The organism is Shewanella sp. SM21 (assembly GCF_025654335.1).
Classification (GTDB): domain Bacteria; phylum Pseudomonadota; class Gammaproteobacteria; order Enterobacterales; family Shewanellaceae; genus Shewanella; species Shewanella oncorhynchi.
Map to the genome: position 1 here is coordinate 230,687 of NZ_JAKKRL010000009.1, position 48,744 is coordinate 279,430.

Annotated in this window: 39 protein-coding genes, 1 tRNA gene, 1 rRNA gene and 1 pseudogene (1 of these 42 running past the window's edge); 21 read left to right on the plus strand and 21 right to left on the minus strand. The window is 45.6% G+C overall.

Going from position 1 to position 48,744, the window contains the following annotated elements:
• The 4 genes from L5L94_RS14250 to L5L94_RS14265 form a co-directional block, all read right to left on the minus strand.
• Nucleotides 1-42, minus strand: the 5' end (the start) of a protein-coding gene (locus L5L94_RS14250) for an AI-2E family transporter (protein WP_168827747.1). It extends 1,038 nt beyond the left edge of the window; the window shows 42 of its 1,080 coding nt (coding positions 1-42); its start codon is at nucleotides 40-42; its stop codon lies off the left edge, out of view.
• Between the two features lie 225 nt (nucleotides 43-267).
• On the minus strand, nucleotides 268-1,185 hold the full coding sequence (locus L5L94_RS14255) for a TlpA family protein disulfide reductase (protein WP_263143154.1): 918 nt from the start codon (nucleotides 1,183-1,185) through the stop codon (nucleotides 268-270).
• A gap of 220 nt (nucleotides 1,186-1,405) precedes the next feature.
• Nucleotides 1,406-2,455 carry an NAD(P)H-dependent flavin oxidoreductase gene (locus L5L94_RS14260; protein WP_263163721.1) on the minus strand — a complete coding sequence of 350 codons (1,050 nt, stop codon included), beginning with the start codon at nucleotides 2,453-2,455 and terminating at the stop codon, nucleotides 1,406-1,408.
• A 34-nt stretch (nucleotides 2,456-2,489) separates the two neighbouring features.
• Nucleotides 2,490-2,885, minus strand: coding sequence for a VOC family protein (locus L5L94_RS14265; RefSeq protein ID WP_168827750.1), 396 nt, complete (start codon nucleotides 2,883-2,885; stop codon nucleotides 2,490-2,492).
• A gap of 332 nt (nucleotides 2,886-3,217) precedes the next feature.
• On the opposite strand from L5L94_RS14265, the gene torT reads away from it, so the two are divergent.
• The gene (gene torT / locus L5L94_RS14270) at nucleotides 3,218-4,291 is read left to right on the plus strand and encodes a TMAO reductase system periplasmic protein TorT (protein ID WP_263163722.1); all 1,074 of its coding nucleotides are present in this window, start codon (nucleotides 3,218-3,220) and stop codon (nucleotides 4,289-4,291) included.
• Nucleotides 4,292-4,297: 6 nt separating this feature from the next.
• Here torT and ubiA read toward each other — a convergent pair whose 3' ends face one another.
• Both ubiA and uvrD read right to left on the minus strand, forming a co-directional pair.
• Nucleotides 4,298-5,158, minus strand: coding sequence for a 4-hydroxybenzoate octaprenyltransferase (gene ubiA / locus L5L94_RS14275; protein ID WP_263163724.1), 861 nt, complete (start codon nucleotides 5,156-5,158; stop codon nucleotides 4,298-4,300).
• Between the two features lie 138 nt (nucleotides 5,159-5,296).
• Nucleotides 5,297-7,465: a DNA helicase II gene (gene uvrD, locus L5L94_RS14280; protein WP_263163726.1), complete on the minus strand. Its 2,169-nt coding sequence runs from the start codon at nucleotides 7,463-7,465 to the stop codon at nucleotides 5,297-5,299.
• A gap of 447 nt (nucleotides 7,466-7,912) precedes the next feature.
• Between uvrD and L5L94_RS14285 the strand changes: the two genes are divergently transcribed.
• Nucleotides 7,913-9,022 (plus strand): DUF3800 domain-containing protein, encoded by a 1,110-nt coding sequence (locus L5L94_RS14285; RefSeq protein ID WP_263163728.1) that lies wholly within the window; start codon nucleotides 7,913-7,915, stop codon nucleotides 9,020-9,022.
• 520 nt (nucleotides 9,023-9,542) lie between these two features.
• Nucleotides 9,543-10,742, plus strand: coding sequence for a class I SAM-dependent methyltransferase (locus tag L5L94_RS14290; protein WP_263163730.1), 1,200 nt, complete (start codon nucleotides 9,543-9,545; stop codon nucleotides 10,740-10,742).
• A gap of 25 nt (nucleotides 10,743-10,767) precedes the next feature.
• Here the strand turns inward: L5L94_RS14290 and L5L94_RS14295 are convergent, their stop codons facing one another.
• The 4 genes and pseudogenes from L5L94_RS14295 to L5L94_RS21830 all read right to left on the minus strand — a co-directional run bounded on the left by L5L94_RS14295 (nucleotide 10,768) and on the right by L5L94_RS21830 (nucleotide 12,964).
• Nucleotides 10,768-11,214, minus strand: coding sequence for an NUDIX hydrolase (locus L5L94_RS14295; protein ID WP_263148579.1), 447 nt, complete (start codon nucleotides 11,212-11,214; stop codon nucleotides 10,768-10,770).
• A gap of 51 nt (nucleotides 11,215-11,265) precedes the next feature.
• Nucleotides 11,266-12,144 carry a neutral zinc metallopeptidase gene (locus L5L94_RS14300; protein WP_131524218.1) on the minus strand — a complete coding sequence of 293 codons (879 nt, stop codon included), beginning with the start codon at nucleotides 12,142-12,144 and terminating at the stop codon, nucleotides 11,266-11,268.
• Between the two features lie 143 nt (nucleotides 12,145-12,287).
• Nucleotides 12,288-12,713 carry a hypothetical protein gene (locus tag L5L94_RS14305; RefSeq protein WP_263163732.1) on the minus strand — a complete coding sequence of 142 codons (426 nt, stop codon included), beginning with the start codon at nucleotides 12,711-12,713 and terminating at the stop codon, nucleotides 12,288-12,290.
• Nucleotides 12,714-12,724: 11 nt separating this feature from the next.
• Nucleotides 12,725-12,964: pseudogene (locus L5L94_RS21830) on the minus strand (hypothetical protein).
• A gap of 259 nt (nucleotides 12,965-13,223) precedes the next feature.
• Here L5L94_RS21830 and L5L94_RS14315 point away from each other — a divergent pair.
• The 5 genes from L5L94_RS14315 (at nucleotide 13,224) to L5L94_RS14335 (ending at nucleotide 19,036) form a co-directional block, all read left to right on the plus strand.
• Nucleotides 13,224-14,720, plus strand: a complete 1,497-nt coding sequence (locus L5L94_RS14315) for a DUF853 domain-containing protein (protein ID WP_263163736.1) — start codon at nucleotides 13,224-13,226, stop codon at nucleotides 14,718-14,720.
• A 365-nt stretch (nucleotides 14,721-15,085) separates the two neighbouring features.
• Nucleotides 15,086-15,208 carry a hypothetical protein gene (locus tag L5L94_RS14320; protein ID WP_105250371.1) on the plus strand — a complete coding sequence of 41 codons (123 nt, stop codon included), beginning with the start codon at nucleotides 15,086-15,088 and terminating at the stop codon, nucleotides 15,206-15,208.
• 279 nt (nucleotides 15,209-15,487) lie between these two features.
• Entirely contained in the window at nucleotides 15,488-16,444 is a 957-nt protein-coding gene (locus tag L5L94_RS14325) for a TAXI family TRAP transporter solute-binding subunit (RefSeq protein ID WP_263163737.1), read from the plus strand.
• A gap of 108 nt (nucleotides 16,445-16,552) precedes the next feature.
• Nucleotides 16,553-18,586 carry a TRAP transporter permease gene (locus L5L94_RS14330; RefSeq protein ID WP_131524216.1) on the plus strand — a complete coding sequence of 678 codons (2,034 nt, stop codon included), beginning with the start codon at nucleotides 16,553-16,555 and terminating at the stop codon, nucleotides 18,584-18,586.
• A gap of 45 nt (nucleotides 18,587-18,631) precedes the next feature.
• Complete coding sequence (locus tag L5L94_RS14335) at nucleotides 18,632-19,036, plus strand: DUF1850 domain-containing protein (RefSeq protein ID WP_105250374.1); 405 nt, start codon at nucleotides 18,632-18,634, stop codon at nucleotides 19,034-19,036.
• Here the strand turns inward: L5L94_RS14335 and L5L94_RS14340 are convergent.
• Nucleotides 19,033-19,752, minus strand: coding sequence for a FadR/GntR family transcriptional regulator (locus L5L94_RS14340; RefSeq protein WP_113939236.1), 720 nt, complete (start codon nucleotides 19,750-19,752; stop codon nucleotides 19,033-19,035). The two genes, L5L94_RS14335 and L5L94_RS14340, sit on opposite strands and share 4 nt — an antisense overlap.
• A 279-nt stretch (nucleotides 19,753-20,031) precedes the next feature.
• Between L5L94_RS14340 and L5L94_RS14345 the strand changes: the two genes are divergently transcribed.
• From L5L94_RS14345 to L5L94_RS14360, 4 genes are all read left to right on the plus strand, one after another.
• Nucleotides 20,032-21,270: an OprD family porin gene (locus L5L94_RS14345; protein WP_263163738.1), complete on the plus strand. Its 1,239-nt coding sequence runs from the start codon at nucleotides 20,032-20,034 to the stop codon at nucleotides 21,268-21,270.
• Between the two features lie 140 nt (nucleotides 21,271-21,410).
• On the plus strand, nucleotides 21,411-23,147 hold the full coding sequence (locus tag L5L94_RS14350) for a tannase/feruloyl esterase family alpha/beta hydrolase (RefSeq protein ID WP_263163739.1): 1,737 nt from the start codon (nucleotides 21,411-21,413) through the stop codon (nucleotides 23,145-23,147).
• A 441-nt stretch (nucleotides 23,148-23,588) separates the two neighbouring features.
• On the plus strand, nucleotides 23,589-25,268 hold the full coding sequence (locus L5L94_RS14355; RefSeq protein ID WP_219250989.1) for an FAD-binding protein: 1,680 nt from the start codon (nucleotides 23,589-23,591) through the stop codon (nucleotides 25,266-25,268).
• 69 nt (nucleotides 25,269-25,337) lie between these two features.
• Nucleotides 25,338-25,682 (plus strand): cytochrome c3 family protein, encoded by a 345-nt coding sequence (locus L5L94_RS14360; protein WP_131524211.1) that lies wholly within the window; start codon nucleotides 25,338-25,340, stop codon nucleotides 25,680-25,682.
• A gap of 125 nt (nucleotides 25,683-25,807) precedes the next feature.
• Here the strand turns inward: L5L94_RS14360 and L5L94_RS14365 are convergent, their stop codons facing one another.
• Both L5L94_RS14365 and L5L94_RS14370 read right to left on the minus strand, forming a co-directional pair.
• Nucleotides 25,808-26,785, minus strand: coding sequence for a diguanylate cyclase domain-containing protein (locus L5L94_RS14365; RefSeq protein WP_131524210.1), 978 nt, complete (start codon nucleotides 26,783-26,785; stop codon nucleotides 25,808-25,810).
• A gap of 142 nt (nucleotides 26,786-26,927) precedes the next feature.
• The gene (locus L5L94_RS14370) at nucleotides 26,928-27,263 is read right to left on the minus strand and encodes an FKBP-type peptidyl-prolyl cis-trans isomerase (protein ID WP_263163740.1); all 336 of its coding nucleotides are present in this window, start codon (nucleotides 27,261-27,263) and stop codon (nucleotides 26,928-26,930) included.
• Nucleotides 27,264-27,497: 234 nt separating this feature from the next.
• Here L5L94_RS14370 and trxC point away from each other — a divergent pair, with 234 nt between their 5' ends.
• Nucleotides 27,498-27,920 (plus strand): thioredoxin TrxC, encoded by a 423-nt coding sequence (gene trxC / locus L5L94_RS14375; RefSeq protein WP_131524209.1) that lies wholly within the window; start codon nucleotides 27,498-27,500, stop codon nucleotides 27,918-27,920.
• 57 nt (nucleotides 27,921-27,977) lie between these two features.
• Nucleotides 27,978-28,412 (plus strand): hypothetical protein, encoded by a 435-nt coding sequence (locus tag L5L94_RS14380; protein WP_131524208.1) that lies wholly within the window; start codon nucleotides 27,978-27,980, stop codon nucleotides 28,410-28,412.
• Between the two features lie 164 nt (nucleotides 28,413-28,576).
• On the opposite strand, the gene L5L94_RS14385 is transcribed toward L5L94_RS14380, so the two are convergent.
• Nucleotides 28,577-29,977 (minus strand): DASS family sodium-coupled anion symporter, encoded by a 1,401-nt coding sequence (locus L5L94_RS14385; RefSeq protein WP_131524207.1) that lies wholly within the window; start codon nucleotides 29,975-29,977, stop codon nucleotides 28,577-28,579.
• A gap of 599 nt (nucleotides 29,978-30,576) precedes the next feature.
• Between L5L94_RS14385 and L5L94_RS14390 the strand changes: the two genes are divergently transcribed.
• Nucleotides 30,577-31,743, plus strand: coding sequence for an MFS transporter (locus L5L94_RS14390; RefSeq protein WP_131524206.1), 1,167 nt, complete (start codon nucleotides 30,577-30,579; stop codon nucleotides 31,741-31,743).
• A 261-nt stretch (nucleotides 31,744-32,004) separates the two neighbouring features.
• Nucleotides 32,005-32,706, plus strand: a complete 702-nt coding sequence (locus L5L94_RS14395; protein ID WP_263163741.1) for a pseudouridine synthase — start codon at nucleotides 32,005-32,007, stop codon at nucleotides 32,704-32,706.
• Nucleotides 32,707-32,869: 163 nt separating this feature from the next.
• On the opposite strand, the gene L5L94_RS14400 is transcribed toward L5L94_RS14395, so the two are convergent.
• Entirely contained in the window at nucleotides 32,870-34,375 is a 1,506-nt protein-coding gene (locus L5L94_RS14400) for an SO_0444 family Cu/Zn efflux transporter (RefSeq protein ID WP_263163742.1), read from the minus strand.
• Between the two features lie 2 nt (nucleotides 34,376-34,377).
• Nucleotides 34,378-34,878, minus strand: coding sequence for a Zn(2+)-responsive transcriptional regulator (gene zntR / locus L5L94_RS14405; protein WP_131524203.1), 501 nt, complete (start codon nucleotides 34,876-34,878; stop codon nucleotides 34,378-34,380).
• 352 nt (nucleotides 34,879-35,230) lie between these two features.
• Here zntR and purH point away from each other — a divergent pair, with 352 nt between their 5' ends.
• The 4 genes from purH (at nucleotide 35,231) to L5L94_RS14425 (ending at nucleotide 42,010) form a co-directional block, all read left to right on the plus strand.
• Entirely contained in the window at nucleotides 35,231-36,829 is a 1,599-nt protein-coding gene (purH, locus tag L5L94_RS14410; protein ID WP_263163743.1) for a bifunctional phosphoribosylaminoimidazolecarboxamide formyltransferase/IMP cyclohydrolase, read from the plus strand.
• A gap of 70 nt (nucleotides 36,830-36,899) precedes the next feature.
• On the plus strand, nucleotides 36,900-38,198 hold the full coding sequence (gene purD, locus L5L94_RS14415) for a phosphoribosylamine--glycine ligase (protein ID WP_263163744.1): 1,299 nt from the start codon (nucleotides 36,900-36,902) through the stop codon (nucleotides 38,196-38,198).
• Nucleotides 38,199-38,375: 177 nt separating this feature from the next.
• Nucleotides 38,376-41,612, plus strand: a complete 3,237-nt coding sequence (locus L5L94_RS14420) for an ImpA family metalloprotease (RefSeq protein ID WP_263163745.1) — start codon at nucleotides 38,376-38,378, stop codon at nucleotides 41,610-41,612.
• 170 nt (nucleotides 41,613-41,782) lie between these two features.
• Nucleotides 41,783-42,010 (plus strand): hypothetical protein, encoded by a 228-nt coding sequence (locus tag L5L94_RS14425; protein WP_105250390.1) that lies wholly within the window; start codon nucleotides 41,783-41,785, stop codon nucleotides 42,008-42,010.
• Nucleotides 42,011-42,028: 18 nt separating this feature from the next.
• On the opposite strand, the gene L5L94_RS14430 is transcribed toward L5L94_RS14425, so the two are convergent.
• The 3 genes from L5L94_RS14430 to hemE all read right to left on the minus strand — a co-directional run bounded on the left by L5L94_RS14430 (nucleotide 42,029) and on the right by hemE (nucleotide 46,958).
• Nucleotides 42,029-42,832, minus strand: coding sequence for an SDR family oxidoreductase (locus L5L94_RS14430; RefSeq protein WP_105250391.1), 804 nt, complete (start codon nucleotides 42,830-42,832; stop codon nucleotides 42,029-42,031).
• 75 nt (nucleotides 42,833-42,907) lie between these two features.
• Entirely contained in the window at nucleotides 42,908-45,487 is a 2,580-nt protein-coding gene (locus L5L94_RS14435) for a putative bifunctional diguanylate cyclase/phosphodiesterase (protein ID WP_263163746.1), read from the minus strand.
• A 406-nt stretch (nucleotides 45,488-45,893) separates the two neighbouring features.
• Nucleotides 45,894-46,958, minus strand: coding sequence for a uroporphyrinogen decarboxylase (hemE, locus tag L5L94_RS14440; protein WP_006079904.1), 1,065 nt, complete (start codon nucleotides 46,956-46,958; stop codon nucleotides 45,894-45,896).
• Between the two features lie 457 nt (nucleotides 46,959-47,415).
• Here hemE and rsd point away from each other — a divergent pair, with 457 nt between their 5' ends.
• Nucleotides 47,416-47,895 (plus strand): sigma D regulator, encoded by a 480-nt coding sequence (gene rsd / locus L5L94_RS14445; protein WP_105250394.1) that lies wholly within the window; start codon nucleotides 47,416-47,418, stop codon nucleotides 47,893-47,895.
• A gap of 495 nt (nucleotides 47,896-48,390) precedes the next feature.
• Here rsd and L5L94_RS14450 read toward each other — a convergent pair.
• Nucleotides 48,391-48,467 (minus strand) — tRNA-Asp (locus L5L94_RS14450).
• 36 nt (nucleotides 48,468-48,503) lie between these two features.
• Nucleotides 48,504-48,619: ribosomal RNA gene (gene rrf / locus L5L94_RS14455) — 5S ribosomal RNA — on the minus strand.
• Between the last annotated feature and the right edge of the window lie 125 nt (nucleotides 48,620-48,744).

The window sequence follows — 48,744 nt, forward strand, 5'->3', positions numbered from 1 at the left end:
CAAACTACGACCAATAGCGGCATTACTGAAAATCGGCGTCATAGTGCTAAAACCCCCCACAATAAAATTCAACGATAAAATGGAAAACACTCTGCATTACACCAAACAAGGTTAACGCTTAACCAACTCGTTCTACGAATCAGTTTATTGCGCAGTGCTTCCCATGGGCAATGACTTTAACACCGAATATTGAGCTGTGTATCTATTCAATCTTTGAAGACAAAAGGCCTTTGGATATCTATCAAAGGCCTAACATTTGGAATGAGCTTATTGAGCCGAAAGTTGCTCAACTACTTTCTCTGGCTGGCTAAAATCGGTAATACGCTGAATAACTTTACCATCCTTAACCCACAGTAAAGTAGGAATATTGCGGATTTTAAAATGATTAAATAACACACCTAATTCATCGATACTAAAATCGACTTGAGTTTGATAAAGCTGCTTAAAATCTTCGAGCGCTTTATTGTCTGTCCACAAATGATTGACCACACCGTGCCACGATTTATTAGGCACTTTTTGCGCGAGATTATTTAAACCTTTTTGAACGGCAATACACTCTTTAGACATTTCTGGGCGGCTATCAGCCAAATACCAATCACACCATGTTGCGGTAAAAAAAAGTAAATGCTCACCTTGTTCCCAAGGTTTCAGTAACTTAGCTGTTTGTTCGGCACTGGGTGCCTCCGTTGTCTGCGCAGTCAACTCTTGGCCATTCGCCAACATATCGATAAATTTATCTAAATTGGCATCAGACTCATGGCTAGTGTAAACCACATCACCAGCACGATTGATTAATACACTATAGGGTGTACCGACCAAACCTAAAGCCACACCCAGCTCGCCTTCATTATCCAACCACACGGGCATAGTGAGCCCGAAACGCGCGATAACGTCAGCAATCTTAGGTTGCTCTTCATTAATATTGATGTTCACCGCGACGATATTAATCTTGTCCTGATATTTCTTCTGCAGGGCTTCAAAATGCGGCATTTGTTCCATACAAGGTTGGCACCAGGTCGCCCAAAACTTTAGGTATATCGGCTTGTCACCCGCAACACTGGCTAAAGTCACTTGCTGCTGATCTGGATAGGTTTTAAGTGCGATATCTTGATAGGCTTTATTGCCCGCAAACGTAGCAAAACTCATAACGGCAAGGCACATAACAATGATTTTACGTAACAACATATTGCTTTCCTTAAATCTATAGAACACTCGCACCCACGACTATGGGGCGAGTGATTTGCAGCCATTTGTACAGAAAAACATAATTTAAAAGAAGCGGCAGTCTCACCAACAACCAACCTTTAAACGACGAGTATAAACTAACAAGCCGCTAATTTAGCCATATTAAATGTAAGCCTTGATGAGCATACCAATGAGTATTAATAACCTATTCAACAATATCTTAGACCATCAAACCTAACGCCAATTGCCTCGTCAGCTCTGCGGCGGGAATCGCCTGACAACCTGTTGCATTTTGGCCGCACCAAAGTGGGCTAAAATCACCAAATCCTTGTTGTTCAGCGGCGCTTCGCAATACTGCGACGGCACTTGAGGCGAGCGGAAAATCCGGTGCGGCATTATTGATGGGGCCAAGCTCTGCCATAAAACGATTCATAATTCCACGGGCGGGTCGACCAGTGAATAAGTTAGTCAGAGCCGTATGCTGTGCTGCCTCACTTTGCAGGGCGGCACGGTGAATATCACTGGTGGTGCATTCGGGACAGAGTAAGTATGCCGTCCCCACTTGCACCGCCGAAGCGCCCATCGCCATAGCGGCGCGCACTGTCTTTGCATCGACTATGCCACCCGCTGCAATAACAGGAATATCAACGGCGGCAATGATTTGCGGCAATAGACTAAAAGTGCCTAACTGCTCGGTTAAATCATCGGATAAAAAATGCCCCCTGTGACCTCCGGCCTCTAAACCCTGCGCAATAATGGCATCCGCACCACGCGCTTCTAGCCATAGTGCTTCTTCTACAGTTGTCGCTGTCGAAATGATTTTTGAACCCCAAGACTTTATCTCCAGCAACAAATCTTCATTCGGTAAGCCAAAATGAAAACTCACCACCTCAGGTTTAAATTTAGCTAACACTGCAGCCTGGGTGCTGGTATATGGCGCGCGTTGTGCCCCCACGGTTTGGCTATCAGGATTGACACCCAACTCAGAAAAATAAGGCGCGAGTTGATTAAGCCATGCGGCTTGTTTCGCTGCTTGCGATTCAGGTTCATAATGACAAAAGAAGTTTACATTGATGGGCTTAGCCGTCTGGGTGCGAATATGTGTCAAGGCGGTATCTAAGGCTTCGAGGGATAACATGGCGCAGGGCAAAGATCCCAACGCCCCCGCTTGCGACACAGCTATAGCTAAGGCACTGCCCTGAACACCCGCCATCGGCGCTTGAATAATCGGTAATTCGATTCCAAATAATCGGGTTAACTGGCACGGCATACATCACCTCCTTTGACTTGTTATCACTTGATGCTCAATCCTGATATGGCCCCGCGGTTAAACGCTGGGAGATCCACCACAGATTGCCCACGGGATCCCGCACTCCACCTTGGCGATCGCCATAGGGCATATTCGCCACTTCCATCACTAATTCACCCGCAGCGAAGAGTGCCTGAGCCACCGTTTTATCGGCATTTTCCACATATAAATAATAGGATGCGGGCATAGGCGGAAAAGCTTCACTCGCCTCACTCAACATAAATAAACAGTCGCCGATTTGCATCTGTGCATTAGCTATTTTGCCATCAGCCCGACGGGAAATATGTAGCGCTTTAGCATCAAAGGCTTGCTGTAAAAAAACCACTAAACTATCGGCATCAGCGATCATCATATACGGGCTAACCCGTGCAAATCCTGACGGAATAAACATAACGATTCCTTGTTACCTAAGCATGAAATTGATCATAAAAAACCACTATAAGCCAATGACTATAGACTAAGCACTATGGCAAAAACCAGCTGTGGCAATTAAGCCTTTAGCGTGAAATGTAAACTTAAGCATTCAGTGAACAAGTCAAAGCGTAAAGCCTGCTAATGTAAGACGACCCTACAATTTCAACCACTCTGCAGCCCATCATAAAAGTGCCATAACACTTCATGACACTGGTTATTAAGAATAAATCAGCTTTATTTAGCATCGACTTAGCAACTATGGATCATTCATCTATGCTTAATCTATTGTTAACTTAACATGATGATCCTATGCACTTTACTGCATTCTTCGCTTACTCCCTCAGGATTTGCCTCACCTTAATCCTCTATATTTTCGCCTTTGCAGTGCAGGCAACTTGGTATCCCGCCGATGTGATTGCTGATGGCAAAAAAACGGCATACACACCACTCACTCAAGCCCAAAAAGCATGGCGGATCTGCGCCTTACTTCCCCATGGTAAAGACCAATATTGGTGGGGCGTCGCCTTTGGGTTATCGCAGGAAGCCGAACGCCAAGGTGTAACTCTCGGCATTTATGATGCTGGAGGATATGACAATATTGAGCAACAAAAACAACAACTCTATGCTTGCCAAGCCCTCAAAGCTCAAGCCTATATTATTGCTGCGAATACGGCTGATGGACTGATTGCGGATATCGAACAACTCTCTGCTGCGGGCATTCCTGTTATTGATTTAGTGAATGGTATCGCGACCGACAAACTCACGAGTCGCTCCTTAGTCAGCTTTGAAGATATGTCTGCGGCGGCGATTGAGTATATTGCATCGCAGCAACGAGACCCTGTCGATAAAGCGCCAGTGAAACTTAAAGTTGCTTGGTTTCCTGGACCTAAGGACGCCTCTTGGGTTATGGCGGCGGAACAAGGATTTAGGCGGGCGGCAGCCAAACAAGAGTTCGACACAATTGAAGGAGGGTTTGGCACTACGGAGTTATTTATTCAAGCTGATTTAGTGCGAAAAGTGCTTACTAAACAAAGTGTAGATTATGTGATCGCCAATGCAGTTGCCGCCACTTTCGCGGCGCGCTATTTAGACGGGCGTAGGAATAAAACGGGAAAGGTCATCGCGTTCTACTCGAATGCACAGACCATAGAATTAGTGCAGAAAAAACAGTTACTCGCGACGGTCAGCGACTCACCAGTATTACAGGCTCGGATTGCCATCGATCTGGCGGTGCGCGCACTCGAAGGTGCGCCTTATCCCCACAAAGTGAGCCCAGTTATCAAGGTTATCTCCCAAGACAACATCCACCAGATTGATTTAGAACAAATATTAGCGCCACAGAATCAGTGGATGATCCATCAGGATCTACCACAGCAAAAATGATGCTCACTAAACTAAATAATCGGCGCCCAGCCCAACAAATAATGCGAGTCCTGCCCAATTGTTATTGAGAAACGCTTTAAAACAAGGGGCTCGTTCGCGATCAAAGATCAGCATTTGCTGGTAAGTACTAAAACCGACAAAAGTCAGTAAACCTAGGCCATAGAGTAAACCACGATCGGCGCTCCAACCGGCGGCGATAAAACAAGCCAGCGCAGCAAGCTGAAATAAACCTATGATTTGGCGGTCATATTTACCGAACAAAATTGCAGTGGATTTAATGCCCACCTTTAAATCATCATCCCTATCGACCATGGCATACATGGTATCGTAGGCGACAGTCCAAAACCAATTGGCCGCAAATAACCACCAAGCCTCGATAGGTACTTCACCCGTCTGCGCGGCGTAAGCCATAGGGATAGACCAACTCCACACCACGCCTAGAAACATCTGCGGCATATTGGTGATGCGTTTAGTGAAGGGATAAATGATAGTGAGGATAATACCAACAACGGATAATTTAACCACTAATCCATTGAGTAATAAGACTAAACCAAAAGCAGACAAACCTAAAACGACGAACAGTATCAAGGCTTCTTTAGTGCTGATTTCACCACTGGCCAGCGGCCGAGATTTAGTACGTTCCACAAAAGAGTCGAGATCGCGATCGGCATAGTCGTTAATAATGCAGCCACAGGCACGCATGATCACCACGCCAATAATAAAGATAACCAATACCTTAAGATCGGGCATACCACCCGCCGCTAACATCAACGCCATCAAGCATGGCCACATCAACAATAGCGTACCTATGGGACGGTCGATTCGAGTAAGACGGGAATACACATCCCACTTCTGCTTTAAATTCATTAACTAGGTACTCCCAATACCCTCAAATTTCCACTCGGTTTCAGGATTAGCATCATATACCCATGCTTCTCCCGATGCGAATTTACGCCCTAAAAGCGTGTCATAAAAAGCTGACATTCATCGCGTTCAGGGCTGGTATTAAAGCGCCTCTAACCGAGCGTAAGCCACCACTAACCACTTGCTGCCAAAGTCAGTAAAGCTCACTTGAACTCGCCCTTGGGCACCGCTGCCCTCAAAGTTGGTCACTTTACCTTCACCAAATTTAGGGTGATTGACTCGTTGGCCGACGTTAAAACCGGTATCGTTTGTCGCAGCCGATTTTGGGGCGCTGAAACGATTATTCGCCATCGGCGTTGAAACCTGCGCCTTAAGACGGATTTCATCCACATATTGCGGCGGGATCTCTTTGATAAAACGCGACGGCCGAGCGTAATCTTCGCGGCCATAAATGCGCCGCGATTCCGCATAGGTTATGTAGAGTTTTTCCATGGCGCGGGTCATGCCCACATAGCAGAGACGGCGTTCTTCATCGAGTCTATCGCCCTCTTCGAGCGCCATTTTACTCGGAAAGATCCCTTCTTCGACACCCGCCATGAACACCATAGTGAACTCTAGCCCTTTGGCAGAGTGCAGCGTCATTAGCTGCACCGCATCGGTAAAGGCATCGGCTTGGCCTTCGCCCGCTTCGAGCGCCGCGTGGGACAGGAAACCGTTAAGTTCACCCATGTCCTCCAGCTCTTCTGGCAGCTCAAAAGTACGCGCCGCCGTGACGAGTTCTTCTAAGTTTTCGATTCTAGCGTGGGCTTTTTCACCCTTTTCGGCTTCATACATGGCCTTAAGGCCCGACGCTTGGATCACAGTATCGGCCATGCGATACAGCACCATATCTTGGGTGTCTTCACGCAATGTCATGATTAAGTCCATGAAACCACGCACAGAATTTGCTGCGCGGCCCGCGAGCACTTTCTCGTCGAGTAAACGCACACTCGCCTGCCACAGGGTTAACTCATGCTGGCGCGCGGTGGAGCGCAAAATATCTAAAGTACGATCGCCAATGCCACGGGGCGGCGTGTTAACTACACGCTCAAACGCAGCATCGTCGTCTTTGTTATTAATTAGCCGCAGGTAACCCATGGCATCTTTAATTTCTTGGCGTTCGAAGAAGCGTAAACCGCCGTAGATACGATAGGCTAAACCTTTGTGTAATAAGGCTTCTTCCAATACCCGCGATTGAGCGTTAGAACGATATAAAATCGCACAATCACTGAGGTTGCCGCCCTTTTCGTGCCAATCATTAATTCGACCGACGATAAAGCGCGCCTCGTCCATTTCATTAAAGGCGCAATAGAGCGAAATCGGATCGCCATCGGCTTCATCCGTCCACAACTCTTTGCCCATACGTTCTGGGTTATTGGCGATTAAGGCGTTGGACGCTTTAAGAATATTGCCCTTCGAGCGATAGTTTTGTTCGAGGCGAATCGTGGTCGCCGTCGGAAAATCTTTTAAGAATCGATGTAGGTTTTCAACCTGAGCACCACGCCAACCGTAAATCGATTGGTCGTCATCACCGACTATCATCACATTGGCAGTTTGACCAGCAAGCACACGGATCCACGCATATTGGATCGCGTTGGTATCTTGGAACTCGTCCACCAAAATATGCTTAAATCTGTCTTGATAATGGGCCAACAAGTGCGGTTTATTGAGCCATAACTCATGGGCACGTAATAGGATTTCGGCAAAATCGACTAAACCCGCGCGGTCACAGGACTCTTGGTAAACCTGATAGATTTTTAACAGATTTTGCTCAAGCGGAAAACCGCCCGCATCGATATGTTTAGGACGTAATCCTTGGTCTTTTTTACCATTGATATAACCCTGAGCTTGGCGTGGAGGATATTGTTTCTCATCCAAATTCAGGCTTTTAAGAATACGTTTGATCAAACGTACTTGATCGTCTGAATCGAGGATTTGGAAGCTTTGCGGTAAACCCGCATCTTGGAAGTGAGTGCGTAACAAGCGATGCGCCAAGCCGTGGAAAGTCCCAATCCACATGCGGCCCATATTGGTGCCAGCGACTTTTTCAACTCGCTCGCGCATCTCAGCCGCAGCTTTATTGGTAAACGTCACCGCAAGAATCGAGTAAGGACTCTGCTGTTCAACCTGCATCAGCCACGCAATGCGGTGGGTCAACACCCGAGTTTTACCACTGCCCGCGCCCGCCAACACTAACATGCTAGATTGCGGTGCCGCGACAGCCTCGCGCTGCTTATCATTCAGGCCGTCTAGTAAAGAAGATACGTCCATTCTCGCCTCCAAAAAATCGAGGAGGCATTATAACAGAAGAAAACCCGCCTGCGCGCTTGATCCTCAAGACAAGAGCCACACCTTGATTTGCACTTATGTTGTAATGACTAAATTGATTAAGCACTGTCATTCCAGTGACACGCCATTAACTCATCCCTGAGGGCTCGACGACGGCATCCATGCCGTCAACGGTCACTTCCATGACAGTGCTTAATCCTATTAACCTTTGCGTATCTCTGCTAGCCAGCAAAGGATGATAAAGCTAAAACGATATCAAGTGATTATCCATCAAACTGTATAAAAAACCGCTACCGCAAAATAGCAGATTCCTATAGCATCATTTATACCAATTGACATGGATGTGGCAGCGACCAAGTCCAACAAGCGATTTATGCCCTGCAAACAGCGCAGCGCATAAATACTAAGACATTATGTGTAAGGATAGGCATGAATTATCATTATTATCTTGATGAAAGTGGAAATTCTGGTGATCTCATTAATAAAAAATTAGATCTCAATTTTGGCAATCAGCCAATTTTCACTTTAGCTTGTGTCGGCCTACTTGATGTAGAAAAAACAAAAAGTGACATTATTGATATAAGAATTAAACATTCTATTTCCGATGTCGAATTAAAGTCATCAACACTATATTTTCAGTGCCCAGAACTATTCTCTGACATCTTTGCTTACTTAAATGAAAAACAGTATCCAATACTAGTTGAGCTTGTTGATAAAAAATATTGCCTTGCAACACATATTGTTAATTACTATATCATCCCTCTCATGGCTGATGAGTCGAATGGGATGGCACAATTGATAAGAAATGGTATCGCTGACTACATAACACATCACTTGCCCGATGAGTGTTTCTTGGCTTTTTTTTCAGCTTGCAACCAGCCATCCGAGACTAGCATCATAGCTGCCTTGGAGACAACACGAGACTTTTTTTCTCAAAGAGTACCTGAATTAGATTTTGCAGAATTAACGGTAAAATCGATAAATTTAACCATTGATGACTATTTTGAAGCCAAAGAAAAATATGGCGAGACCGTTGCTATAGAGAAGTTTTCACCTATACCCGAGAAAACAAAAACTGGTCAGAAAATTAATATATTACCCCATGTACATTCAGTTTTTAATATTCTAGCTAGGCTAAATCAACTTCACAACAAGAATATGAACGAAGTAAATCTCCATCATGATTTACAAAATGAATTCGAAAGTATAATTTTATACTCTAAAAATATCATTGAACAAAAAACAACACCTTACAATGGCCCTCCAGTATTTAACTCTGATTATGATTTTACAAAAAAGGCAAATTTAGACTTTTTAGATTCCAAGTCGCATGTGGGCATACAAATCGCTGATCTTATAGCTGGCTTCATGAGCAGATATATAAATGGCTGGTTATATAAAAATTCAGAAATCCCAAGAATATATCATGAATCATTTTCTAGAATAGTCTCAAACTATAACAATATTCGCTCCCAAGGAGTAAACTTCGTAATTCCACAATCTAAACAACAAATCATTTTCAGAAAACATAATCTATAGATCTAAAACACATAATATGGTGAAACAGAACATCCACAACTCTTTAATGCTTTAAGTGACCAATCAGACAACTCAAAAATCGACGGAATACGCATCCCCTCGGAGTTGCCGCAGGGCGAAATGACAAATTGCGTGAGTCTCGCCATGGATGGCGAGCTAGCTTTCGCAGGTGCAGGGACGCATCCTTCGGAAGCGATAGCAAATTTGGCAATGAGCCCAAGGGGCTTTCAACTCCGTTGGGGGCGTCATGGCTGATTGTTTATAAATAGGAAGGAGGATAGGACGAGCAGTCCTCCTTGGTCGGGTGTGGGGTGAAACCCCACGACTTTGACTTTGATTAAATAATTCAAACAAGAGTTGGGACTGTAACAGGAGTGGCTGTGCTTAACACGACTACCTGAAATAGATAGTAATGCATCGAAACTGAACCCTCCTTCTCGATGAGAATAACTTTAGGTAGCGGCGGATCGCGGTTAGAATACTCACCCTGTTTTTCTTGGTTACTTTTTCGGAAACAATCATGTCCCATTCAGCGCTTAATTCTTTTGATGATTTTTACCAGCTTTTGGCTGACAGCTTGGCGAAGAATAGTCTGATCAAACTATTGTTGAGTAAGTACCGAGGGGCAGATAAAAGCCTGCAGCGCATTACGATTCGACCGATCAGTTTGCAGAATGAACCTGTGCTATCGTTTGTGTATCAGCATCAGACGAATCACATCACAAAAAACCTGAGTTATGACGAAGGGTTAGCCAGCATAAAACTGTTACTCGGTAGCGATTTTAAGAGCGCCCACTTAGCCACGGCGCAGGCAGAAGTTCAGCTTGAGATCAGCAAAAAAGGCAAAGTCCAAATCAGCACACATAACGTTAAACAAACCGTAGCTGCGCCGTTAGAACATGACCGTGAGAAAAAACGTTTTGTGGATATCGAACGTCCCTTCCTGACCAAGCTAGGGGTGACGGACAGCCAACATAATCTTATCCCTGCGATGTCGCGTAAATGGAAGCAAATCAATAAATTTATTGAGGTTTTCAGTCAAGCACTCGAAGCCTCACCCCACAAGAATGACCAACCGATCAATGTGGTCGATTTTGGTTCAGGTAAAGGTTATCTCACCTTTGCAATCCATGATTACCTGCGCCACAGCCTTCACAATGATGCGCAGGTGACTGGGGTGGAATTACGCCAAGCCTTGGCCGATTTATGTAATGAAACAGCGGCAACGCTCGATCATCAAGGATTGTCATTTGTTTGCGGCGATGTGAGAACCCATGCGCCTAAGCAAACCGATGTGATGATCGCCCTTCACGCCTGCGATATCGCCACTGACTATGCGATTCATTATGGCATTCGCGCCAATGCCGACATCATCATGTGTTCACCTTGCTGCCATAAACAAATTCGCCCGCAGATGCACAGCCCAGAGTTGTTCAAACCTATGCTGCAATATGGGGTGCACATGGGCCAACAGGCTGAAATGGTGACGGATTCATTACGTGCGCTATTTTTGGAAGCCAATGGTTATGCGACTAAGGTGTTTGAATTTATCAGCCTAGAACATACCAATAAAAATAAGATGATTTTGGCCGTTAAAAAGCCACAACATAATCAGAAAGACAGCGCCGCAATCCTCGCGCAAATAGCTGACATTAAAGCCTATTACGGTATCAAGGAACACTGCTTAGAAACCTTACTCGCGCAAACCCAAGCCGATTAACGGCCGGCGGTTTACTGGCAAAGCATTAAAACTTTGCGCTCATGACAACCCCGTTGAAATTGAGGCAATCTTTAATTCTTTGCTGCTGAACTGCGCTAAGGGTGTCGATATCGTGGAAGGCAAACTCTGAATGTTCGTGGCTTAAGTGGATCGGCAATGGCTCACCTTCTGCCACATTTTTTGCCACCTCAGGCCCATCAGGCAACAACAGTTCACAACGAAAAATAAAGGCTTGGGATTGATAGGCGCTGTGATAATACACGCCGCTCAAATAGTTAACCCGCACACTTAAGCCTAATTCCTCTTGGCATTCGCGCACTAAGGCCTCGTGAATCGTTTCACCGGGCTCGAGTGCGCCACCGGGCAAACCCCAAGCAAAATTACCATAATTGGCCTTAAGCAACAGTACTTGTCCCTGCGCATTAGTGATAACCGCGTGGCTGCTCAATCTAAAGGTATCGTTAAAGGCCACTCAGTTATCCTTGCATTTCTGTTCGGTACGTATTTGAGATATCAGACTAAATCACTTAGCCGCAAAGGTATTACAACTGGCGAGATTACCCGAATCAAACCCTGTCTTAAACCATTTCACCCGCTGCGCCGAACTGCCGTGGGTAAAAGCATCGGGCTGTACGGCGCGACCCGCCATCTTTTGCAGACGATCGTCACCCACTGCACTGGCGGCGGCAATGCCTTCCGCTAAATCGCCCGCTTCAAGTAAGTTAAGTTGTTGATTGACATAATGCCCCCAAATCCCTGCGTAGCAATCAGCCTGCAATTCAAGTGCGACACTCAATTGATTCGCCTGCACTTTACTGCCAGATTGCTGGGCTTGGCGCACCTTAGTGCTCGTGCCCAGCAGGTTTTGCACATGGTGACCCACCTCGTGGGCAATCACATAGGCAAAGGCAAAATCACCGGGCGCGCCTAAGGTTTTAAGCTCATCAAGAAAGCTAAGATCGATATATACTTTGCTATCGGCAGGGCAATAGAAAGGCCCAGACTGCGCCTGTCCCATACCGCAGCCAGTGGAGGTCATATTGCGATAAAGCACTAACTTAGGCTCTCGATATTGCCCTTTGAGCAACTGGCCCCAAACGGTTTCTGTGGTGCCTAAAATGGCCGCCACAAACTGGGCATTTTCATCCTGTACCGCTGTTGTTGAGCTAGATTGGGATTGGCTAAGATGAGCTTGAGTATTTGGGTCGAGTGACAGACCACCAGTAAAATACTGAAAAGCAATATAAATGCCGCCGATGAGCAACACCACACGACCAAGTTTAGTTCTCAGCAAAAAGGGCAAGAACCTGAGTAACAAGGCACTCGGCACACCCGCAGATGCCATTTGCTGGCCGCGTCTGTCTTCGATATTGGAGCTTCTGTCAGTGTCACGCCAGCGCATCGCATTCCTTCACTCAGTAGTTAAAAACTCTCGTTAAACCGTTCGTTAAATCGCTATTTGAGCCGCTTAGATGCACAGCTCTGATTTCGTATTTGCACTCTAGCGACTAGTGGTTAAAAGCCTAGTGATTAAGAGTCTAGTGATTATTTCGCCTGTGTATCGCTTGTGGGCGCGTCTTTCAGTGAGCGTAAAAACAACCCTAAACCACCAAAGGCCAAAACGAGGATCACGATAAGTTCAAAGGCCGACATAGATTTAAAGTGGAATTGAATCGAGCTGATAACCCCTACAATCAGAGCAGTTATCGAACCTAAACTCAGCAGCCAAGCTAACTTACTCTTAGCATCAAAAAACACCATAACAATGCCGATAATAAACGGCAGCATCACCATGCCTGTAGTAATCGACATGCCTTGCCCAAAGGCATTCACTCGATATAAGCCATAGCCCAGTCCAAAACTAGAGCTCACCTGTATTGCATTGAACAATAAATAAAATCCGCCACACATCATGGCAAGACCCATAAAAAATTGTCCCGTCCCGCCCTGTGTTCCGCCCGCACCTTTCATAGATATCCTTTCTACATTAACGATTTTTGAGTGGCTTGTTCTATGGCCATTTTCAGCCGTTGCTTTTCTTCTAATGCTTTTAATTTTTCATACAAATAAAGGTTTTTATCCGCCTCAGCAACACAGCGCTGTTTATCTCGCATAGGCTCATAAGATTCAACACAGGTTCTTGCACCACAGACTCATTCGGTGCAGACAGATGTCAGCACAGTAAAGAACAAGAGCAGCATAATCAAAGGGAATTTCACCATCAAGCACGCCTCAGTGAATGACCCAAATAACACACCTCATTCATAGGTAACGCCCATATTGCCAATCACACATTTTTGCTAAGTGATATCAAGCTTATTCAGACCCCATGTTGACATAAATTACGCTAAGGCCAACACTCAATGATGAATTTTTATACGCATGAACGACGACACTAAAGTGGATTAGATACACAGTGGCTTAAATAAGGATGCTGCAACGATTCCAATATAAGCCCTACCGTTAACATAAGGAATGCCTTTGAATACGCTATTAATAGGAAAAGGTGAACAACAGGTTCACTTAAATCTTAAGTATGCCAATCGCCATGGGTTAATTGCCGGTGCCACAGGGACAGGCAAAACCGTGTCGCTGATGAGTATTGCCGAAGGTTTTTCACGCCAAGGCGTGCCGGTTTTTATCACAGACGTTAAAGGCGATATCTCGGGTCTAGCGATGGCGGGTACCCCAAGTGAAAAGCTGTTACAAAGGGCAACTCAAATTGGCATTGAGGATTATCACAACGAAGCCAATCCTGTAGTGTTATGGGATTTAGCGGGCGTTCAAGGCCACCCGCTGCGTACCACCATCAGCGAAATGGGCCCGACCTTACTCGGCCGAATTTTAGAATTGAATGACACCCAGAACGGTATTTTAGACATAGTCTTTCAACTGGCGGACGACCAAGGGTTATTACTGCTCGACTTAGATGATCTGCGGGCCATGCTGGCCTTAGTTGCCGAGGAACGCAAAGAAATCTCCGCCAAATATGGTTTAATCAGCGCCCAATCCCTCGCAGCGATTCAACGCTCGGTACTAGGATTAGAGCGCGATGGCGGCAAAGACTTTTTTGGTGAACCCGCGTTACAGCTTGAAGATTTAATGCGCACTAATTTGCAAGGACGCGGCATTATCAATTTATTAGCAGCAAACAAACTGATTTTAACTCCCCGTTTATATTCAAGTTTTTTGCTATGGCTACTCTCAGAATTATTTGAGAATCTGCCCGAAGTCGGCGATCCCGAAAAACCTAAGCTAGTGTTTTTTATCGATGAGGCGCATTTACTCTTTGAGGGTTGCCCACCGAGTCTATTAAAACGCGTCGAACAGATCATGCGCCTAATTCGCTCAAAAGGCGTAGGCGTTTATTTTTGCTCGCAATTTCCTGATGATGTCCCAAACGAAATTCTCGGACAATTAGGTAATCGTATTCAACATGCCCTGCGAGCTTACACGCCAAGGGATCAAAAGGCCGTTAAAACCGCCGCCGAAACCTTTGTGCCTAACCCCAAACTGGTTGTTAGCGACGTCATATCCCAGCTCGCTGTAGGTGAAGCCTTAGTGTCTATGTTAGCCGACAAAGGCGTGCCAACTATGGTCGAGCGCGCACTCATCGCACCGCCACGTTGCCGCATGGGACCCGCCACAAGTGAGGAGTTACAACAAGTCCGTGCCCAAAGCCCGATTGGAGGTAAATACGATCAGTTAATCAACCGCGAATCGGCCTACGAACGCCTTAACCAAAGACGAGTTGGTAACGCCACCAGCGACACCACATCCACAGCAAGTGATGTGCAAACGGGCCAAAAAGCCGAAGAACAAGGTTGGTTCAGTGAACTTATTTTTGGTAATAAGCGCCGCCAAGGGTTAGCTGAAACCTTGTCAAAACAAGCGGCACGCACGGTTGGCAGCCAATTAGGTAAACAAATTTTGCGCGGTATATTAGGTGGCATGCTAGGTAAATCGAGCCGACGTTAGGCATATGGTACTTAGTTATGCCTCCAATTAGGGCCCACTAAAACCACAAACAATGACGAAAATAGAGGTACTGTGTCCTTGTTCGCATATTTCTTATACAGGTTAACGCTAGCATTAGCATTAATTATTCTAAGTGATAGATGGATCATGGTACGGAATTCGGTGATAAGATTATTTTGCTGTAATCGCTCATTGAGGCAAATAAATTCACAGATAATTATCAATGATTTTAGATATTTGTAATTTAAAATGTTGTAATTTGAGATAAAAATTTCGCTTCAATCAGGACGTCATGGAATAGGTTCAATTAAGTACGGCTTACATGATTAGCCTGATGAATAACCAAAGAGTACATGGAGTTTTATATGAGTAAAGAGCAAAAAAACCGTAAAGAATCGAAGAAACAACCGCTGATGTCTCCTAAAGAGAAAAGAGCAGCAAAACATGCGAAAAACGCAACTAAAGGTTTCTTAGATAACACTAAATAGTGTCTTGTTATTAGGAGGTTTGTCCTCTAATAACACAAATAGGGTTAACTTAGGTTAGCCCTTTTTATTGCCCGCTTCATTGAACCAACCAAGGTTTACCTCACAATACAACCTTGCTCAAAACAGTCTCAGATCTCAGTTTTGTGATACAAAAGTAGCAGCTATCGACTATAGCCTAATTGACCTTTTCCAGGTTTTATGTAGTTATATTGAGCTGATTACGGTATTTACCGCTCGAAAGACCCTACATAACACTATAAAAAATAAGGATATTTCATAATGAAAATCAAAAAACGTTTTGTCGCCGTCGGCGCAGCAGTGACCCTCGCACTCAGTGCTGCCGCTATGGCTGCTGCCCCCGCCTTTATCAACATTCTCACAGGCGGCACCAGTGGTGTGTATTACCCTATTGGCGTTGCGCTGTCGCAACTCTACGGCACAGGAATCGAAGGTTCTAAAACCTCAGTTCAAGCAACTAAAGCCTCGGTAGAAAACCTCAATTTATTGCAAGCGGGTCGTGGTGAATTAGCATTCGCTTTAGGTGATTCAGTCGCAGCAGCATATCAAGGTGATATTGATGCAGGCTTTAAAACGCCGCTGGATAAAATCCGAGTACTTGCCTCGGCTTATCCTAACTACATTCAAATCGTCGCCAATAAAGAGTCTGGCATTAAAACCTTGGCTGATTTAAAAGGAAAACGTATCTCAGTGGGTGCCCCTAAATCAGGGACAGAACTCAATGCCAGATCGATTTTCAAGGCTGCGGGATTAAGTTATGAAGACATGGGGAAAGTCGAGTTTTTACCCTATGCCGAATCCGTTGAGCTAATCAAAAATCGTCAATTAGACGCCACTTTACAATCTTCCGGTCTCGGCATGGCAGCTATCCGTGACTTAGCTGCGACTATGGCAATCAACTTTGTTGAAATTCCAGAAGATGTGATCGCTAAGATTAACAATCCCGCCTATCAACATGGCGTGATCCCAGCATCGACCTATGAAGGCCAAACCACCGACGTTTCTACCGTCGCCATTCAAAATTTACTGGTGACTCAAAGCGGTGTATCGGATGATTTAGCCTATCAGATGACAAAACTCATGTTCGAGCACTTAGACCGACTCGGTAACGCGCACTCCGCCGCGAAGACCATCAGCGTAGATAAAGCGACGAAAAATCTGCCAATACCACTGCATCCAGGTGCAGAACGTTATTACAAAGAAGTTGGTGCACTCTAAGTTTTACTGATATCTGTGCATCCTATTCCAAACTAAGCAATTGAGATGCCGTTGAATAACGGCATCTCGTTTATATCATCTCTGTAGTCTAATGCTGTGAGGCATAATATGAGTGATCCCCAACAAGGTCTCAGCGCCAATACTGGCGATTGGCCCAAGGCTCTATTTTATACAGCCTTAATTTTTTCTATTTTTCAAATCATCACTGCCGCTTTTCATCCCGTCTCGACTCAAGTACTGCGTGCCACCCATGTGGGCTTTTTACTGTTAGTGGTTTTTTTAAGTTATCCCGCTAGAGGAAAATCTCAGCCTTGGCAGCCACTCGCTTGGCTACTCGGTCTAGCAGGTATGGCCACAGCGGCTTATCAGTGGTATTTCGAAGCCGACTTAATTCAACGTTCAGGCGATCTGACCGATGCGGATATAGTGATAGGTATCACTTTGATCGTATTAGTGTTTGAAGCAGCGCGCCGAGTCATGGGCTGGGCGCTACCTATCATCTGTAGCATCTTTTTGATGTATGGCTTATTTGGCCAGTATTTACCCGGTGACTTAATGCACCGCGGCTATGGATTCGATCAGATCATCAATCAATTAGCCTTCGGTACCGAAGGGCTATACGGCACACCAACCTATGTGTCGGCGACATATATATTCCTGTTTATTCTCTTCGGCTCCTTTTTAGAACAAGCCGGAATGATCCGTTTATTTACCGACTTTGCCATGGGATTATTTGGCCACAAGCTCGGCGGTCCTGCAAAAGTTGCAGTAGTGTCATCGGCATTGATGGGGACGATTACAGGATCAGGTGTTGCCAACGTGGTCACAACGGGCCAATTTACCATTCCACTCATGAAACGATTCGGTTATCGCCCTGCCTTCGCCGGCGGGGTAGAGGCAACATCGAGTATGGGCAGCCAAATCATGCCGCCGATCATGGGCGCGGTGGCCTTTATCATGGCCGAAACCATTAACGTCCCCTTTATCGAGATAGCCAAAGCGGCATTGATCCCTGCGCTACTTTATTTCTGCTCCGTATTTTGGATGGTGCATTTAGAAGCCAAACGCGCCAATCTCTGTGGTCTGCCTAAAGATCAGTGCCCTAATCCATGGGCGGCAATTAAAGAGCGTTGGTATCTCCTTATCCCCTTGTTTATTTTAGTCTACTTGCTGTTTTCGGGTAGAACGCCGCTGTTCTCAGGCATGGTAGGACTCGCCCTCACATCGATAGTAATTTTAGGCTCAGCCATAGTACTGCGGCTTTCCTCAATGGCAATGCGCATTGCCTTTTGGATTGCCCTTGGCATCCTTTGCGCTGGCTTTTTCCAACTCGGGATCGGGGTCGTATTTGGGGTTATCGCCTTATTAGTCGCCATTTGTTGGTTTATTAAAGGCGGCAGAGATACTCTCACCATCTGCTTGCATGCACTGGTAGAAGGCGCCCGTCATGCCGTGCCTGTGGGTATCGCCTGTGCTTTAGTCGGTGTGATTATCGGCATAGTGTCACTGACAGGAATTGCCTCGACCTTCGCGAGCTATATTCTTGCCGTTGGCCAAGATAACTTGTTCTTATCACTCGTGTTAACTATGGTCACTTGCCTAGTACTCGGCATGGGGATCCCCACAATCCCTAACTACATTATTACTAGCTCGATTGCCGCTCCCGCATTACTCGACCTCGGTGTGCCACTGATTGTGTCGCATATGTTTGTATTTTATTTCGGCATCATGGCCGATCTCACGCCTCCCGTTGCCTTAGCCTGTTTTGCCGCGGCGCCAATCGCTAAGGAATCAGGCCTTAAGATCAGCCTTTGGGCAATCCGTATCGCCATTGCAGGTTTTGTGATCCCCTTTATGGCGGTTTACGATCCCGCTTTGATGCTTCAAGGTGATAGCTGGTTAGCCACTGGGTTTGTCTTGCTAAAAGCGACTGTGGGTATTGGTATTTGGGGCGTCATCTTTACCGGATATCTATTACAAAAACTCTACTGGTGGGAACGCGTTATCGGCTTCCTTGCAGGTGCTAGCTTAATTCTTGCTACGCCGTTGAGTGATGAAATTGGCTTTGGGCTCGCACTGCTATTTATCGTGCAACACAGCTGGCGAGCACGCAAACTCAAACGTCTCGCAGAGCAAGGATAAACTCTTGAGATTATTGGTCGTTAATCAGTCTTTGAAGGTAAACAGATGCTAGGCCTGTGTTTAGGCCTAGCGGGCACACTGTGGGCCCAAGTGCCCACAGACAACTTCACCTTGGCATGGAACCACAGCATAGAAAAAATTCGCTGGGAGGAAGACTATAACGTCACGCCACAAGGATTAGTGTTGGTCGAAGCAAGAGTGAAAGGTACGGGTGCTGGAATGGAAATCCCAGATGATGCCTATCTTAAAAATGGCAGCTGGCATTATCAGCCCAAGCTGCCCATTTTGCCTGTGTTGCGCTTAGGTCGCACGCCCGAAGCAGGGGATTTTGAACTTTGCTTCACTCAAATCTCAGGAAAAGTGCAATGCCAAGCCATGAGTCATTGGATTGGCGTACCCAACAAACAAACAGCCGCGGTTGAACTTTGGGGTTGCAACTCTTTGCCTTAAGCGCGTTTATCCATATATTTACGCTCAATTTCTATTAGGCGCCGATTAAAATCCTCAAGGTGTGCAAACATTTCGGCCTCAGCTTTCGCCCCATCTTTTGCGATAACCGCTTCGACAATGACATCATGCAAACCTAAAGGATGAATTTCATCAGTCGGTGGCTGAAACTTAGTCGTTTGATTACTTAATAAAACCAACAAGGATTTTACGATCGCTTCTAAAAAGCGATTTCCAGACATTTCAGCGAGCAAATAATGTACTTGAGATCGCAATATGACAGTTTCGGGATAAGCCAATGAGTCACTTTCATGACTATTCGCCTCTTGCAAAGCTTTAGCTTGCTCTGGAGTGCAATTTTTAGCAGCCATTCTAGCCACTTGCGGCTCAATCAGCATGCGTGCTTGACACAGTTCAGGAAGGGAAAGTTTCCCCATTAGAAATAAATCTTGGCAAGCATCACTTAAACGTTCAAAGGTTAAGTGCTTAACAAATGCGCCGCCTGTTGCACCTTGGCGAATCTCCACTAATCCACCCGCTTCGAGGCTTTTGATCGCCTCTCTCACCACAGTGCGACTAACTTGAAATAATTCTATTAATTCGCGCTCAGAGGGTAATTTATCGCCAGCCTTATATTCGCCGTCTAAAATAGCATTTTTCAGTTGCTGCCCGACTTCACTCGATGCTCTTATCTGCTTAATTGGCTTGAAGATATGCACTTGATTATCCCAAATATGCTTAGTGTCGCCATACTAGCATAAAACCGCATTAACGCAGAAAAAGTACTCTCATCTTTCCTACATTAGTGATTAAAAAACATTCATCTTTGTTGATCCAAGTAACATCTGTGCGAATTTCGTAACTAGTTTCTCATATTCATCTTAACTTCGTTGTCGGCATTAGCCATACGTCATACATTTAACCTAAGAATGTTAAACATAATTTCTTTAACTAGCTCAGACAATTCTGATCAGGGCTTACTAATAATAGGGAAGATGATGATGAAAAAATCTTATTTATCTTTGCTTGTGCTATCTACGCTAGCGATTCCAGCTACAGCAGATACCAGCATTGATCAAATGTTTAGCCAAGGTACGTTAAAAGGGGAATTACGCTTATTCGATTTTACCCGTGACTTTGATAATACGACGAACACTAAACACGATACGTCATTTGGCGGACTGTTTTATTACAATACCGCAAAAGTGAATGGCCTCAGTTTTGGGACCAGCTTCGCATCTGCAAATCCCATTTGGACCAATGATTCAGATGATGTCTACGGCCTAGTTGCTCGCGATGCCGCTGGCGATCATGACAACGTCAACCGTTTACAGGAGTATTTTGTCCAAGGTAATTGGTGGGATACTCAATTCAAATTAGGTGCACAAGAACTGCGCACACCAATGATGAATCCCCATGACATTCGTGCGATCCCACGAACTTTTCGCGGCTTTTCAGCAGAAAATAAGAGTGTTGACAATCTAACGTTATCAGCACTCTATATTACAGATTCCATGGGCTGGTCTGATAATAGCTTCGTATCCGTAAAAGAGGCGGTACAAAGCGAATTAGCAAGAGCGGGTATTGTGGCAGATGTTGCCGATAACCCAGTTTATGCCCTAGGTGCTAAATATCAATTGCCCTTTAAGACAGTCCAAACTGAAGCCCATCTTTGGCACTACAGCATGGAAGATGTTTTCAATCAAACCTATGCCAAAGTGAAATTATCCACTCAGTTAGGTGCGACTAATCTGTACTTAACCCCCTCTTATTTAACACAACAAGCCACTGGTGAAGAAACCGGCGGCCCACTCGATACCTATCAATATGGCTTCCATCTAGGCGCCAAATTGGCGGGGGCAGATCTCACTTATATGTACGCCAAAACCGGGGATGACACAGTGCTGACCCCATGGGGCGATGAAAAAGTGGTCATTCAACAGGTATATCAATCTGCACGGGCGAATGAAGAGGTCAACGCGTTAAAGCTGGCCTATGACTTTGAAAAATTAGGGGCGAGTGGATTAGAAGCCTATGCCTTTTATGGGCAGTACGATGTGCCAGAGGGGACTGCGTCAGATTTTAATGAAACAAACTTTTCAATCGCCTATAAATTTTCAGGCATATTATCGGGCCTAGGCCTTAAGGCGCGTTATGCCATGGTCGATTTTGATCAAGCTGAAGATCTTGATGATCTGCGTTTATATGTCACTTATAAATTTGCCTTAGGTAAATAGTTCATCAGTTTTAACTCCCCTGCACCAAAACTTATATGGGTGTATCAACCTTGTTCGATACACCCAATTTTTGTACCGCAAAATTACCCATACCCAAGTAAAAGTTGCGGTAAACACTTTGACTTAAGGATTGAGATTAAATGGAAACAAAGAATTTCTTACTTATTCCAGCCGTTGCTATGTCATGTTTTTTATTTAGCGGATGTGGAAATAACGATAACGCCGAAACCCCATTACCACAGTTAGCCTCGGCCACACCCGCCACACTGAATCTATGTAGTGAAATTGCTTCACAATATAATTTCAAAAATACTGTGATAACGAACTCACAAATTATTGCGGCTGGCAATGTTGAATATAGTGCTACTGAACGTTACCGAGCACCAGAACATTGTTTAGTGACGGGTTATATGAATGAAAGGATGGGAACTGGCATTGCGGGAGAAACCCGCTATGCGATCGGCTTTGAAATGCGTTTACCCACTAACTGGAATGGTCGATTCTATTATCAAGCCAATGGCGGCCTCGACGGTTCGATCGCTAAGGCGGTTGGCCGCTTAGTGTTTTCCGCAGGCCCAGATTCTGCCGCCCTCAATGAAGGGTTCGCTGTGATAAGTTCTGATATGGGGCATCCAGCACCAACCCCTTTCTTTGGTTTAGATCCTCAAGCAAGGCTTGACTATGGTTACAATGCTGTGGCCGAGTTAACGCCAATGGCGAAAGCTTTAATAAAAAAAGCATATGGTAAACAACCTGATAGATCATATTTTGCCGGTTGTTCTAACGGTGGTAGACACACTATGGTCGCGGCCAGTCGTTTTGCCGATATGTACGATGGCGTTCTGGTAGGCAACCCTGGATTTAACTTACCTAAAGCTGCAGTAGCGCAAATGTATGGTGTTCAAGAGTATTCAAAGCTGGTTGAATTTGATGGTCCTGATATTTTAGCCACACTACAAACCGCCATTACCCCTGAAGAATTCTCCCTCGTGTCCCAAAAAGTCCTCGAGCAGTGTGATGCCCTTGACGGCGTGAGCGATGGCATTATTACCGACACCTATTCCTGTCAAAAGACCTTTGACCTTGAACGTGATGTTCCAACCTGTTCAAGTGACAGAGATAATACCTGCTTAACAGCAGAGCAAAAGCAGGTACTCGGCAATATCATGGCAGGGCCCCATAACAGCAAGACAGGTGAAGCCATTTATACTGACTTCCCATATGATGCGGGTATCGGCGCATCAGGTTGGGCTTCCTGGGAATATAACATGGCGCTCAATCGAGACCCTGGTGCCGTTGGTTTTATTTTTAGCTCGCCACCAACTCCCTTTAATGGTGCAACTGAACAATCCAGTTTGGAATTTGTGCAATCATTTAGCATGGATGAGGATACCCAACGGATCTATGCCACGGATTCGATTTACTCCGAATCGGGTATAGACTTTATGACACCGCCCCAGCCAACGGATCTTTCGGTCATAAAAAATCGCGGCGCTAAGATGATGTTGTTCCATGGAACATCTGACCCCGTATTTTCAGCCAATGATACAGTGAACTGGTATAACGAATTAGCCGAGGCCAATGCTGGGCACGCAGAAACCTTCGCCCGTTTATTCCTTATCCCTGGGATGAATCATTGCGGCAGCGGTCCTACCACAGATAAATTTAACATGATCCGCGCATTGGTTGACTGGGTTGAAAAAGGAGTCGAACCCCAAAACATCACGGCTTCAGTCCGCCCTGAAAATGCCGAACTACCCAGTGATTGGTCAAAAAGCAGAACTCGGGTCCTCTGCCCATACCCCCAATTCGCAAAATACAATGGTATAGGTAATGTTGAAGATGCCGCCAATTTTACCTGTGTAACACCTAAATAATACCCAAGGCATTAAAGCCCAAAGGCCACCTCAACAATATTGAAGTGGCCTACCTCAAATCATGTTTATTTATAAATAGTCCCTATTTGTTAACTACTTAAACATGCATAAAATCAGACGCTCATATTTCCCACGTCGCCAAACTTATTCATTCAATAAAGTCCTATATTAGATTGTTTTAAAAAGAATAATCACATTCATCGCTCAAAATGCCAGCATTTTGTGAAGCACTGCAAAGATGTAATTAATACCTCTTTTGGTTTATTGTCATATGTCATACATTTAAACGTATGTTGTTAATGAATGAGAATTTAATCACTTTCACGCAACTGCACTTCTAGTTTTTAAAGCAAACAAATCACATGCGGTTATGGCCAGATCCATTGTCGTTGCTAACGATGTCATATCGACCTTAGCAATGAGGACCCAAGGAGTATCAAAATGAGTAAAGAGCATTCACAGAAACCGAAAGAAATCGATCAATACACTGCTAGCGTGCTTCAGAATGGTATATCTCGAAGAAGTTTCCTAACTCGAGCTGCAGTGGGAAGTGGTGGCTTAGCCTTTGCAAGTCTTGGTATTGCTTCAGCGAGTGCGGCACCACTTCAAGTTGGCACTGAATATGGCGAAATTGGCGGCGCAACGCTCAATTTTCTACCTAAGCCAAAACCTATTGCTGATAAAGATATTGCAACAACCCAAACCTTTGATGTTGTCGTCGTCGGTGCTGGAGCTTCTGGTGTGCCTGCGGCTCTATCAGCCAGAGAAAGTGGTGCAACCGTTGCGTGTTTACAAAAGCAAGCCATCCCAGTCTCTCAAGGAAACACTGGTTCAGGGATTGACCTGAAAAACAGTGATAAATCAGCAATTGAAGCTTTAGTTAGCCGTTTAATGGCGGATAACGCGCACCGTTCACATCCCGGTCTTCTTAAGCAATGGGCTTACAATTCAGGTGAAGCTGTCACTTGGGTTATCGATAGAGTGAAACAAGGTGGCGGCCAGATTGTTGACCAAGGTACCAAAGTGCAGCACGGTATTCGCGGAATTGCTGATACTGATGACCGTTTAAATTTTATCACTTCTTTCTGCGGCCCTAAACCCTACACCACGGGTGATGCTATGCGCGCATTAGCTAAAACAGCAGAAAAAGCAGGCGTTAAGTTTTTCTTTAATACTCCTGCACAACAATTAATTCAGGATGAGTCAGGAAAAGTCATCGGCGTCATTGCTCAAACTCGTGATGGTAAGTACCACAAATACATGGCGAAGAAAGGTGTCATTCTGTCCTCTGGTGACTATCAAAATAACAAAGCCATGTGTGACTTCTTCATCCCCGAACTGAAAAACTTTGAACGTAAACAAATGGATCGTACTGGTGACGGTTTTGCTATGGCCTATTGGGCTGGCGGCGTTATTGAACCTGTTGGACATACCAAAATGTTGCACGACTTCGATGCCGGCCCGGCTTCCATGTGTGACATGCCATTCTTAGCGGTAAACCGTAAAGGTGAGCGCTTTGTGAATGAGAAGGTTGAGATGTCTCTAATGAATAACTACTTGAAAGATGAGCAGAATGCGGGGCATTACTCACAAGTATTTGATTCTGACTATATGACGCAAGCGAAGGATTGGCCTGGCCACCTCTATTCTCCTGAAGAGCTTAAAGTTTACATGCCTGAAGTTCCTGGTGAGAAAACAGGAGTATTTCCCTCTTTGATCAACACCCATTCAGCTAACACATTAGAAGAATTGGCTGTGAAGTTAGAGTGCGATCCAAAAACCTTTGTTGCCAGCGTTAACCGTTATAACGAGCTGTGCAAAAAAGGTAAAGATGAGGATTTCGGTAAACCTAAAAGCAAAATGGTACCAGTGCTCAAACCACCGTTTTACGGTATTCACCGTCGTATGCGTATTTCTACTTTATGTTCAGGAATTCTCGTTAACGACAACCACCAAGTACTTGATGCCGATGGTAAGGAAATTCCAGGTTTATTCATTGTTGGTAACCTAGGCGCAGGTTTCTACGGTGGCGTTGACTACCCATTAACGGTATTTGGCTTGTCTTTAGGTCGCTGCTATACCTTCGGCTATTTAGCGGGCAAATATGTAGCAAAACTATAGAACACATAGTCATCAATAATGGATGCCTCACATTTTGGCATCCTGTGAAATGAATAATGGGATCAAACAATGAAAAACTTAACAATTATATTGGCTATTATTTTGGGTATTTTCGCTGGCAGCGCGTTCGCTAAAGAGAGTACTTTACTCGATCAAACTCATATGGCGAAAGGGCTTAAATGTACAAGCTGCCATGGTGCAGAAGAACGACAAGCCGTCCCTATGCTCAAGTGTGTACAATGCCACAACACTAAGAAATTAGCGGAAAAAACGGCGGATGTAAAACCAACCAATCCCCATAAAAATCGCCACTTCGACACCGAAACTGATTGCAGTAAGTGCCACCATGTACACAAAAAATCTGAAAACTATTGTGTCAGTTGCCATCAACCATTTAATTTTGTAACTCCATAAGCTGATGACACTAAGCTTAAAAAGCTAAAAAATAAAAAACCACCATTAAAGGTGGTTTTTTGTTCGAATAAGGCACTGTAATCAAATCTAAATGAAGTATTACTAAGATCAGCAGGCTTGGATCATTATTCCGGCGACTGATAAAAACAATATCCATGCTTTCCTTGGTGTTTCACGCGATACATGGCGGCATCCGCGCGATCACAACTCTCGGCAAAACTATCACCATAGCCAAATATATCAATACCGATACTCAGGCCTACCTCTACTTCACAACCTTCTAGCAGGAATTTATCTTGATAAACATCGAGCAAAGATTGTGCGAGCGCCCCTAAAGATTCACGATCAAATGACGGCAGTAATATCACAAACTCGTCGCCACCTAACCGTGCGATCTGCGCGAATTCACCTGCGTGAGATACCAAAGTATGCGCAATGTGCATCAACAGGCTGTCACCAAACTTATGGCCGTGACGGTCATTTAACGCTTTAAAACCATCAAGGTCGATAAAAAATAACGCACCGCGAATACCTGGTAGCGAAGATTCATCGAATACTTTGGCAATAGCTTGGCGATTCATTAAGTTGGTGAGTGGATCACTGTGGGCTAAACGGGCTAAATCTATTTCGTAGCGCTTTTCTTGAGTAATATCGATATGGCTGCCCATCATTCGCAGTGGTGTTCCATCAGCTAAGCGCTCGACAATACGCCCACGATCGGACACCCAGGTTATGCTGCCATCTTTGTGTAGCATTCTGTGAACTGCTTGATAGTAATCGGCTTGACCATTCACATGATCTTCAAAGGCTTTTATCACCCATTCTTTATCTTCGGGGTGTAATTTACTTTTCCAGATATCAACATGGGCAGCAAACTCTTCAGGACTAAACCCGAGCATTTCACCCCAGCGCATGTTAAATATGGTTAAATTTCCGCTTGGAATATGCTGTTCCCATAGACATAAACCATTACCATCGAGGGCCGCAAAGAGTTTTTCTTCGGCACGATAATTCAACGCCGCTAAATGAGCGTTTTCACTTTTTAGCTGAGCGATCTCAGCCTGAAGTTGCGCAATTAACTCTGCTGCAGTATCCGAAGCCACGACAAATCTCTTTCCATTAAGTGGGAAAATTGAGTCCAGTGTAAATCACCCAATGCCGAAGCAACATAGCGAAGAGTGCAAAATGAGCCAGAATCATATTGGCTCAATTGAGCTTACACAGACTCTCGCAGTCCTGTCACGCTTAGTCGCGAGTCAGCACTTCGAGCAATTCGATCTCAAAGGTGAGATCAGAATTTGGTTTGATATGTGCCCCCACTTGACGCTCGCCATAGGCTAAGTGAGCTGGGACTAACAACTTACGTTTGCCACCGACTTTCATCCCCATAATACCTTGATCCCAGCCTTTAATTACACGGCCAGTACCAATTACACATTGAAACGCCTGACCACGATCATAGGATGAATCGAATTGGGTACCATCCTGCAAAAATCCACGATATAGGGTAGTGATCAGTGCGCCTTTTACCGCTTCTTTTCCTTCGCCCACTTGCAGATCGATTACTTCTAATTCAGTCATATCTTCATTCTCTTTTCTTGTTCGCACTTAGGGCGTGATATTCAACTTTGCGCAGGATTTTATCACCGACGAGCGGGCTTGTCGGCGCAATCTAAACATTTCTGCAGCTCGGTTCACTGCTTAATCCTTAATAATAAGGTCATCATGGGCGATAACATCATCACTCGCCCTTTAAATTACTGTCGGTTAGCCCAATATATAAGTCGTATAAACGTTTTATTTTGGAGCTTTGCCATGATTATTGCCTGCCCCCATTGCGATACGTTAAACCGCGTTCCCGATGAGCGTGTAAACCAACAACCCACTTGCGGTAAATGTAAGCTCAGTGTCTTTACGGCTGCGCCAATTGAACTCAATAGCGCAAACTTTGCCAACCATGCTAATAAATCAGAGCTTCCCCTAGTCGTTGACTTTTGGGCCAGCTGGTGTGGGCCCTGTAAAAGTTTTGCGCCCATATTTTCTGCAGCAGCTAAAACTTGGGAGCCTCAATTTCGCTTCGGTAAAATCAATACTGAAGAACAGCAAGCCCTCGCGGCTCAATTTAATATTCGATCTATTCCAACCTTAATGATTTTTAAACAAAGCCACATACTCGCCCAGCAAGCCGGAGCTTTGCCCTCCTCAGCGTTAAACCAATGGTTAAATGCCTATAAATAATAGGATTGAGCTAAGATACAACCGCTCAGCCGAGCTAATTTGTAAAGGTAACGAAAATTGAAAAAAGCAATGTTCTTACTGGGTGCAGTGCTCTTGCTAGTGGTGACAGGATGGGGTTTACAACAACATCTCACAATTGATACTTGTCTCGACAAGGGAGGGACTTGGAACGATGAAACTCAGCAATGCATTCGCCCATTCGAGCAAGGGATAGCCTTTACTCGCAGTGATCATAATTCTGCCGAGCCGCAGACAGCTTATGTTTATCTTTCCGAGAATTTACAGCAAGCAGAAGTGTTTTTTGCCACAACAGATAAGCCTATTATTTTACAAGCAGTTACTGTCACTGAAGGCGATACCACTCCCGTATTATATAAAAATGATATTGAACAGATTGATATCATCAACGTAAAAGAAATCTTTTATCTACGTTATCAACATCAAGCAATTTATAGCGCAAATACTTTTAGTCGCAACTTAACCTCAAATTAAGTGCAAAACATAAGCATAGAGTAAGCTTCGAAACACTAAGCCCAAAAACTCGGTACAACGACTCTGCTAAAAACAAAATGCGTATCCGCCCTATGCTCTTCATAAGGCGAATACTATTCTAGCGGCAACGTTGAAACACAAAGTTGCCATGAACTATATCAGTGTTAAATATCCCAGAAGGTATGAGCGATAATACCCAAGACTATCATACTGATAAAGTTGATGATCATACCCACTCGCACCATTTCCGATTGCTTGATATGGCCAGAACCATAAACGATAGCATTGGGCGGTGTCGCCACCGGCAGCATAAAGGCGCAAGAAGCTGCAATACCAATCAGCACAGATAACATTACAGGCGATATGCCTAATGCCTCAGCAATCGCAGCAAATACAGGCACTAATAGTGCAGCGCTTGCGGTATTACTGGCAAATTCAGTCAACATCACCACAAAAGCAATCACAGCAAAGACGAACAACGACATGTGAGTGCTACCGAAAATATCTGTCATCCAGTGAGCTAAAAATACGCTGGTGCCAGTCGTTTTTAGTACTGCGCTCAGTGTTAAACCGCCACCAAACAATATGAGTACGCCCCAATCTGTGGTCGATTCAATTTTCTTCCAGCCGACCAAACCTAAGCCCGAGAGTAAAACGACGGCCCCTAAGGCGACTATGGTGTCAAACTGAGTGATGCCACCTAATGCCTTGGCTAACGGCACACTGAAAATCCAGCAACATACGGTAGTCAGGAAGATAAGCAGAGTAAATTTCCCCTGAAATGTCAGCTTCTGAGCTTCAACATTCACATCGAATTTGGCAGAAAGATCAGGCTTAAAATACCAATACAAGGCAATCAACATCATAGGTAGCATGAGGATAACGGTTGGAATACCAAACTTCAGCCAATCACTAAAACTTAAGCCCACTTGAGCCGCAGCAATCGCATTCGGTGGGCTACCCACTAAAGTACCGATACCGCCGATGTTGGCTGAATAGGCAATACCGAGCAGAAGGAATACATAGGTGCTGTGGTATTTTTCGCGGTCGAGCTGCTGCAAAATCCCGAGTGCCAATGGCAACATCATCGCCGTGGTCGCGGTATTGCTGATCCACATCGATAGCAGCGCAGTTACTCCAAACAGCATCAAACAGGCGATACTGAGTTTGCCCTTAGAGGCTAGCAGCAGCTTTTGCGCTATGAGGGTATCAATCTTTTGATGGTGCAAGGCCGCAGCCAATACGAAACCACCAAAGAATAAGTAAATGATGGGATTGGCAAAGTTACTCATCGCCTCCTTGGTTTCAAACACCCCAAAGAATACGGCGAGTATAGGAACGAGAATCGCAGTGATACTGATGTGAATCGCTTCGGTCAGCCAAAGAATCGCTGCGAAGAACAAAATGGCCAGCCCAGTATTCACCCCTTGTTCGAAAGGTAAACCGTAATAAAGTGCAAATAACAGCACAATATCTGCCACTAGGATCAGCATTTTTTTCTTATCGAGCCCCTCGCTGACGGGAGCTTTATTGGGTGGAGCATTACTTGAATCTGTTAAAGACATGGTTACAACCTTAATACCATTTTATTTTGACGCAAATTTAGGGCATAGATCACACTTGGCAAAGCGGTTTATTTTGTAATTTTATCACTTGGCAACAACATTTATTGCTGAGCCAGCACGCACAAATAGCCGATTAGCGACAATAATCACCAAATTCTGATCGACACCTTTGTTTTAAAATTTCAAACGGACAAAGATCGAACAAAACCTTGCCCACGTTGTAATTTAATTAATGTTTAAAACTGAGACATAGATCACGCCACACTTTCTACCAAGGTGATAATCAACTAATTAATCATACCTTCTGATCATTGGTAGGATTAGGTATTATTCTCCAAAATTGAATGTGTGTAGCGCTAAATCGAATCTAGGTATCGTTGAATGTGCACTAAAACTGCGACGCAGTGAACAGCAAGCGACCAACACAAACGTATTGCAACAAGGCAACATAGAAAACCCAATATCTACATGAATAGTAAACACAAATATTATTCACCACCACAGTCAATCTAACTCACTTTACCCTGTCAGCGATCCAGCCTAAAGTCGCGACCGCAACCCCGCCTAGCGTATAATATTTGTCTGTTTTCGGAACCGCCGTGGAAAAAATTGCCTTAACTCAGTCGGCTCAAAAGCCCAGCCTTTTCGTCCCAGTAGCAGGGTTAAGTTTGTTTGCTTTGGCATCAGGCTACTTAATGAGCTTAATCCCACTGTCGCTCACTTTTTTCGAACTCAGCACCTCACTTGCTCCATTACTGGCCAGTATTTTTTATTTAGGTTTATTACTGGGGGCGCCTTGTATTGCTCCTGTTGTTGCCCGTATCGGCCACAGTAAAGCCTTTATCCTTTTTTTGAATATCCTTCTTTGCAGCGTTGTCGCTATGATATTAATCCCCAAAAGTGGAGTCTGGTTAGCCTCTCGACTTATAGCGGGATTTGCGGTTGCAGGAATTTTTGTGGTGGTTGAATCATGGCTATTAATGGCCGATACCCAAAAGCAACGCGCTAAGCGGCTTGGACTTTATATGACAGCGCTTTATGGAGGCACTGCCTTAGGACAATTAGCCATTGATTATTTAGGTACAAAGGGCAACCTACCTTACCTAGTGATCATGGGATTATTAGCCGCGGCAAGTTTACCCGCACTACTGGTAAAACGTGGTCAACCTCAGGTAAGCGAACAACAATCAATGTCATTGTCTGCGCTAAAAAACCTAAGTCAGCCTGCCATTATGGGATGTTTAGTCTCTGGATTATTGCTTGGCCCTATCTATGGTTTACTTCCCATCTATGTGGCACTGGATATGGGGCTTGATCAGCAAACAGGACAATTTATGGCCCTCATCATTGTAGGTGGCATGCTGGTACAACCTTTAGTCAGTTATTTATCTCCTCGAGTTAATAAAAGTGGCTTGATAGTAAGCTTTTGCCTACTGGGTGTCGCAGCATTATTGCTACTCACTCAGCATTCAAATATGACACTGATTATTGGATTTCTCTTGCTTGGCGCCAGCGCTTTTGCCCTTTACCCGATTGCAATCAGCTTAGCTTGTGACGACTTGCCTGCTAACCAAATTGTTTCAGCGACTCAAGTGATGCTGCTGAGCTATTCGGTGGGGTCAGTGATAGGCCCATTAGTGGCCAGCAGTTTTGGCCAAACGGAGTTCGGCTTACTCATGTATTTAGGCATATGTTGTATTCTGAGCAGTATTTACATTTTTGCTCAATTACTTATTAACACTAAGCCAAGTTTTTCCTCGCCTTAACAAGTCCCATAAAATACATTGCACTGCGACTCAATAATCAGCCACTTAATGAACGATATGCTCATCGAGTGGCTCAAATAGAAAACATCTGCGGTCAAATCAATACAAAACGAACAGCAAGATGATCCACAAAGGTCATAACGTTAAAAATCAGTACGCTTAGTTTTAACATTCAGACAGGGCAGTTGCTTATCCTCCCTAAGTCGCGATAATGCAGCTTACTTAAACACCTGTGCTGATTGTTTTTCCTGAGATTTCACTATGCGCCTCGATAAATTCCTCTGTAAAAGCACAGATCTTGATCGCAAAGCCGCAAGAGTCACCATTCTTAGTGGCTCAATGACAGTCAATGGCGCTATCGCGACAGACTGCGCAATGCAAGTGCATGAAAATAATACTGTCAGCCTTAATGGAAAGCCGCTAGCGCCACGCCCATCTCGCTATATCATGTTGCACAAACCTGCTAATACCTTGTGCTCAAATGTGGATGGAGCCTACCCTTCGCTATTTCATCTGCTCGATATCGATCGCGCATTTGACCTGCACATCGTAGGCCGCCTAGATGCTGATACCACAGGCTTAGTGCTACTGACTGACGATGGCCGCTGGTCGTTTAATATTATCTCGCCTCAATATCAGTGCGAAAAAATCTATCGTGTCCAACTGCGAGATCCACTCAACAGCGAAGCGACTGCAGCCATAGCCGCAAAGTTTGCCGCAGGGCTAAATCTACAGGGCGAAACCGCCCTCACTCTGCCAGCAACACTGCAGCAAGTGGATGAAAAAACCGTGCTACTCACGCTCACCGAAGGCAAGTTTCATCAAGTCAAAAGGATGTTTGCCGCCGTGGGCAATAAAGTGGTTGCCCTACACAGGGCGCAAATTGGCGCAGTGGCCTTAGAAATCGATGTAGGGAAATGGCGCAACTTAACCTTGGCGGAGATAAGCTCCTTCACATCCTAATTGATTAACAGGGCTGAAGCAGACAGGCCGCCTACGTTTATCGACGTTAAAAAAGCAAACAAATACTGATAGGTTTGCAATTCAATCCCATAAAAAATCCCAGTGTTAGCAACAACACTGGGATGTTTATTTGTTTGATACTGCTTAGCGGAATATGAATCGACTAAGAACAGCAATCGTTGCGGCGAACCCAGCTTCTTGGGATCTTCTCAAAAACCACTTTTGCCATGAGTAACGCCAGCACTATGCCAGAGGTTGCCACTAACCATTGGGGTAACATTTGGTGCTCTTCACCAATTTGTGGCATCACCACAAAACCAAAGCTATTAACCAGATAATTGACCAACATACCGGCCACTAAGGCCACGCCAATCACACCGCCAAGGTAGCCCCACAGCGCACGTTTACCTAGCTCTTTAGCCACTATGCCTAAAGTCGCGATATTGGTTGCCGGACCTGCCATCATAAACACGAGTACAGCACCCGGTGACACTCCCGCCAGTAATAATCCAGCGGCAATCGGTGTCGATGCGGTCGCGCAAATATACATAGGCACAGAAACGAGCACCATCACTAGCATAGCCAGAATGCCATCGCCCCATTTAGCTAAAAAGTCAGCCGGCACATAGGTTTGTACCAAAGCTGCGAAAAATAAGCCCACTAGCAGCCACAGCGTAGTATCACGCACTAAATCCGTTGCCGCATATTTAAGACCAATTCCAACACGACTGAGTACCGATTGCGACTTAAACTCAGTCGCCATATCTTGAGTAGACGCACAGCAGCTATCGCCTGCAGTGTTAGCACTAACCTGCTCAGCATCCTTAGCACTGCCACCACAGCAAGCGCCTTTTTTCACCACCACTATTTTTTCAGGCTCTGTGGTTTGACGGCCACAACATGACCCCACGCTTTCTGCTTTCGCAGCGTTAACCTTAACCACAGAACCCATAGTTTGAACAGATCCCATGGTTTGACCGCCAACAGCCATAACACTTGAAGAACCTGCCATTAAGCTCGGCGCCGCCATAGGCGTCATTTTGATCTTCGGCTTTGGCTCGGCTGCAGGAGCATCAACACCGTCATTACCACAGCAGGAAGACTTTACGGGCGTTATCGTAGGCGTAGTCGATGAGCAGCAGCTTTTAACCGCTTCGGCTTTTACCATCTCTGGCTGAGCCACTGATTTTGAGGCACAGCAAGACGCCACTGACTCCTCACCCTCTAATGGCTTATCTGATTGAGTATCTACCTTAACCACTGACTTGCCATCGTCATCATCGCGACCAACGAGTAAGCCCGCCACTATCGCACTGGTAATGGCCGCAATCGGTCTAATGATTGCCATAAAGGGACCAAGTAACACATAAGAAACCGCGATGGAATCGACGCCCGTTTCAGGGGTTGAGACTAAAAAGGAGGTGGTGGCCGCTTTAGATGCACCAGAACGGCGCAGCCCAACTGCTGCGGGAATAACGCCACAAGAACACAAAGGTAAAGGTGCGCCAAGCAGCGCCGCTTTCACTACGGTTTTAAAACCGTGACCACCGAGCTGCTTTTGCATCCACGCCATTGGCACGAATACTTTTAATAACCCAGCTAAAATCAGGCCCAGTAACAACCAAGGCGCCGAGTCTAAAAACAGATCAATAAAATTCTTCAGTAACATAATTAATTCCCTGACTCTTCATAAATGGCTTTGCCGTGATGATTCTGGTGCGCTTGGTACTGATTTACATTATGAGAGTGATGCTCAACGCGTACCCGCTCAGTGCTGGACTCCAACGCCTCTAAAATAGAACAATGTTCGGCGCTACGTGGCCCACCACAGCAAGCATCAGACAAGCTTTGTAAACTCGCTTGAAAATGATTCAGCTCAGCAATTTTGGCCTGTACTTGAGCCAATTTACAATCAACCATGCCTTTTACATCGGCACAGACTCGGTTAGATTTATCGAGTTCAATTGACAGCAATTCACTGATTTCATTGAGGGTAAAACCCACAGCTTTAGCCCGTAAAATAAAGCGTAATCGCGCAGCATCGGCCTCGGTATATACTCGATAACCAGACTCAGTACGGCTCGACGGCGCGAGTAGGCCGTGCTTCTCGTAGAATCTTAACGTGTCGGCTTTCACCTCACATAAATCCGCCAATTCACCAATACGATACATGTCTTCATCCTTTGCGAAATAGCCCACAACTCAGGGATCATTTCCAGCATACAACTCAATAATGCAAGTATAAACCTTGGAGCCTACTCCAAGGTCAAGAGGTAATTTTAACTTTACTGAAAGCCAACATGGCAATGCCGCTTTGTTCTGATATGAATATTGTGAAATCACGCAGAAAAAACACCCGTAAATGCAGTTTTACGCTAGAATACGCGCGCTGTGACGAAGGGATAAAAAGTTAGCTAATAAAGTAAAAATAGGACCAAGGGACTTTTGGAAAGCAGTACAGCGTTAAGGCTGTTCTGTTTTCCGAAAGATCCTTGAAACTAAAATAACTGGACCCTGTACCCAAATGACTGCTGCAAATAATGCCAGACCCATTCGTCGCGCGCTGTTAAGCGTTTCAGATAAAACCGGAATTCTCGAGTTCGCCAAAGCACTTCACGCCCAAGGTGTAGAATTGTTATCAACTGGCGGCACCGCTCGCTTGTTAGCGGATAACGGCGTGCCTGTTATCGAAGTATCTGATTACACAGGACACCCTGAGATCATGGACGGTCGCGTTAAGACGCTGCACCCTAAAGTGCACGGCGGCATTTTGGCGCGCCGCGGTCTTGATGAAAGCGTGATGGCCGATAACAATATCAATGCCATCGATCTAGTTGCGGTTAACCTTTATCCCTTCGCTGAAACTGTGGCTAAAGCCGGTTGTACCTTAGAAGACGCTATCGAAAATATCGATATTGGCGGCCCAACTATGGTGCGCGCGGCGGCAAAAAACCACAAAGACGTTACCATAGTCGTTAATGCGGCCGATTACGATCGCGTACTTGCAGAAATGACGGCTAACAATGGCAGCACGACCCATGCGACGCGTTTCGACTTAGCGATTGCGGCCTTTGAGCACACTGCGGGTTACGATGGCATGATCGCCAACTACTTCGGTACTATGGTTCCTGCACACAGCACGGACGAATGCTTTGCTGATTCTAAGTTCCCACGCACGTTCAACGCCCAATTAGTGAAGAAACAAGACTTACGCTATGGCGAAAACAGCCATCAAGCAGCGGCTTTCTATGTTGACACTAAAATTGATGAAGCTTCTGTGGCTACCGCGATTCAGTTGCAAGGCAAAGCCTTGTCTTACAACAATATTGCCGATACCGACGCCGCCCTTGAGTGCGTAAAAGAATTCTTGGAACCCGCCTGTGTTATCGTTAAACACGCTAACCCCTGTGGTGTGGCCTTAGGTAAAGACTTACTCGATGCCTATAACCGCGCTTATCAAACTGACCCAACCTCAGCCTTCGGTGGCATTATCGCCTTCAACGGCGAATTAGATGCTGCCACCGCAAGCGCTATCGTTGAGCGTCAATTCGTTGAAGTGATTATCGCCCCAAGCGTCAGCCAAGCGGCGCGCGATGTGGTTGCGAAAAAGACCAACGTGCGTTTATTGGAATGTGGTCAGTGGAACACTAAGACCCAAACCTTAGACTACAAACGTGTTAACGGCGGCTTACTAGTGCAAGATCGCGACCAAGGCATGGTCGGTTTAGAAGACATCAAAGTGGTCTCTAAACGTCAACCAACTGCAAGCGAACTGAAAGACTTAATGTTCTGCTGGAAAGTGGCGAAATTCGTTAAATCTAACGCCATTGTTTATGCCAAAGACGGCATGACTATCGGTGTCGGCGCAGGCCAAATGAGCCGCGTTTACAGCGCGAAAATCGCTGGCATCAAGGCCGCCGATGAAGGCTTAGAAGTGGTGAACTCTGTAATGGCATCCGATGCTTTCTTCCCCTTCCGTGACGGTATCGATGCCGCAGCGGCTGCGGGCATTAGCTGCATCATCCAACCGGGTGGCTCAATGCGCGATGCTGAAATCATCGCAGCAGCAGACGAGCACGGCATGGCCATGGTGATGACAGGCATGCGCCACTTCCGTCATTGATAACAACTTAAATCAAACTTGGCCCTAGCGATTAGGGCCTTTTCCTTTGCGATGTGTGGGAGTTTTAACCATGAAAGTGTTAATCATTGGTGGCGGCGGCCGCGAACATGCCCTAGCTTGGAAAGCCGCTCAATCGGCTCAAGTTGTTACCGTTTATGTAGCACCCGGTAATGCGGGCACAGCCCTAGAACCTAATGTTGAAAATCTGGCGATCAGCGCCACCGACATCCCTGCTCTGCTCGATTTTGCGAAAACTAATAAGATTGAACTGACCATAGTCGGCCCAGAAGCACCACTCGTTATCGGTGTCGTCGATGCCTTCAACGCCGCAGGTTTAGCGATTTTTGGCCCAACTAAAGCCGCAGCCCAACTCGAAGGTTCAAAAGCCTTCACTAAAGACTTTTTAGCCCGCCACAATATTCCTACGGCGGGTTATAAAAACTGCACTGAAATCAGCGATGCCAAAGCTTTCGTGCGTGAATTAACGGCCACAACGGGTTATCCAGTGGTTATCAAAGCCGACGGTTTAGCCGCCGGAAAAGGCGTGATCATCGCCCAAAACCAAGCCGAAGCCGATGCCGCAATTGATGACATGCTCGCCGGTAACAAGTTTGGCGAAGCGGGTTCGCGCGTAGTGATTGAAGAGTTTCTCAAGGGCGAAGAAGCCAGCTTTATCGTGATGGTCGATGGTAAGAATATTCTACCAATGGCCACCAGCCAAGATCATAAAGCCCGTGATAACGGCGATTACGGCCCAAATACTGGCGGCATGGGCGCTTACTCGCCAGCACCTGTGGTAACCCAAGCGGTACACGATTGGACTGTGGCAAACGTGATTCGCCCGACGGTTGATGGAATGGCGGCAGAAGGCAATATCTACACGGGCTTCCTGTATGCGGGTTTGATGATATCACCCGATGGCAGCGCCAAAGTGCTCGAGTACAACTGCCGCTTCGGCGATCCAGAAACTCAGCCAATCATGATGCGGTTAAAGTCTGACTTAGTGGAACTCTGTTTAGCCGCCACCCGTGGCGAGTTAGATAAAGTGACCGCTGAATACGACGAGCGCGCAGCAGTGGGCGTAGTATTAGCCGCTGGCGGTTACCCAGATGAGTATCGCAAATTTGATGTGATTGACGGTCTCTGCCTTGGCGATAACGACGGTAAAGTATTCCATGCGGGCACTGAGATGAAAGACGGCCACGTCGTTACCAACGGCGGTCGCGTATTGTGTGCGACGGCATTGGGTAACACAGTCACCGAAGCGCAAAAAGCCGCCTATAAATTGGTTGATGAAATCCACTGGGATGATGTGTATTTCCGTACCGATATTGGTTATCGCGCAATCGCACGTGAACAGCAAGATTAATTAATATCTCTATTAAAAAACCGGCAATAAGCCGGTTTTTTTGTGCCTGTTTTTTGACGCGCGTAAAATATAACATCATGATTTTCAATAAAATTATGTAATTAACTCTATTGAAAACAGGAGCAACAAGATACAATGTCAACCAAATGTTAAATACACAAAGATCAAGGACTCCCCATGAGGATTAGACTACTTTATGCCTCCATTGCCATACTGCTTAGCGGATGCGGTGGCGGCTCAGAAGATGCTGGAACGACCACACCACCCACTCAGCCGCCAGTCCAACCTCCCGCGCTGGTACAATACACCGCCAGCAGCCTATCGGTAATAGGTGGCGCACTGAGTCCAAGCAGCCAAAAAGTGGAGTCTGGCAAAAGCGCTATTTTTAGCATTACTGCCGATACCGGCTTTACGCTTGAGGGCATTACTGGCTGTGGTGGCACGCTCAATGTGCTGACTTACACCACTGCGGCCATGACGGCCGATTGCACTATCACGCCGACATTTATCAGTAATGCCGAAAATGCCATTAAACACCAAGACCACAGGCTTGCCAGTGCGAGTGAGTTAATTGATTTCAGCATCGCCGAACTCGCTAATATCGACATCAAACGTAAAGCCCAGATAAATCAGCTATATCAAGGTGTCGGTAGCAGCATCTCTTGGCATCCAACCCATGACTCAATTACCTTTTCGAGCTTTATGCCGGAGAACACTTTCACTGTCTTGCCATCAAATGTCGATGGCAGTGGGGCGAGCGCCGTTCGTGGGTTAGTGATGGCGGGCGAGCAACAGGGGCAAAGATATGCGGCCATGGGAGGAAATCTATTTTCTGTCAACACTTCAGCTCAAACCGATGTTTTACTGAAAAACCTTTTAGGCTGGCTGACCAAAGGTGCCGATAAAACCGACGGCCTCAGCATAGTGACCGCCCAAATGCCGAGCAAGGCTGACAGTTGGTACTTTCCCCATAATGAAGGGATCCGCACTTGGCTCACAAACAACTACCCCGCAGCCCATAGCATTAATACAGCAAATACCTGTGACTACAGCGAGTTAAGCAACTGTATCAACACACTGAAACCGGATCTGATTATCATTAGTGACATAGACCGTCAGTCACTCGGTTTTGCAGGCATTAAAGCCGCGATCGCTAAGGCCAAAGCGGCAGGAATTCCCTTGTTGCTCTCTAACTACTGGCGTAATGAAAGCCCAATACTGTCGCCACTTTACCTTGAGATGAGGCTTTCTACCTCTGGCAATTACTGGTCAAAACTCAATGCCAATAACCTCAGTGTTACCGATATTTTGGTCGAAGACACCGCCCTGGCCAAGGTGAATAATTTGCTCGGCAAGCTTAACGAAGGCCGCTTCGACACCTCTGTACTCAACGACTGTGGCGGTAATTACTTGAGCTGTAATACTGCCGCCTTTGTTGACTCATTCAAAGCGGGTGCCGATTGGTATCGAGCCAATGCTGAAACCTTAGATAACCATGCTATCGATGTGTTTACCAAAGCAGACTTTCCCTTGATGAAGGCCGGACTGTTGCTCGCCGATAAGTATCGCAGCGAGATTGACTACCCCATAGCCTACAGCGAATACGCCCAGTGGCAGCAGGCCCTATTTGCCGATTGGACCGTCAGCTATGCCCGTAGCCATAACTTAGCCCAGCCAGATTTAGGTGAATATGTTACCGACAGAGCTAACCTCAGCAAGGGCAGCAATGCACACTACGCTTATCCTGCGACTGTCACTGAACGTAAAACCATTAGCGTGCCTTATGCAGGCCAATGGACGACCACGGGCTGGTATGCGCTGCCAGGACAAACCATTAAACTGACTCGTCTCGATAGCAGCGCTGCAAATGTGGAGATCAAACTCAACTACCACAGACGTAATACTAACCGTGCCTATGAGCAGAAAATCTACCGCGGTCCATTGGAGTTGGCGCAGCAACGCCTGCGCTTAGCTCAAGGACAAAGTCTTGAATTTTCTTCCCCCTACGGTGGGCCGATTTATCTGTATATCAGTGGTGATACTTCGAGTACTGATAGCGGCGCGTTAAGTGTCGAAGTCAGCGCTGAGCATGTGGCTAAACATCCGACCATTATGGATTTTTCAAACCCTGCAGAAATAGCAGCCTTTAACGATCGCATCCAAAATACCGAATTACCCCATGTGGACTTGCGTACCGATGGTGCCGAGCAGCATCTGCGTCGCGACCGCTTTTTAAACGCCATCGGCGGGGATGTGCCCGATGTAAACGCGCTACTCAAAAGTATTGTCGATGACCATATCAACAGCGTTTACACCCTTGCGGGACTTAAGATCCAAGGCAAGAGCTTAAGTGAATCCTTACCCGCCGATGTGCTAGCGGCTTGCAAAGGACTGTTTGGCGACGACTGTATCGATAATAGTCTGCATACCCGCACTATCATTCAACACGCGAATTATGACCAAAATGCCCAGTGCGGTGGAGGTTGTAGCGGTAATCCTTGGGACGCAGCATGGAATATCGACCCAACGGGTTGGGGTGATAACCATGAGTTAGGCCACAATCTGCAAACTAACCGTCTCAATGTGCAATATGCTGCGGCAAGTGATCATGATAACTGGGCAGGTTATGGCAGCCGCGCAGGGGAAAACTCCAATAATATCTTCCCCTATGTGGTGAAGTGGAAAACCCATTATCTGCGCGACGGCAATACAGGCACAGTGACCGATGGTCACATGAACCACAAGGATCTCTTTTATGTGTTTATGTCCGATGCCGCAGGTACAACAGACACCAGTGGTAAACGCGTAGTGTTTGGCGCTAATTGTAAGGTGCTCGATGCTGGTGAAGACAGATACACTGCGCCTTGGGCCAGCAATGCTTATGCTGTGCATAACGGTTATCGCATGGCGTTTTACATCCAAATGGCGCTTAAGGCTCACGGCATGACGCTCAGTGACGGCACCACTCTGAACAATGGCTTTAATCTCTTTACCTTGCTGTATCAACACAGTCGTATTTTCGGTAAATATGCGAATAACGCCAGTGATTGGGAAGCGAATCGTAGCAAACTGGGCTTTAGCCAATTTTCGTTTGAAGGCAATAGTGTCTACGGTGGCAAAACGGTGAAAGATATTCCGGGCAACGACTTTATGCTAGTGTCTTTGAGTAAACTCACAGGCAAAGATTGGCGCAGCCATTTCGATATGTTAGGCCTTCACTACTCAAGCCTTGCGGCCGCACAAACAGCCGCCAATGCCACATCAGGGGCTATCCCCATGGGCATGTATGAGTTAGAAACCGACTTGCCACCCGCCAATATGAGCCAAGGTTTAACCTTTGTGCCCCTGTCACTCACTGATGGCACTACACAGTGGAAAGGCGTGGGTTCGCCAACCCAGTGCACCAAACCATAAGTGTGCTAAACCTTAATCTCGCTAACATACTAACGCTATTCATAAACCTCGCTCTGGCGGGGTTTATGTTTACCTGAAAATGTGATGTAAAGCACACACCTAGGTTAAGATGACGTGCACCATTTAGCTTCTTATATTTTTAACAATCATGAAATTAATGGGGTAAATATATGGGTTATTCGATAAAAGATCTTATTTATCAAGGTGAAAAATCAGGCGTACATAACTGGCAAACCCTAGAAGGAGCCAGCTTTTACTGGCATCCAGATTGGTTTCATATTGCAGAGGATATGACGGGCCATAACGCGACTGTGACTATCGATATCGATGGGGACAAAGCGACCCAAAGTGAGGCAGAACAATCAATCATTAAGCACCTCAATAAGAGTGGCAAATAGCTTGTAGTGGCAAAGACTTTAGTGCCCGGAGGCGATCGCCCTGCGGGCAATTTTGTCGATTAAGCCTGGCGCGATCAGCTTAAGCCAACGCCCCAAACGACCGCGAAGTGAAGTAATCAGTTGACGGCCTCGAGTTGCAATCACTGGCAACATCATATTAGCGCATTGCTCAGCCGTCAGTATCTTAGCTTCCTGCATCGGAGATTTACCTAAAGGATTACCTGCACTATCGAGGGCACGTTTGTGAATTTGTGACACTACAAAATCGGGGCAAATAACAGTTACGGCCACATTATCATCCACTAATTCAATCCGCAAAGAATCGAAAAAACCAATCACAGCATGTTTAGAAGCAGCATAACCGCTGCGAGTAGGAACGCCCGTTAATCCAGCGACTGACGCCACAACCACCACTTGGCCTTTACTGGCTTTCAAGTGCGGTAACGCGGCATGGGTTAAATACGCAGGACCAAGATAATTCACCCGCATTATGTCTTCAAGCACCGAGAGCTGAGTCAGTTCATCAAAACGTGACCACATAGTCATGCCAGCATTGTTAATCAAAATATCGAGATGGCCATAATGCGCAACTGCAGCTTCAACTAAGGCTTCACACTGTTCTGGGCTGGAGACATCGGCGGCAAATACAAAAGGAGGCGGACCATAATTAGCGATTTCTAAAGCGAGTGAGGCGAGACGTGTTTCATTACGCGCACTGAGCACTAGTTGGCAGCCCATTCGCGCCATTGCCACTGCGAGCGCCCGACCAATACCTTCTGAGGCACCCGTGATGATCACGACCTTGCCAGTGAGTCCATCCATAGTCATTCCTTTGTTATCGCCATGTTAATTACGCCTTTTGCTAAATTGGCATAATCACGCTAAAAGCGCAATCCTTCACGCGCGTTGTGCAAGCCTCATCTCGTATTGCTCACGATAATTAGCTAAGGGTTGCGGGCGCCCTATCGCATAACCTTGCGCATAGTTAATGCCTATGCTCAACAACCTGTCAATAATATCCTGATTCTCAACAAATTCAGCAACAGTCTCGATTCCCATAACCCGACAAACATCCTGAATCGATTTAACGATGGCGTAGTCTTTAGCATTCACGGCGAGGTTCTTAATAAAACAGCCGTCGATTTTGACATAATCCACCGGCAGCTCACGCAGATAACCATAAGAGGCAAAACCACTGCCAAAATCATCCAGTGCAAATGAAAAACCGAGTTTACGTAACTGCTTCAACATTTCCATACCACGATTGCGATTTTGGATCGCGGTGGTTTCAGTAATTTCAAAACAAATACATTGGCTTGGAATATCAAAAATGTGTTGCTGCTGGGCGATATATTCCACCATACCTTCGGCACCTAAACTATTGCCCGAAAGGTTGATCGAAATACAATGATCAGGCCAAAGCACGGGGTTCAAAGACAACCATAAAAAAGCTTTGCGGATGACTTCTTTATCGATATCTGGCATCAACTTAAAACGTTCAGCGGCGGCTATAAACTGCGCAGGCGCCAAAATGCGGCCACAGGGCTCTTGAATTCGTAGCAGGATTTCCATTCGTTGTCGCTGCGGACCACTGCCTAGTCCGCGGATCGGTTGGTAATACAGAATCAACTCATTTTCTTCAATCGCTTGCGCAATACGTACCGCCCATTTAGGCGCATTTCTTTGGTAGGTGAGCTCTTTATCTTTATCATCGTAAAAATGAATTTGATTAGCCCCCTTAGCTTTAGCGGCAATGCAGGCAATGTCCGCGTCTTTCAATAATTCTTGAGCATCAATATAGGGCGCACGACCAAAAGCGACACCTATGCTGAGGCCAACTTTATAATTACAGTTTTTATCGTTCAACACTTGCATGGAGACTTGCGCGATCATTTGCTTCAGTAATTGCGCCACAGATAAGGCACTACGATTACAAATCACTAAACCAAACTCATCGCCACCAAGGCGCGCCAATAACTCCTGTGGCCCAAGACAAGCCTGCATGGCCTTAGCCACCATAGCAAGCATACGATCGCCTGCAGTATGGCCACAACTGTCGTTAATTAACTTGAATTGCTCCAAATCGAGATAACAAACGGCAATGGTTTTAGCAGAGGCGGCAAATTGGGGTAACTGCTCATCAAATGCCTGACGGTTTAGCAGCCCTGTAATGCTATCGAAATTTGCCCTTTTTTGTAGCTGGTGTTTAAGCAACTCTTCTTGAGTGATATCCCGCAATACCACGACAGTACCAACAATTTCTTTATCGTGATTGCGCAGATTGCTGATACTGCGCTCCATAATCCGAGGCGAAGCAGTTAATAGCTTGATTTTCTCGACCTGCGGTGCTGATTCTTCGAGACGAATGCAGGTAAAAACCGCCTGATTCAACTGCTCCCCAGCCTTTAACAGACTCGCAAGGCTCTGACCTATGGCATAGCAACTGGCGACATCGAGAAGCAACTCGGCCCGCGGATTCATATAAATCACGTTGGCATCGACATCGGTCAAAATCACCGCTTCAGCAATGGATTCTAAGGTGATTTTCGCGCGTTCTTTTTGCTGATAAATTCTTGCCAGCAAGCTATTAACACGGCTGGCGAGCACTTCTAATTCTTCATTACCCTCGCTTGTAACGGGTTGATATACACTGGACATAGGATCGACCAGCGCCAATTGATGCATCAGATTTTTAAAGGGTTTGAGTAAGCCCGAACGCAGCCAAATATAACCAAGGCCAACAATAAACACACCAAAGAGAATAAATCCGAGCGATACCCAATCGAGTTGAAATTTAACCTCTCTAAAGGGACCATCGGAAAACAGTACTTGCAGGTAGACAGGCTTATCTTTTAACAGGCTTGGAATGGTTATCGCGTCACTGTGCACACCATCAACTGTTGGCGTAACGTCGCGAGAATGGCTCATGCTCACCTTAGTCACCAATAAGGCCTGAGCATATTCCAGTAAGTCTTTATCAGTCAGTTGGCGTACCAGCAGCACAGATTCATTGGGCGCAGAAGCCACGGAAGTAACGACATAAGCATACTTGCCCATCAAATAAGCGCCAGCAACACTGGGCTTGTCGGCACTGACAATAGCACTGGCGATTTCTCGTAACTTATCATTCTCAAAGGGACGTTCATTGGGGAAAAAAGGGTGCAATTCACCCTGCCGTAGAATATACCAACTCAGATTGGCTGACATTGAGCTATCGCGCCACGAGGATTCAAGCTTTTTAAGTTGGTCTTCATCTAATTGAGACAAAGGTAAGGCATAGATATTAGTGAGAAAGGTTAAGCGATCGACATCAATTTGAAACTGCTGCTGGATATTGGCAAGCTCACGGTTAGCACTATCTTGACGTAATAGCTCGACACGGTGGTCGTACCAATAACCAAGACAATAGGAGACAATTACCACCGCAGGGAGACAAAAGCCCGCAATAAATACCATTATTTTCTTGCCAATGTGCATCTCTTACCACGGCTTGTTATGACTAAATTGATTGACGGCCTTGCATAATCCTTCACTGCGCCATGCAACATATCTCATTTGCGAATAGTATTAAACATCACTTCGCTTTAGTCGTTGCTAAAGTAGACATTTTCATGCAATTAAATCAATTTTATACCTTTGATTTAAATTAAAATTTATAAATTAAACGATTATAAATTTTACTTTTTTATCAAGATAATTCACACATAATCAGTATGTGAATATAGGGAATTCAAGTCGTTGTTTAAAATTAAGCTAGCAGACGATAGAAACCACCGCATACGCTAATCCATAAAGATACCTTCGCCAGAAGCTCCAACGCTATCAAATTCAAATGTCGGATATAAAACAGGCCCGCAAGCGGGCCTGTTTCGCAAACCAAAAATTACTTATGGTATTGCTTTGATTGTGCATGAACCGCCTTGATAAAGGCGCCAGCATGTTCTGGATCGACATGCTGATGAATACCATGGCCTAGGTTAAATACATGGCCAGTACCTTCACCATAACCCGCTAGAATATGGCCAACTTCCTCTTCGATACGTGGAATTGGCGCATACAACATGGATGGGTCCATGTTGCCTTGCAATGCCACTTTATGGCCTACACGACGACGGGCATCGGCAATGTCTACCGTCCAATCCAAACCTAGTGCATCACAGCCAGTTTCTGCCATCGCTTCTAGCCACAAACCACCGCCTTTAGTAAACAGAGTCACAGGCACTTTACGGCCATCGGCAAAGCGTGTCAGACCATCAATAATCTTCTGCATATAACGCAAAGAGAACTCACGGTAAGCAGAGTGCGATAACGCGCCGCCCCATGAGTCAAAAATCATCAAAGATTGTGCACCATTCGCGACTTGAGCATTCAGGTATAAGATCACTGAATCGGCTAATTTATCTAACAGCATGTGTAATGCCATTGGCTCAGCGTAAGCCATCTTCTTAATTTTTTCGAAGGTTTTGCTCGAACCACCTTCAACCATATAAGTAGCTAAGGTCCAAGGTGAACCAGAAAAGCCAATTAACGGCACTGCGCCATTCAGTTCACGGCGAATAGTGCTAACGGCTTTCATCACATAACCCAGCTCATCTTCTGGATCTGGAATTGATAGCTTTTTGATCGCATCGATAGTGTCTGTTGGGCGCTCGAAACGTGGGCCTTCACCCGCCTCAAAATACAAACCTAAACCCATAGCATCGGGCACAGTTAGGATATCGGAAAACAAAATCGCCGCATCGAGATCATAACGACGTAAAGGTTGCAGCGTGACTTCACAGGCAAGCTCATGATTTTTACACAAAGACATGAAGTCACCCGCTTGAGCGCGAGTAGCTTTATATTCAGGAAGATAACGGCCAGCTTGACGCATCATCCACACAGGGGTCACATCGACAGGCTCTTTTAGTAGGGCGCGTAAATAACGATCATTCTTTAATTCTGCCATTGGGCTTGGTTCCTAGTCTTATTGAGATCCGCTGGGTCGGTAGTTTAGCATTTACGCGAATAATGTAACCTTTATGTGCAAATTTATGTGAGCTATTCCCCATCATTGGCGTCGATTTGACCGCATAAACCGGAAAATGTTATCCAGCTAACATACTGCTCATTTATTCGTAACGAAGTCACACTCAGACAGAAAAAAGTTGCGCCGGTTCCCCGCCTTTGGTATAAAAAGTCTGCGCTAGCAAGAACAATCAAGAAGCTCGTCGCATCGAGCCTGCTATAAACTTTACTCGCCCAACGATAGGTTTCTATCGTTGGGCTTTTTATTTGCATTTTTCGATACGAAACAGCTGGTTTGTCCATTTCGTCATTCTCGCAAATTCGCATGAAAAGAGTTGATCGATTAGCAACTTGTCCCTACATTAGAGTTATGTGCTGGCACTTAAATGGAATGCATCATGCTGAGAGAACTCGAAAAAGCAGAACAGAAGTGGGGCGGTTCAAATAAGCTTATTGATCAATGGCTAAAAAACCGTCGAAAACTGTTAGTGCATTACTGCCAAATTGCTGGGCTTCCTCCTTACGGTAAATCAGAAAAATCGCTTCCCTCGTTCGAACATGTTAAATCTTTCTGTGACTTATTAGTTGACTATGTCTCCGAAGGACATTTCGAGGTCTATGATAAAGTCGTTAATGCCTGCAGTGAATATGGCGAATCAAGCAAAACGCTCGCGCAACAAGTATTGCCCAAAATCACGCCAACCACGAATGCAGCATTAGATTTCAACGATAAATATGCGGAAACACAAGACGATTTCGTATTATATCAACTCGATAAAGACCTATCTGAGCTCGCCCATAACATGGAAACACGCTTCGAACTCGAAGATGAACTACTTGAAGTTCTCCATCGCAAACATTCTGAGCACAACCAGTAGTCCTCCTTCATAAGCGCACCTTGCGGCATCTGTGCGCTTATCTATCTTTTCCCTCAATCGTTTTGAAAATGAAGTAGCATGGCTTTGGGCGACTACAGGAACACGTCCTAGTGCCATTAGACAGCAACCGTTTGAATCAAATTGAATCCGATAGAGCAGACGTAGTCATGGCCAAGGCAGCACACATTGGCAAATCGTTGTTTCAATAGGTATGGCGATATTGTTATGTAATGCTCGATAGCATTAATGTCTTGAGGAGCCACAGAAGATGACTCAGTTGGGCTTTCGGGAATGGATAAACTTTGCTAATTAATAGAATAGGTTTAGCTTTAAAACAAAAAATTCATATTCTGGTAAGGATGTCATCTACATGATAGCCGAGTATGAGGATAACCATGTGCTTCGAGCTCGAAGCATGTGCGTCACTGACACGAATTATCCACGACGCCATAACGAAAAAAGCCTCATCTTTCGATGAGGCTTATCTCTTAATGTTGGCGGAGCGGACGGGACTCGAACCCGCGACCCCCGGCGTGACAGGCCGGTATTCTAACCAACTGAACTACCGCTCCTTTAGCTTAACGTCTACATGTTAACCTAAATTAGGCGCTTGGCGATGACCTACTCTCACATGGGGAGACCCCACACTACCATCGGCGCGTTTGCGTTTCACTTCTGAGTTCGGGATGGGATCAGGTGGTTCCACAAGGCTATTGTCACCAAGCAAATTCTGTTTATTACCGTGTCCATCTCTGGCTCACGTTAATAATAATTCGGAAAGCTGATTTTCTGTTGAGTCTTTAACTTTATCAAGTATCTGTATTCTGTCTAAGGCTTTTCGTACGACCT

Excerpts from the sequence above, each read along its gene's own strand:
- L5L94_RS14305 (WP_263163732.1), bottom strand. The coding sequence starts at position 12,713 with ATGAAAGGTGCGGGCGGAACACAGGGCGGGACGGGACAATTTTTTATG.
- rsd (WP_105250394.1), top strand. The coding sequence starts at position 47,416 with ATGCTGAGAGAACTCGAAAAAGCAGAACAGAAGTGGGGCGGTTCAAAT.
- L5L94_RS14400 (WP_263163742.1), bottom strand. The coding sequence starts at position 34,375 with ATGTTACTGAAGAATTTTATTGATCTGTTTTTAGACTCGGCGCCTTGG.
- L5L94_RS14435 (WP_263163746.1), bottom strand. The coding sequence starts at position 45,487 with ATGCACATTGGCAAGAAAATAATGGTATTTATTGCGGGCTTTTGTCTC.
- L5L94_RS14335 (WP_105250374.1), top strand. The coding sequence starts at position 18,632 with ATGCTAGGCCTGTGTTTAGGCCTAGCGGGCACACTGTGGGCCCAAGTG.
- trxC (WP_131524209.1), top strand. The coding sequence starts at position 27,498 with ATGATTATTGCCTGCCCCCATTGCGATACGTTAAACCGCGTTCCCGAT.
- purH (WP_263163743.1), top strand. The coding sequence starts at position 35,231 with ATGACTGCTGCAAATAATGCCAGACCCATTCGTCGCGCGCTGTTAAGC.
- L5L94_RS14350 (WP_263163739.1), top strand. The coding sequence starts at position 21,411 with ATGGAAACAAAGAATTTCTTACTTATTCCAGCCGTTGCTATGTCATGT.
- torT (WP_263163722.1), top strand. The coding sequence starts at position 3,218 with ATGCACTTTACTGCATTCTTCGCTTACTCCCTCAGGATTTGCCTCACC.
- L5L94_RS14265 (WP_168827750.1), bottom strand. The coding sequence starts at position 2,885 with ATGTTTATTCCGTCAGGATTTGCACGGGTTAGCCCGTATATGATGATC.
- L5L94_RS14370 (WP_263163740.1), bottom strand. The coding sequence starts at position 27,263 with ATGACTGAATTAGAAGTAATCGATCTGCAAGTGGGCGAAGGAAAAGAA.
- L5L94_RS14360 (WP_131524211.1), top strand. The coding sequence starts at position 25,338 with ATGAAAAACTTAACAATTATATTGGCTATTATTTTGGGTATTTTCGCT.
- L5L94_RS14320 (WP_105250371.1), top strand. The coding sequence starts at position 15,086 with ATGAGTAAAGAGCAAAAAAACCGTAAAGAATCGAAGAAACAACCGCTG.
- L5L94_RS14285 (WP_263163728.1), top strand. The coding sequence starts at position 7,913 with ATGAATTATCATTATTATCTTGATGAAAGTGGAAATTCTGGTGATCTC.
- L5L94_RS14330 (WP_131524216.1), top strand. The coding sequence starts at position 16,553 with ATGAGTGATCCCCAACAAGGTCTCAGCGCCAATACTGGCGATTGGCCC.
- L5L94_RS14395 (WP_263163741.1), top strand. The coding sequence starts at position 32,005 with ATGCGCCTCGATAAATTCCTCTGTAAAAGCACAGATCTTGATCGCAAA.
- L5L94_RS14430 (WP_105250391.1), bottom strand. The coding sequence starts at position 42,832 with ATGGATGGACTCACTGGCAAGGTCGTGATCATCACGGGTGCCTCAGAA.
- L5L94_RS14420 (WP_263163745.1), top strand. The coding sequence starts at position 38,376 with ATGAGGATTAGACTACTTTATGCCTCCATTGCCATACTGCTTAGCGGA.
- L5L94_RS14385 (WP_131524207.1), bottom strand. The coding sequence starts at position 29,977 with ATGTCTTTAACAGATTCAAGTAATGCTCCACCCAATAAAGCTCCCGTC.
- L5L94_RS14325 (WP_263163737.1), top strand. The coding sequence starts at position 15,488 with ATGAAAATCAAAAAACGTTTTGTCGCCGTCGGCGCAGCAGTGACCCTC.
- L5L94_RS14425 (WP_105250390.1), top strand. The coding sequence starts at position 41,783 with ATGGGTTATTCGATAAAAGATCTTATTTATCAAGGTGAAAAATCAGGC.
- zntR (WP_131524203.1), bottom strand. The coding sequence starts at position 34,878 with ATGTATCGTATTGGTGAATTGGCGGATTTATGTGAGGTGAAAGCCGAC.
- L5L94_RS14345 (WP_263163738.1), top strand. The coding sequence starts at position 20,032 with ATGATGAAAAAATCTTATTTATCTTTGCTTGTGCTATCTACGCTAGCG.
- L5L94_RS14255 (WP_263143154.1), bottom strand. The coding sequence starts at position 1,185 with ATGTTGTTACGTAAAATCATTGTTATGTGCCTTGCCGTTATGAGTTTT.
- L5L94_RS14355 (WP_219250989.1), top strand. The coding sequence starts at position 23,589 with ATGAGTAAAGAGCATTCACAGAAACCGAAAGAAATCGATCAATACACT.
- L5L94_RS14290 (WP_263163730.1), top strand. The coding sequence starts at position 9,543 with ATGTCCCATTCAGCGCTTAATTCTTTTGATGATTTTTACCAGCTTTTG.
- ubiA (WP_263163724.1), bottom strand. The coding sequence starts at position 5,158 with ATGAATTTAAAGCAGAAGTGGGATGTGTATTCCCGTCTTACTCGAATC.
- L5L94_RS14300 (WP_131524218.1), bottom strand. The coding sequence starts at position 12,144 with ATGCGCTGGCGTGACACTGACAGAAGCTCCAATATCGAAGACAGACGC.
- hemE (WP_006079904.1), bottom strand. The coding sequence starts at position 46,958 with ATGGCAGAATTAAAGAATGATCGTTATTTACGCGCCCTACTAAAAGAG.
- uvrD (WP_263163726.1), bottom strand. The coding sequence starts at position 7,465 with ATGGACGTATCTTCTTTACTAGACGGCCTGAATGATAAGCAGCGCGAG.
- purD (WP_263163744.1), top strand. The coding sequence starts at position 36,900 with ATGAAAGTGTTAATCATTGGTGGCGGCGGCCGCGAACATGCCCTAGCT.
- L5L94_RS14260 (WP_263163721.1), bottom strand. The coding sequence starts at position 2,455 with ATGCCGTGCCAGTTAACCCGATTATTTGGAATCGAATTACCGATTATT.